Below are 47,638 nucleotides of genomic sequence, written 5' to 3'. Positions count from 1 at the left end.
GGCGCGGCTGCCGGGGGCGGGGCCGTCGGGTGCCCAGGGGCTGGGCGGCACGCCGGCGGCGGCGAGGCCCGGCGAGGGTTGCGGGATGGCGACGCCGCTGCGCCCGAGGTCGGCATCGGTGCCCAGCGCGGCCGGGCCGAACAGGTCGACGGCGGCGGAGGCGTCGAGGTTGATGCCAGCGCCCACCGACACGCCGATGTCGGCGGACAGGCCGAGGCTGGCCGAGAGGCCCACCTGCGCCGACAGGCTCATGTCGAGGTTGAGGTTGAGGTCGAGGTCGAGGTCGAGGCCGAGGCCCGCCGACAGATCGAAGCCGGCGCTCAGGTCGAGCCCGCTGCCACCGCCCATCAGGCTAGAGGCCCCAGCCGCCGCGGCCTGGCTGCGGGCGCCGGCGCTGGCCTGCTCGACGGCCTGGCGGCGCTGGGCGGCGTCGGTGGCGCTCACCTCGTAGCGGAACTCCTGCTCGGTGAGGGTGATGCTGAGCTTGGAGCGCAGCGGTACGCCGCTCGGGCTGAAGTAGTCGAAGACCTCCTGGTGCTGGCTGATGACGCCGTTGAAGATCAGCGTGCCCCAGCGGAACTGCACCCGCCGCGGCGCCTGCTCGCGGCCGCTGCCGTACACCTGCAGCAGGTCGGCGATGGGCTTGCTGCGGGTGCGTACGTCGAGCATCTCCTCGCCGCCCGTGCTGCTGTCCGAGGCGTCGCGGGGGCGGGTCGAGTCGAAGATGCATTCGAAGCTCAGGGTGGCCTTGGAGGCGCCGACGTTCTGCACCTGCTGGCGGCCGCGGCGGCTGCGGTCGCGCTGTTCGCCGCCGGAGACCTTGAGGGTGAGGGTCTCGGGGTTGAAGTCGAGGGGGATCGCGCGGGCTTCCTGCGGGTTACGCCCGCCCGCATCGAAAGGCACCAGCTTGGCCCGGCGAAACTGGCTGGTGGTCATGGCGTCTCCCGGCTCAGGCCTTCGTGGACGATGTGCAGCTCTTCGAGGGCGACCTCGCGGCCGCCGGTGGCGTTGAGATCGGCCGCTTTGACGCGGTTGACGATGCCGTTCTCGAAGCGCCACACACCGGGCTGCGAGCTGCTGCCGCTGGCCTGGAAGATGCGGACGGTGCCCGACACATAAGGCAGCGGAAAGCTGCCGTTGGTGCAGCGCTGCACCCAGGCCCAGAAGGCCGGGTCGAGGGACAGGCCGCGTTTGAGCACCAGCGGCGGGTGGGTGGCCTTGCCGACCAGCTGACGGGCGCCGAGGTTGTAGCCGCCCTCGCGGAAGCTCACCGGCTCGAGGGTGATCTCCAGCCCCTGCACCTCGGAGAAGGCGGCGCGGCGGGCGCCCTGGGCCAGCCCCTCGTCGCCGCCGAGGCCCGACAGCTCGATCTGCACGGCGAAGTTGAAATTGGTGAGCAGGGTGTCGGCGGACATCAGACCACCTCGATGCGGGGTTCGTCGGCGCCGTGGCGGAGCAGGCGGAAGACGATGAATTCGGCCGGCACCGCCGGGGCGACGCCCACCTGCAGGATGGCCCGGCCGGCGTCGAGATCGCCCTGGGTGTGGGTGCTGGCGTCGCAGCGTATGAAGAAGCTGTCACCGGTCGTGCGGCCGGCCAGCGCGCCGGCGTCGAACAGGGCCTGCAGGCGGCGCCGGGCGGTGTTGGCCATGGCCGACCACAGCAGGGCGTCGTTGGGCTCGAAGGGTGCCCAGGCCAGGTCGGCGGCGAGCTGGGCCTCGAGCCAGTCGATCAGGCGGCGCACCGAAAGGTGGGTCCAGTCGCGGTCGGTGGCGGTGCTGCGGGCGCCGAGCAGCATCAGGCCGCGTTCGGTGCGGCGGATCTCGTCGATACGCTCTTCGAACAAAAAGCCGGGCTCGGGCAGGCCGGCGTCGTCGGCCCGGGCGAAGGCGCCGAGCACCGGGCGGTTGGCCGGCGCGCCCCACACGCCGACCTGGCTTTCGAGCTGGGCGGTGATGCCGCAGGCGGCGGCGGAGGGCGGCACGGTGCGCGCGCTGCCGTCGGCGTCCACCCGCAGCCAGGGCGTGTACAGCGCGGCGCGGCTGCTGGCGAGGGCGTGGCGCCACTGCACGATGTCGCCGGCGCGCAGCCCGGGCGGCAGGTCGAGCAGTGCGATGCGCCCGCCGCGGGCCTCGCAGGCGTCGACGAGCTGGCGCTGGGCATACTGCAGCGAGGCGGCGTCGAAGCCGAGCCGCGGGTAGTCGAGGGCGTGCACCGTGCGCGTGGCCGGGGCGAGGGCGCAGACGGTGCCGAAGCAGGGTTGCTCGGGCGGCATCGGCGGGCCGTCGGTGACGGCTTCGGGCGGGGTCGGGTGGAGCAGGTCGGGCAGGCTCACCAGCGCGATCGGCTCGAAGGGGAAGGCCTGGTCCCAGCTGTCGAGCGCGGCGAGGGCGCCGGGGCGGGACAGGAAGGCCACGAAGCGGTGGTCGGAATCCTCGGCCACGTCGTCGGCGTCCATCTCGGTGGGGTCGAAGAAGTGGCGCCGTTCGGTGGTGGCGGTGGCGTCGCGGCCGTGGCGGGAGGCGGGCATCTCGGCGGCCGACAGCAGCAGGCCGGCGGGCGTGGCGAGCAGGGCCTTGCCGGGGATCAGCCAGGTGTCGCGCAGGAGCGCGCTCGGGCGCAGGTATTCGGAGCCCCACGGGGCATCGCCGTCGCCCCACAGGCGGTCGGCCTCGGCGGTGGGGTTTTCGGGGTCGGGGAGGTCGAGGCGCGGCGGGCGCAGGGCTTCGGCGGCGCTGCGTCGGCCGAGCAGGCGGGGCAGGTAGCGGGGGTGGTCGGGGTGCAGGGCGGCGTCGTCCCAGGTCTCCACCAGCCGGCCGTCGAGGAAGACGTCGAGGCGCAAGGTGAGCTCGACGGCGCTTTGCAGCAGCTGCCGGTCGAGGAAGGGGTGGGTGAGGCGCGGCACGAGCACCGGCTGGCGATTAGGGCTGGCGGCGTCGGGCGCGGCGACGCGGAAGATGCGGCTGCGCGGCGTGCCGCCGGGGCTGGCCGGGTGGCCCAGGAGGCGCAGGGTGGCGCCGACGGTGGGGCGGTCGGGTGGGATCAGCACGCTGCCGGTGGCGTCGTCGAAGCCCAGCGCGAGGGGGCGCTGGACGATGCGGCAGCGCACCTCGAGCCGGTTGCCCCAGCTGCCCGGGTTGCGGGCGGCGATGCGCGCCTGGCGGCGGGAGTGCCCCCGCACGGCCTTGAGGCCGGGCAGCAGCAGGCGGGCGGTGCGCACGTTGCGGTGGTCGACGCAGCGCACCACCACGCAGCGCCGGCCGCCGTTGGCGAAGAACAGGCGCACCGCCAGCGGCAGGTTGAGCCCGGGCAGCGCGCGGCCGAAGAGGGCCTCGAACTGCCGCGCGTCGTCGATGGCGACCGGGGTGTTCACCGGCCCCCGTTCGGCCAGCCCGATCAGCGCGGCGACATCAAGGCGCACCCGCGGCCGGGTGGCGACGGCGGGTTTCTCCTCGTAGACGCCGGGCGGCAGGCCGGGGCGCCACAGGCTGCCCTGGAGCGCGATGCTCATGGCCGGGCCCTCGCGTCAGCGGGCGGGCGGCGGGTGGCGGGTGGGAGGCGCATGGTGGGCTCCGCTCCGGCTCACTCGAACTCCAGGTCCTCGCAGACTAGGGTGAGCTCTTCCATCGCCACGTCGGAGCCGCCCTTGGCGGCCAGGGTCGGGCCGGTCCATTTGGAGGGGCGGGCGTTGATGAGCTTCCAGGATGCGACGGTGGCGGCGTGGTCTTCGCTCAGGAGCTGGATGACCACGGTGGCGCGGGCGTCCATGTTGCCGCGGCGCACCTGGTTGACCCAGTTCCAGAGGTCGAGGGAGGCGATCAGGCCGCGCTTGAGGGTCACGTCGCCGGCCTTGTACATCAGCGGCACCTTGCGCGGCCGGTTGGCGGGGTCGGTGCCCTCGCGGTAGTCGGCGTGGGTGATCTCGGTGTTGAGGCCCGAGACGTCCGAAAACCCGCCGCGGAACTCGCCGCCGCTGGCCGGGCTGATGGTGACCTTGAAGTTGAACGGGCCGTAGGGGTCTTCACGCAGGGTGGCCATTGCGGGTCTCCTTTGAGGATACGGTTAGCGCCGCCGGGGCGCTCAGATGATGGAGGCGTCGGCGGTCCATTGGCCGATGCGGAAGATCACGAACTCGGCGGGCTTGGTGGGGGCGACGCCGATCAGGCAGATGAGGCGCCCGTTGTCGAGGTCGGACTGGCTCATGGTGGTCCGGTCGCAGCGCACGAAGTAGGCGTCCTCGGGCCGCGCGCCGAGCAGCGCACCGCTGCGCCAGACGTCGTACAGGAAGCCCTCGATGGTCAGGCGGATCTTGAGCCACAGCTCTTCGTTGTTGGGCTCGAAGACGGCCCACTGGGTGCCCCGGTCGATGGAGTGTTCGAGGTAGATGAACAGCCGGCGCACGTTGATGTAGGTCCATTCGGGGTCGGAGCTGATGGTGCGGGCGCCCCACACGCGGTAGCCGCGGCCCTCGAAGAAGCGCAGGCAGTTGATGCCTTCGGGGTTGAGCACGTCCTGCTCGCCCTTGTTGACGTTGCGCGAGAAGCGCAGTATGCCGCGCACGGTTTCGTTGGCCGGGGCCTTGTGCACGCCGCGCTCGATGTCGCTGCGGGCGTAGATGCCGGCCATCGCGCCCTCGGGCGAGTACTGCACGGTTTCGCGGGCACCGCCGGGGGCGCCGGCGACGAGCCAGGGGTAGTACAGCGCGGCGTACTTGGAGTCGTGCTGGCCGCGCACTTCGCGGATCAGGGCCTGGTCGGCGTCGCGGGGGCCGGCCAGGATCGCGAAGCGGTAGCGCAGGGTTTCGCAGTGGGAGATCAGCGCGTCGCGCACGGCCTGGCAGTCGTCGGGGGTGGCGAGGGCGGCGGCGCCGGGGCCGGCGACGATGGCGATGTCCTCGATCTCGGCCAGCGCGGCCAGGCCGCTGGCGTCATGGCCGCTGCCGCCGCCGGTGAAGGCGCCGCTGTCGGCGAGGATTCCGTCGCTACCACCGGAAAGGGTGAGCGGGGCGGCGGCGACGAGGCCGGTGAGCAGGTCGCGGGCGAAGCTGGTGCGCTGGGCCGGCAGGCTGGGCAGCCCGGCCGCGGCGGCGTCGAAGAACAGCCGCTGGCTGCGGTCGGCGGGCGGCTCGATGCCGGCGGCGGGGTCTTCGTGGCGCAGGATGCGGCCGAGGAACTGGTCGGAGTCGGGGTGGGTGGAGACGCGCTGGATGGCTTCGACCCGCCCGCCGGTGGAGCCGTCGAGGTTGGGGCCGATGCTGAGGTCGACGGTGATCTTTTGAACGAAGTGCAGGCTGGCGGCGTTCTGGTCGAGGGTGCCGGCGGCGTTGGTGAGCACCGGCCGGCCGGCGGCGTCGAAGCTGACGCTGTAGATGTTGGCGGCCTCGACGGCGTCGGCGCCGGCTTTGGCCACCAGGCGGTTCTTGGCGCTGGCGGCGGTGATCGCCTCGACCACGTCACCCAGGCGCACGCCCATCACGCTGCGGCTGCCGGCGCTACCGGTGAGCAGGTTGCCGCTGCGGATCGCCTGCACCTGCACCACCACGTTGCCGGCGCGGCCGGGGAAGCGGGCGCGCAGGAAGCGGTCGCTGCCGAGCACCGACACGGCCGGGCTCACCGAGCGGCTGTCGTCCACCGAGCCGCCCGCGGCGGGCCGGAAGGCGCGGGCCACATACACCCGCTTGCCGCCGTTCTCGAAGAACAGCCGCACCGCATGGGCCAGGTGGTTGGTGGTCGGCACGCCGGCGAACAGCAGGTCGTTGCCGTCACCGAAGAAGCGCTGGAACTCTTCGAAGCCGGTGACCAGCACCGGCAGGCCCTGGGTGGGGCCGAAGCGGGCCTGGCCGACGAAGCCGGCGGTGGAGGTCGCCACGCCCTCGATGGACTTGGCGCGGAAGCTGGTTTCTTCGACGTACACTCCCGGGGCGAGGTATTCAGGCATTTCGAGCCTCCATCTTGGTCAGGGTAACAACTCGATATCCAGCCGGACTTGCTCGCCGACGGAAACCGGAGCCAACGGATTCTGGCCGCCCACCTGCGGGTGCAGGGTGCCGCCGGAGTCGCGCAGTTGAAAGTCACGGGGCATGAAGAGCGCAGCGCGCCCGGCCGGCGTGAGGGTGAAGGGGTCGGCCGGCTGGCCAGCCAGGAAGCCCTGGCGGGCGAGGGCGCTGGCCAGGGCCGGGCGCGGGGCCTGCACCGTGAGGGCCCGCTCGAAGCGGCGCAGCGGCGGGCTGACGCTGCGGTCGATGGCCTCGAAAGGGAGCACCAGCAGGTAGCTGCCGTCCGGGCCGCTCATGCCGGTGATGGTGTCGGCGGCGCCCTGGAATACGCTGGCGATGCCGAGCAGCGCGCCGGCCACCGGGCGCCCGGCGTCGGTCACCACGCCCCATACGGCGCTGGTGCCCGGGGGCAGGGCGATGCCGAGGGCGGGCCGCAGGGCCACGTCGATCATCAGCGGCCTGGCGCTGCCGGGCGCTGGCGCCGTGCCGGCTTCGAGGGCTTCGCGCACCGCGCTGCGGTCGGGCACCTGGGCGAGGACGGCCTGGGCCTGGAAGCGGCCGGCAGGGTCGGCCACCTCGACGCGCAGCTCGCCGGGCGACAGCCGCAGGAAGCCGTAGAGGCCGGTGGATTCATGCCACAGGGGGCGTTCGGGGTGGTCGGGGTGGTTGGGCACCGTGGTGATGCGCAGGCCGGGGATGGCGGCCAGCCCCGGCGGTGCCGCGTCGCTCTGGTAGCGCCGGATGCGCAGGGCCAGCACGCCGACCGCAACAACCCGTTCGGGGGAGTGGCGGGCCGCCCAGCCGAGCGGCGTGTCGGCGGGGGCGAGCATCACGGCACCGTGGGGACGAAGGCCAGGCTGCGGCTGTCGGTGATCGACGGCTCGGGCCGCTCGCGGGCGGCCAGCCGGGCCGTGCGCACCACGTAGGGGATGGAAAGCTGGTAGGGCGGCTCGAGGCTGTCCCACAGGCGCAGCATGTCTTCGGTGGACAGGTGCGTGATGGAGACCCGCAGGCTGTCTTCGGGCTCCCAGGCGTAGCCGGGGTCGAGCAGGGCGCCGGAGACGAGGGCGTGGCGGTCGAGGATGTCCATGCAGCGGGCCAGCATGACCTGTTCGCCCTCGGCGGCCTGCTTGCCCCACACGGTGAGCAGGTAGTGGAGCTCGAGCCCCAGGGCGTAGCGGCGCGGCGCGGTGGGGGTGAGGCGGGGCAGGTCGATGTTGCGGCGGGCTTCGTCCACCTCGACGCGATACAGGAACAGCGCGACGCGGTTGGTGATCGAGCCGGTGAAGTGGCGCGTGGAGAACAGGGAGACGTCGTAACCGTCGAGGCCCCCGGTGGCGATCAGCTGGTCTTCGAGTAGGCGTCGGAGGGTTGCGCTTGCGCCAGCGATGAACATTTCATGGCCTTTCCCAGCTACCGCCGATTGCAGAGCGCGACGTACCGTGGACGGGCCGGCTGGGCCGGGGCTTGTGAGCGGAGGGATTTGTTCCGGCGCTCGACGCAGGCGGGCGGCCTTGAAACCAGCCATGCACTTGGGCGTGCGCGCGCCTTATCGTCATTGAACGCTGAATGCCAGGCGGCTGGAGATCGGCTCCGGCGCTGTCTTCCGGTATTCAGGATGCTTCAGTCAAGCACACGCATTCCGGTAAATCAAGGCAGGCTGGCGGGCTCCGGCGAGGGCCCTGCGCAGGCGCCCTCAGCGCATCCGCGCCACATCCCGCAGGGGCGGGGCGCCGAACAGGCGGCGGTATTCGCGGCTGAACTGGGACGGGCTCTCGTAGCCCACCCGGCGCGCCACGGTGGCGGCGTCGATCGATTCGAGGAGCATGAGCTTGCGCGCCTCCTGGAGGCGGATCTGCTTCTGGTATTGCAGCGGGCTCATCGCGGTGAGCGACTTGAAGTGGTGGTGCAGCGACGACTTGCTCATGTTGGCGGTGTCGGCCAGGGCGTCGATGGAGAGCGGCTGGTCGAAGTTCTCCTTGATCCACGCGATGGCGCGGGCGGTGCGGTGGCTCTGGCTGTCGGCCGCGGCGATGGCGCGCAGCCGCGGGCCCTGCTCGCCGCTGAGGAGCCGGTAGAGCAGCTCGCGCTCGTGGAGCGGTGCCAGCACCGGGATGTCATGGGGGCTGTCGAGCAGCCGGGCGAGGCGCAGCAGCGCCTCCATCACCGGCAGCGTGAGGGCGCTCACGCCCAGTCCGAGCGGGTCGTTGCCGGCCGAGGGCGGGGCCAGGCGCAGGGTGCTGCTCAGCTCGGCGACCTTGCGGGGGTCGATGTCGAACACCGCGCACAGGTAGGGCCGCTCGGGCGAGGCCTCGGTGATCTGCCCCATCACGGGGAGATCCACCGAGGTGATGAGATAGTGCCGGCTGTCGTACTCGAAGCTCTCGTCGGCGAGGGCGAGGCGCTTGCTGCCCTGCACCGCCACAGCCAGCACCGACCGATACACCGCGCAGATCGGGGTGCTGGTGCTCGAGGCGCGAAACAGGCTGAGGCCCGGCACGGCGGTGGTGGTGGGGCCATCTGCGGAGCAATATCGTTCAATGATCTCGGTGAGCGCCTGGCGCGCGGTTTCGAGCGCGGCCGATGACGCCGGGGCGGGAGAGCCTGATTGGTTCATGGTTTTTCCTTCGCTGCGGCATTGGTGAGCTTGAGCCTGTGCGAGGTGCAAGGCGTCGCGTTCAGACCAAGTCTGGATGATCGGGCAAGAATCTCACAGGATCCTGCAATGCGCTCGAGTTTGCCATGGGCTAAATTTCGAGGGGTGGCGGCCGGGAATTTTTGGCTCGCCGACAAGACCAACACGCTTCACCCCAACGGAGATTCAAGATGATCCAGCTCACCGTGAACGGCAAGCCCCGGAAGGCGGATGTCGATCCCGACACCCCGCTGCTGTGGGCCCTGCGGGATTCCCTGCTCCTCACCGGCACCAAGTACAGCTGCGGCTCGGGCCTGTGTGGCGCGTGCACCGTGCATGTGGATGGCCAGCCGGTGCGCTCGTGCATCACGCCGGTGTCGGCGGTGGCCGGCAAGAAGGTCACGACGATCGAGGCGGTGGACGGCTCTCGCGTCGGCAAGGCGGTGCAGGAGGCCTGGCGCAAGCTCGACGTGGTGCAGTGCGGGTATTGCCAGTCGGGCCAGATCATGAGCGCCGTGGGCCTGCTGTCGAAGAACCGCCGGCCCAGCGACGCCGACATCGACGCTGCGATGGCGGGCAACCTGTGCCGCTGCGCCACCTATGTGCGCATCCGCGCTGCCATCCACGAAGCCGCCAAGGCGCTGGCGTAAGGAGATCCGCATGACGACCATCCAGAATCTCTCCCGCCGCGGCTTCCTGCAGGGCACCGCCGGTCTCACCCTCGGCCTCGCGCTGCCCGGCGTCAGCCTCGCCGCCAAGACGGGCGCCGCCGCCAGCTTCGAGCCGACGCCCTTTTTGCGTATCGGCGCCGACAACACCGTCACCGTGATCTCCAAGCACCTGGAAATGGGGCAGGGCACCTACACCGGCCTCGCCACCATCGTCGCCGAAGAGCTCGACGCGGCCTGGGCCCAGGTGAAGGTGGAGGGCGCGCCGGCCGACGCCAAGCGCTACAACAACCTGTTCTTCGGCGGCGCCCAGGGCACCGGCGGCAGCACCGCGATGGCCAACTCCTGGGGCCAGATGCGCCAGACCGGCGCCACCGCCCGGGCCATGCTGGTGTCCGCCGCCGCGAAGCGCTGGAAGGTGCCGGCCGCCGAGATCACGGTGGCCGAAGGCGTGCTGCACCACGCCGCCAGCGGCCGCAAGGCAACGTTTGGCGAGCTGGCCGAGGCGGCCTCCCTCGAAGCCGTGCCGACCAGTGTCACGCTGAAAGACCCGAAGGATTTCCGCCTTATCGGCAAGCGAGCGCCGCGCAAGGATAGCGCCGCCAAGACCGACGGCTCGGCGCAATTCACCCAGGACTTGCACCTGCCCGGCATGCTGGTGGCGGTGGTGGCCCATCCGCCGCGCTTTGGCGGCAAGGTGAAGGCCTTCGATGCGAGCAAGGCTAAGGCGGTCAAGGGCGTGGTGGATGTGGTGGCGGTCCCGGCTGGCGTGGCCGTGCTGGCCCGCGACACCTGGAGCGCCAGGAAGGGCCGCGATGCGCTCACCGTCGAGTGGGACGACAGCGCTGCCTTCAAGCTGGGCTCCGACGAGATCCTCGCCCGTTACCGCGAGCTCGCCGCCCAGCCCGGCCTGGTGGCCCGCAGCGAGGGCGACACGGCCGGCGCCTTTGCCGGCGCGGCCAAGGTGGTGTCGGCCAGCTACGACTTCCCCTACCTCGCCCACGCGGCGATGGAGCCGATGAACTGCGTAGTGCAGCGCACCGACGACGGCCTCGAGGTGTGGAACGGCGAGCAGTTCCAGACCGTCGACCAGGCTACCCTGGCGGCGATGTTCGGCCTGCCGCCCGAGAAGGTGAAGATCCACATGCTCTACGCCGGCGGCAGCTTCGGCCGGCGGGCGTGCACGCAGTCGGACTACCTGCGCGAGGCGGCCTCCATCGTCAAGGCCAGCGGCACCCGGGCGCCGGTCAAGCTGGTGTGGATGCGCGAGGACGACATGAAGGCGGGCTACTACCGGCCGCTGTTCCACCACCGCATCGAGGCCGCGCTGGACGCCGACGGCAGCATCCGCGCCTGGCGTCACCGGCTGGTGGGCCAGTCGATCATCGCCGGCTCGGCCTTCGAGCCGGTGATGGTGAAGAACGGCATCGACGCGGTGTCGGTGGAGGGCGCGGCGAACCTGCCCTACGCCATCCCCAACCTGCAGGTCGAGCTGCACACGCCCACCGACATCAAGGTGCCGGTGCTGTGGTGGCGCTCGGTGGGCTCGACCCACACGGCCTATTCCACCGAAACCTTCCTCGACCGGCTGGCGGCCGAAGCCGGGCAGGACCCGGTGGCGATGCGCCTCAAGCTGCTGGGCAAGCACCCGCGCCATGCGGCGGTGCTCAAGCTCGCGGCCGACAAGGCCGGCTGGGGCACGCCGCTGGCGGCGGGCAAACCCGGTGAGCGGCGCGGCCGCGGCGTGGCGGTGCATGAATCCTTCCACTCCTTCGTGGCCCAGGTAGCCGAGGTGACGGTGGCCGCCGACGGCAGCGTAAAGGTCGATCGCATCGTGTCGGCGGTGGATTGCGGCCTGGCGATCAACCCGGACAACGTGCGCGCCCAGGTGGAGGGCTCGGTGGGCTTTGCGCTGTCGGCGGCGCTGCACGGCGAGATCACCCTCAAGGACGGCGTGGTCGAGCAGGGCAACTTTGGCGACTACGCGCCGATCCGCATCAACGAGATGCCGAAGGTGGAGGTGCACATCGTGCAGTCTGCCGAGAACCCGACCGGCATCGGCGAGCCCGGCGTGCCGCCGGTGGCGCCGGCGGTGGCCAACGCGATCGCCGCGGCCACCGGAAAGTGGCTGACCCGTCTGCCCTTCCAGGCGGCGGCGCTGAAGGCCTGACGATGGGCACGTCAAGTTGCGCGGGCGGCGTCATTTTCCCGTCGATGCCGGCAGCCGGGAGCGGGGAGGCGGGCCATGCATAGCCAGGACATGCAGGTGCTCGCCGCCCTGCAAGGGTGGGCCGCGGAGGGGCACCGGGCCGCGCTGGTCACGGTGGCCCGCACCTGGGGCTCGGCGCCGCGCCCGGCAGGGGCCTGGATGGCCCTGCGGGACGACGGCCGGGTGCAGGGCTCGGTGTCGGGCGGCTGCATCGAGGACGATCTGGTCGCGCGCATGCAGGATGGCCGCATCGCCGGCAGCCAGCCCTTCGTGCTGACTTACGGGGTCACCCGGGACGAGGCGGCCCGCTTCGGGCTGCCCTGCGGCGGCACCCTCGAGCTGGTGGTGGAGCCGGCGCCCGACATGCGGCGCCTTGCCGATCTGGCCCGCCGCATCGAGGCCGGGCAGCTGGTGCGGCGGGAGGTGGACATCGCCTCGGGGGCCGTGACGATCGCCGACGCCTGCCGGGGCGAGGCGCCGGGGTGGGACGGGCAGCGCCTCGCCACCATCCATGGCCCGCGCTGGCGCCTCCTGATCATCGGCGCCGGGCAGATCGGCCGCTACCTGGCGACCATGGCCCAGGCGTTGGATTACGCGGTGAGCGTCTGCGACCCGCGGGAGGAATACGCCGCCGAGTGGGACGTGGCCGGCGCGCCGCTGCTGCCGGGCATGCCCGACGACGTGGTGACGGCGATGCTGCCCGACCCCCACACGGCGATCGTGGCCCTCACCCATGACCCCAAGCTCGACGACATGGCGCTCCTCGAGGCGCTCAAGTCGCCGGCCTTTTACGTGGGCGCGCTGGGCTCGCGGAGCAACAACGCGGCCCGCCGGGCGCGCCTGCTGGAGTACTTCGACCTCTCCGGCGCCGAGGTCGGCCGGCTCCACGGCCCGGTCGGCCTGCCCATCGGCAGCCGCACGCCGCCGGAGATCGCGGTGTCGATACTGGCCGAAATCACCGCGGTGAAGAATGGCGCGCTGCTGCCGCGGCCCGAATCCGCCGCGCCGGCCCGCGCCGGCTGCGGCCTGGGCTGAGGCATGGCGCGGATCGTCGGCCTGCTGCTGGCGGCGGGGCAGGGGCGGCGTTTCGGCGCCGACAAGCTGATGCAGGCGCTGGCGAACGGCACGCCGGTGGCCGTTGCCGCGGCCCGGGCGCTGAAGGCGGCCTGCGCCGACAGCATCGCCGTGCTGCGCCCCGAGCAGGATGCACTGGCGGTGCTGCTCGAAGCCGAGGGGCTCACGGTGGTGCGCTGCGCTGTGGCCCACAGCGGCATGGGCCACAGCCTGGCGGCCGGGGTGGCGGCGGGCGGCGATACGGATGGCTGGGTGGTGGCGCTGGCCGACATGCCGTGCATCGGCGTGCCGACCCTGCGAAGGGTGGCGGAGGCGATTGCCGGCGGCGCGGCCCTGGCGGCGCCCGTGCACGCCGGGCGGCGTGGGCATCCGGTGGGCTTCGCAGCCCGCTGGAAGGATGCCTTGCTGGCGCTCGAGGGGGACGAAGGCGCTCGCGCCATCCTCCGGCAGCACGCGGCGCTGCTGCAAACCCTTCAAACCGATGACCCGGGCGTGCTGCAGGACGTGGATACCCCCGCCGATCTGGCGGCGCTCAGGCTGCGCTCAAGCAGCGTTGGTGCGGCGTGAAGCAAACCGGCGGAAGACCCGCCAGGGCGGCCGATGTTGCGCCGGCCAATCGAACAAGGTCTGGCGGCCAGAACATGGAGCTGGCCAGATCGACATCAGCTGTCCTGGCCCGACAGGCTGCTAGCGCGGCCGGCCCAGCCAGCGGGCCAGGGTTGTAAACAGGCGCTCCGGTTCCACGGGTTTGGCGACGAAGTCGTTCATGCCCGCCGCGAGGCAGCGCTCCTTGTCTTCGTCGAAGGCGTTGGCGGTCATGGCGATGATGGGCGTGAGGCGGTGGGCCGGGAGTTCGCGGATCAGCCGGGTGGCTTCGAGCCCGCCCATCTCGGGCATCTGCATGTCCATCAGGATGAGGGCGTAGGCAGAGTTTGAGGCCTTGTCGAGGGCGATTCGGCCGTTGCCGGCGAGCTCGATTTCAAGCCCGGTTTCACTGAGCAGTTCGATGGCAACCTCCTGGTTCACCGGGTCGTCCTCGACCAGCAGGATGCGCTTGCCGGCGTGCAGGCTGTGGATCTGCGCCTCGGTGCTGGAGGTTTCCGCAGGTTTGTCCTCGGCCGGCGCGATGCCAACTTCGAGGCGCGCCGTGAACCAGAACCGGCTGCCCGCGCCCGGCGTGCTGTCGACGCCGGCATCGCCCCCCATCAGCCGGGCGAGCCGTTGGGTGATGGCCAGGCCGAGGCCGGTTCCACCGTACTTGCGGGTGGTCGAGGCATCGACCTGCCGGAAGGCCTGGAAGAGATCCTGCACCTGGCCGGGCTCGATGCCGATCCCGGTGTCCTCGACTTCGAAGCGCACCCGCACGTGCTCGCCCTCCCAGGCTTCCAGGCGGGTGCGCAGGGCGACCCGGCCGGTGGAGGTGAATTTCACCGCGTTGCTGGCGAAGTTGAGCAGGCCCTGGCGCAGGCGGGTCGGGTCGCCGATCAGATAGAGGGGCACCTCGTCGTAATCGACGCTCAGCTCCAGCCCCTTGGCTTCGGCCGCCTCGGCGATCAGGGAGCGCACGTAGTCGATGATCGAACCGAGGTGGAAGCCGGTGTGCTCGAGGACAAGCTTGCCGGCCTCGATCTTGGAGATGTCGAGAATGTCGTTGATGACCGCCAGCAGATGGTGGCCGGCGTCCTCGATCTTGTCGAGGCGGTCGACCTGTTCGGGCGGCAGGCTGCCGCGCCGGAGGCTGCGGGTGTAGCCGAGGATGGCATTCATCGGCGTCCGGATCTCGTGGCTCATGTTGGCCAGGAAGGAGCTCTTGGCCATGTTGGCGGCATCGGCGGCCTCCTTGGCGAGCTTCAGGGTGGCTTCGGTCTCGCGGATCAGGGTGATGTCGGTGAAGGTGGCAATGAACCCATCGCCGAGCAGCTGGCCACCGATGATCATGTTGCGCTTCTCGGCGCCCTTGCAGGTGACGCAGTACTCGAGGCCCTCGAGCCGGCCATCGCCCGCCGCTGCCCGGGCGATGGCGGCATCCCAGGTCTGGAGCACCTGCTGGCGGTAGTCGGGGTCGGGATAGGCCTGCAGCCACCACTCGGCTAGTGTCGGGATGTCCGCCGGGCGATAGCCGAAGAGTTCGATGAAGCGCTGGTTGATGGATTCGATCCGCTCGCCCTGGCAGTAAGCGAGCGCCACCGGGGCCGCCTCGAAGAGCGCCCGGAAGTGGCGGTTGCTGTCGGCGACGAGGGCGGCCTCCTTGGCGGCGAGGATCGCCTGCTCTGCCTCACGGCGCTCGGTGATGTCCCGCGACAGCACCAGCACCCGGGTCTCTCCGCCGCCGGTCTGCTTGCGGGTGGCGGAGAGCTCGAACCAGTGCTCGGCACCGTCTCCCAGGGACAGGCGCACCATGCGGCCGTAGTCGTGGCCGCGGGTGGCCGCCGCGTTTATGGCGTCGATGACGGTTTGCGCCGCCTGGCCCGGCATGACCTCCGTGAGGTGCTTGCCGATGAGCTTGGCGGGGGAGGCGACGAGGAGATCGTCCCGGCTGGCGAACACATTCACGTAGTGCCCGCCGGTGTCGAACTCGAACAGCATGTCGGGGATCGCCTGCAGGGTGGCGGCGAGGCTCTGCTCGGCCTCGCTGGTGGCGGCGTGGGCCTCGCGCAGCTCGGCCAGCGCGGCGTTGAGGGTCTGTGTCTTGTGGGCGACCTGCCGCCGCAGCGCCATGCTGAGGGCGGCCAGCAGCAGCGCGGCTCCAGCCGCCACCAGCAGGCCCCAGCCGATGTAGCGGCCGTAGACGCCGATGTCGAGCGGGGTGCCGAACCACTTCTTGCGTAGCGCAGCGTCCTCTTCCGGGAGGATGAGGCGCATGCCCTCCTCGACGCGCGTCAGGGTTGCGGTGTCGCCCTTGCGGGTGGCTCGCCGGAACTGGCCCTGGTAGAGCTCGAAGGCCTTGCGGAAGTCGCCCTGGGTGTGGGTCTTGTAGAAGTAGAAGTTGGCGGGGTACTCGTCGAGGCAGAACAGCTTGATCTCGTGACGCCCGGCTGCGGCCAGCAACGCGGTGTAGTTGGGGTACTCGACGATGGTCGTGATGCCATGGTTGGCCAGCTGGTGGATGCACGCGTCGCCCGACTGTACGCCGATCTGGAAGCCCTTGAGGGTGCTCACGCCGCTGATGCCGCCGATGGTGGTGTGGGTGTAGATGACCACCGGCAGATCGGCGTAGGGCGCGGAGAACTCGTAGAGGGGCTCGCGCTGGGGGGTGCGGTAGATCATGTCGATCAGGTCGGCGCGACCGTCGGCGATCATCCGCTGGGCCTCGGCCCAGTTGGTGGCGGTGAGGGTGACCGGTACGCCGGTCTTGCGCTCCCACAGGCGCCACAGGTCGACCAGATAACCCTCGACCTCCCCGTCGTCGTTGCGGAAAAGGTAGGGCGGGTAGTTGTCGTCGCCGACCACATGGAGGCTGCGCGGGGCCATCGGCCGGTGCGCGCCGGTGCCTTCGGCGTTGGCCACGGCCAGGCTGGCCGGCAACATGATCATGAGGCCAAGGGCGAGCCTCATGATCATCCGGCAGGTTACGGTGACTGACATTTTTTCCCCGGCCTGCCGGCCGCGTGTTTACTTGCACCCGGCGACAGGTTTCATGCACTTGGTAATGCGATCGATGGTATTGCAGCGGGCCCGGTTTGGGGTGGGCTTTTCAGGGAAAAACAAACGAAATTTTTGCTGCAGTGCGGAAGGCGCTTGCGGGCTGTTTTGGATGATCGGTAGAATGATTTGTGCGGCGCAGCATTGTTGCGCACCGATTTCTGTGTTGTTGAAAAGGAAGCTGAATCATGCCCCATACCCATGCACACTCGAAGGCCGAGGCTTGTCACGATGCGTTGGAGGCCTTCGAGCGCGAGCATCACCACGCGCCGGATACCCACGAGAAAGCGCGCCTCCTCTCGGAAACCGTCAAGGAATGGGAGCACGAGGAAGTCGCCGCGACCCACCCGAACCTCACGCAGGCCTGATCGGCCCCATCGCCGGCAGGTGTGGGCGTCGGCTCAAAGAAATGCGTTGAAGATCTTGCTCTTTCTGCCGAGTTCGTGAATAATAGCGGTCTTTCCACGGCAATCAGCAATTTTAGGTGCCGGGGAGAGTTCCTTGAAAGTAAGCAAGCGTTACGTTTCAAGGGCCGTGTCGGGGAATAGCTCAGCCTGGTAGAGCACTGCGTTCGGGACGCAGGGGCCGGAGGTTCGAATCCTCTTTCCCCGACCAAAAATTCTGCAAAAAGCCACTCCTCGAGTGGCTTTTTGTTTTTCGGCGCCGCAATTCAGCCCGAAAGCTCGCCCCCGGGCCAGCCGAAAATCCGCCCGCAGCGTTTCGCTCCTGGCCGCTCGCTGTGGCGGTGTTGCCGGCCCGTGAGCCCGCCCGCGATCGGGCAAACAATAAGACAGAAACACCCCCCAGGGAGTCATCACATGAATCTTCGCAAGGCCATCATGGCCACCAGCCTGGCTGCCCTTGGCTGGCCACTTGCCGCCTCGGCCACCAATGGCTACTTCGCCCACGGTTATGGCGTCCGGAGCATCGGTGTCGCCGGGGTTTCGATTGCCTTGCCCCAGGACGGGCTCGCGGCGGCGACCAACCCCGCCGGAACACTGTCGGTTGGAAACCGCCTCGACCTGGGTGTGCATCTCTTCCGGCCCGACCGGGGCGCGGCGATCCGGGGCAACGCCTATGGGGCAGATGGCGACTTTTCGGGCAACCAGACCCACAATTTCCTGATCCCGGAGCTGGGTTACGCCCGTCAGGCGTCGCCTGATCTGGCCTGGGGCGTGGCGGTGTATGGCAATGGCGGCATGAACACCGACTACGATCGCAACCCGTTTGCGGCCTTCGGGTCGCGGGGTAAGGCGGGTATCGACCTGCAGCAGCTCTTCGTCACGCCGTCGGTGGCCTTCCGGCCGGCCGTGGGGCATTCCGTCGGTGCGGCGCTGACCTTTGCGTACCAGCGCTTTGCCGCCACGGGCTTGAGCGCCTTCGAGGGCATGACGGCCAACCCGGGTTCGGTGAGCGATCGGGGCCATGACAGCTCCACCGGCTTGGGTGTCAAGCTGGGCTGGCTCGGCCAGGTTCTCCCCGATTTGCGGCTGGGGGCGAGCTGGTCGTCACGCATCGAGATGAGCGAGTTCGACCGCTACAAGGGCCTTTTTGAAGGCGGTGGCGGTTTCGACATCCCGGCGAGCTACGGCCTCGGCCTGGCCTGGCAGGCGAGCCCGGCGCTGACCCTGGCGGCGGACTGGCAGCGCATCGAATACAGCAGCGTCAAATCGGTCGGCAACCCGATCCAGCGCCTGTTTGCGGGCGGTGCGCTGGGCAGCGACGGCGGTGCCGGCTTTGGCTGGAACGACGTCTCGGTGGTGAAACTGGGCGCGGTGTATGCCTACGATGACCGCCTGACCCTGCGTGCCGGGGCGAGCCGTGTGCAGCAACCGGTGCCGGCGAGTCAGACCTTCTTCAACATTCTGGCGCCGGGCGTCGTGCGCAACCACTACAGCCTGGGCGGCAGCTTCAAGGTGGCGAGCGGTGGCGAGTGGAGCCTGGCTTACATGTATGCGCCGAAGGTCACGGTGTCGGGTTCCGGCTCGATTCCGGGCAGCTTCGGCGGCGGCGAGGCCACCCTTCACATGCGTGAGCAGATGCTCAGCGTCGGGTATTCCTGGGCCTTGTAAGGCTCGCCGGCTTGTGTGAAATGGCAGAGGCCGCTCCCGGGAGCGGCCTCTGAGCGCCCCCAGGGCCGAGCTTCGCCAAGCCCGCCCCCCGTGGGGGGGCAAGGAAACTTGGGGCGGCCCTCCGTTTCCTTGAGGATTTTCGGGCGTCGCAAGCGCGCCCGGCGGTTCAGGCCAAGGTGCCGGCCCGGTAGTCGTCGAGGGCCTGCTCGATCTCCTCCCGCGTGTTCATCACGAAGGGCCCGTACTGCACCACGGGCTCGCCCAGCGGCCGGGCGGTGATCAGCAGCACGCCGCAACCATCAGGGCCCGCTTCGAGCTCGACTCGTTCGCCGTCCGACAGCACGCCGGCCTGCCGGGCGGGCAGGGGGTGGGCGCTGTCGCCCGAGATGACCGACAGGCTGCCTGCGTAGGGGTACAGGAAGGCGGTATGACCGGCCTCGATCCGCTGGCTCACGCGGGCGCCGGCATCCAGCCGGAGGTCGAGGAACAGGGGCGCGGTGGACAGGCCCTGGATCGGGCCGGGGGTGGCCTGGCCGTCGCCGCCGTCGAAGGTGCCGGCGATCACCCGCACGCGTCCGCCGTCGATCTCCTGCTCGGGGATCTCCTCGGGCTGGATGTCGCGGTAGCTGGCGGGCTTCATCTTCTCGCGGGCCGGCAGGTTGATCCAGAACTGGAAGCCGTGCAGGCGGCCGCTCTGTTGCAGCGGCATCTCGGAGTGGATGATGCCGCGCCCGGCGGTCATCCACTGGGCACCGCCGCCGCGCAGGTGGCCGCTGTTGCCCAGGTGGTCCTGGTGCTGGAAATCGCCTTCCAGCATGTAGGTGACGGTCTCGAAGCCCCGGTGCGGGTGGGGCGGGAAGCCGGCGATGTAGTCGTCCGGGTTGTCCGAGGCGAACTCGTCGAGCATCAGGAAGGGGTCGAGGCGCAGCCCCTGGTTTTGTCCGAGGCTGCGCCGCAGCTTGACGCCGGCCCCGTCGGAGACGGGGATGGACGGGATGATTCGCGAGAGGCTGCGTGTCGTCATGATGGTCTCCGGGTTCAGGCGGTGAGGGCGGCGAGGGATTGGTGGGCCTGGGCGAGGGCGGCGTTCTTGCTCTCGTCGCCCATGTTGAGGCCCTCGGCGTAGATGAACTCCAGGTCGGTGATGCCGATGAAGCCGAGGAAGTCGCGCACGTAGGCGGTCTGGCTGTCCTGGGGGGTGCCGGCATAAACGCCGCCGCGGGTGGCCAGCACATAAACCTTCTTGCCGGTGATCAGGCCTTCCGGGCCGTTGGCGGTGTAGCGGAAGGTGACGCCGGCCCGGGCGATGTGGTCGAAGTAGGCCTTCAGCTGGGACGGGATGCCGAAGTTGTACATCGGCAGGCCGATCACGACGGCGTCGGCGGCACGCAGCTCGGCGATCAGGGCGTCGGAGAAATCGACCACCGCCTGTTGTTCGGCGCTGCGTTCTTCGGGCTTGGCAAGAAAGGCCATGAAGCGGGCGCCGTCCAGGTGGGGCACCGGGTTGGCGGCCAGGTCGCGCTCGACGACACGGCTGCCCGGGTGGCTGGCCTGCCAGGCGGCGGCAAAACGTTCGGTGAGCTGGCTGGACTGGCCGTTGGCGGAGAACAGGCTGGCGTTGATCTTGAGAAGGGTGTTCATTTCAGGCTCCGTGTCGGGTTGGGATGGCTGTATTAAACAATTTGCCCGAGAGATAAAAAAGCGCAAAATTCAGCTCGAATCTATCTAATAAGCTGATATGAATCTGATTTCACGGTCGGCGCCCCACATCTCCCTCGAGCAATGGCGCTCGCTCGTCGCGGTGGTCGAGGCCGGCGGCTACGCCCAGGCTGCCGAGGCCCTGCACAAGAGCCAGTCGGCGGTGAGCTACGCAGTGCAGAAGATCGAGGCCCAGCTTGGCCTGCGTGCCTTCGAGATCCACGGCCGCAAGGCGGTGCTCACGCCGACGGGGCACATGCTCTACCGGCGGGCGCTGGCGCTGCTCGGCGAGGCCGGCGACCTGGAGCAGGCGGCGCGCAAGCTGTCGGCCGGCTGGGAGGCCGAGATCGGGCTGGCGGTCGAGGTGCTGTACCCGCCGGACAGGCTGCTTGCCGCGCTGGCCCGGTTCGGCGCCGAGGCGCCTCGCACCCGCATCGAGGTGATCGAGTCGGTGCTGGGCGGCGCCGCCGAGGCCCTGCTCGGCGGGCAGGCCGACATCGCGGTGACGCCCACCATTCCGCCGGGCTTCCTCGGTCGGCCACTAATGAACGTGCGCCTGATCGCGGTGGCAAGCCCCGATCATCCGCTGCATCGTTTGGGGCGCCCGTTGCACGAGATCGATCTCCGCGCCCATCGCCACCTGCCGGTGCGGGCGACCAGTGCCCGCCGCGATCGGCGCACCACCACGGTCGAGGTCGAGCAGCGGTGGACCTTCAGCAGCATGGGGATGTCCATCGCGGCGGCCTGTGGCGGGCATGGCTTTGCGTGGTATCCGGAAGCACACATCCGCGGCGAACTCGCCGCCGGCCGGCTGAAGCCCTTGCCCCTCGGGGGCGCCGAGGAGCGTTTTGTGGAGCTCTACTGCGTCGTTGCCGATCCGGACGGTGCCGGGCCGGGGGTGAGGCGGCTGGAGGAGATTCTGGTGGAGGAGGGGGTGCCTTGATATGCCGCTGGCAGGCTTTGAAGGGTTTGTTTCCGCGCTGAATGAAACCCTGTTCCGTCAGGCGTGACGCGGCTTTGGGAGCTGAGAGGGGGTCGCGTAAAGCTGCGGTTGGTGCGGTGGTTTCCTGCTAAAATCCGGGCGGCCGCCGGCACCAGTGTGCTTTGTTGTGTGGTGGTTTTTGAATTGGTTTGCCGACCCCGAGATTTCCGACATCGCACATGATTCAAAAAATTGAAAACTTCGTGATTGTGGGGCGCACCAGTGACGGGCGGACTTTCCGGCCGAGCGACTGGGCGGATCGTCTATGCGGGATCATGTCGGTGTTCGGGGCCGATCACCGGATGACCTATTCGCCCTATGTCCGCCCGGCCTGTAACCTGCGCGGCGACAAGACGGTTCTGGTGGATGGCAAGATCCACGACATCGAACCCCTGGCTTACAACTTCCTCAGAAATTTCGCGAAGGACAACGATCTTCAGGTGGAAGTGCTGCCTGACGATTATTTCTTCTGATCTACGTCGGCCTCAGGCACGCTACTTGTAGCGGCAACCTCTAGAGGCGAGCTTGCTCGCCCGCGGAGGTGAAACAAGGATTGCACGCTGGCCAAGCACGCATTGTGCGAGCAAGCCCGCAGCTGCTGAGCGCCCCATGGCCAGGCTAAGCCCAACCCGCCCCCCATGGGGGCAAGGACGTTTGGAGCGAGCCTGCGTTTTCTTGAGAGAAACCCGCGGCATCCGCCCGTTGCCCCACAAAAAAGCCTTCCGACGCGTAGCCGGAAGGCTTTTTTGCATCTTCAGACCAGCACTTCGAGCAGGTCCGGCTGGGAGAGGAAGCCGCGCGGGCTGGCCGTCGCGCCATAGGCGCCAGACTGGAAGATCACCACCAGGTCGCCCGGCTCGGCGTGGGCCAGGTTCATCTTGTCGGCCAGGAGGTCGAGGGGCGTGCACAGCGGGCCGACCACCGACACGGATTCGGCCGCCGGTTGGTCCATGCGGTTGCCGATGGTCACCGGGTAGTTCTTGCGGATCACCTGCCCGAAGTTGCCGGACGCCGACAGGTGGTGATGCAGCCCGCCGTCGACGACCAGAAAGACATGGCCGCGGGAGACCTTGCGGTCGAGCACCTTGGTGACGTAGATGCCGGCTTCGCCCACCAGGTAGCGGCCCAGTTCGATGACGATCTGGGCGTGCGGCATTTTTTCGCCGGCTTCGGCGGCGATGGCGGCGAGGTTGGCGCCGATGCTCGACAGGTCGAGGTGCTGTTCACCGGGGAAATAGGGGATCCCGAAGCCGCCGCCCAGGTTGAGGAACTTCACCGGGGCGGGGGCGCTTTCGGCGAGGCGCAAGGCCAGCTCGAAGCACTTGCGTTGGGCCTCGACGATGGCCTCGGGGCGCAGGTTCTGGGAGCCGGCGAAGAGGTGGAAGCCCTCGAAGGCGAGGCCGGCCTTGCCGATCTCGGCCAGCAGCTCGGGCACCTGTTCGGCATCGACGCCGAACTGCTTGGGCCCGCCGCCCATCTTCATGCCCGAACCCTTGAGTTCGAAGTCGGGATTGACCCGCACCGCAACCCGCGCCGGCAGGCCGGTGGCCTGGCGGATGGCGGCGAGCTCGGCCACCTCGCGGAAGGACTCGATGTTGATCAGGATGCCGGCGGCGACGGCCTGGCGGAGCTCGGCGTGGCGTTTGCCGGGGCCGGCGAAGCTGATCTCGTGGGGGTCGGCGCCGCTGTCGAGGGCGACCCGCAGCTCGCCGCCGGAGGCCACGTCGATGCCATCGACGAGGCGCGCCATGTGGCTGACGACGGCCGGCATCGGGTTGGCCTTCATCGCGTAGTGGAGCTTGATGCTTGCCGGCAGGGCCGCCCGCAGCTCGGCCACGCGGCGGGTCAGGAGCTCGCGGTCGTAGGCGTAGAAGGGGGTCTGGCCGACCCGGTCGACCAGGCGCTCGAGGGGGATGCCGCCGACCAGCAGCTCGCGGCCGGCGCTCGGGAACTGGTCCATGGGCGTATGGGCAGGCTTTTCGCGGGTGTTCATGTTCATGGCGCCACCTTGTGGGTCTGCTCGAATTCGGTGGACAGGGTCTTGCGGTCGATCTTGCCGTTGGGGTTGCGGGGCAGCGGGCCGTCGCGCAGCTCGATGACGCTCGGCACCATGTAGGCCGGCATGCGCTGCTTGCATTCGGCCAGCAGGGTTGCGGTGTCGAGGGTGTGGCCCTCGCGGGGGGTGGCGATCACGCAGATGGCCTGGCCGAGGCTGGCGTGGGCCACGCCAAAAGCCACGCATTCGCCGACCAGCTGGGTGGCGTAGAGTATCTCCTCGACCTCGGTCGGGCTGACCCGGTAGCCGGAGGTCTTCATCATCTCGTCGCGGCGCCCGATGAAATACAGGTAGCCCTCTTCGTCGCGGCGCACGGTGTCGCCCGAGAACACGGCGATCTCGGGCAGCACCAGGCCGGGCTGGCGGCCCGGGGCGCTGTCGGGGAGCGGCTTGAAGCGTTCGGCGGTTTTCTCGGGGTCGTTCCAGTAGCCCATCGCCACGTGGGCGCCGCGCTGGACCAGTTCGCCCGGCTCGTTGGCGCTGCACTCGGTGCCGTCCTCACGGAGCACCAGCACCTCGGCATTGGGGATCGCCTTGCCGATGGAGTCAGGGCGGACGTCGGCCTGCTCGGGGGGCAGGTAGGTGGCGCGGAAGGCCTCGGTGAGGCCGTACATCAGGAAGGGCTTGGTGCGCGGCAGCTGGGCGCGCAGGGCCTTGAGGGTTTCGAGCGGCATGCGCCCGCCGGTGTTGGCGAAGTAACGCAGGTGCTCGGTGACTGTTTCGGGCCAGTTGAGCTGGGCGAGCTGGATGTAGAGCGGCGGCACCGCGGTGAGGCCGGTGACCTTCTCGCGCACGACAGCCTTCAGCACGTCCTGGGGCAGCAGGTAGTTGATCAGCACGACCCGCGCGCCGCTGTGGAAGGCGGTGGTGAGCTGCGAGAAGCCGGCATCGAAGGACAGCGGCAGGGCGGCCAGCAGGGTGTCGTCGGGGTTGTTGCCCAGGTAGCTGGCGACGCTTTTGGCGCCGGCAACCATGTTGCGGTGGGACAGCACCACGCCCTTGGGCCGGCCCGTGCTGCCGGACGTGTACAGGATGGCCAGCATGTCGTTGTCGATGACCCGGTGGCCGGCCCGCGGCGGGGCGGCGAGCAGGTCGGCCCACTGGCTGAGGCCGGTGGCGGGCAGATCGACGGGCTTGGTGAGCGGGCCGGTGAGGACCACTTGGCGCAGGTCGTGACAGTGGGCCAGGGTCTCGGCGAGCAGGGGCAGGCGCTCGGGCGAGGTGATCAGCACCCGGGCGTTGCAGTCGCGCAGGATGTGGCCGACCTGCTCGGGCTTCAGGATGGGGTTAACCGGCACGAACACACCGCCCGCCCGCGCCGCGGCAAAGCTGGCGACAACGGTTTCGGCGCGTTTGTCGAGGAAGATGCCGACCCGCTCGCCACGGTCCAGCCCCAGGCCGATCAGGCCCGAGGCGATGCCGGCGACCTGGTCGTCCAGCTCCCGGTAGCTGAGGCTTGTCTTGCCGGCGGTGAGGGCCGGTGCGTCGGGGGCGCGCTCGGCCGAGGCCGTGATGAGTTGATGGAGGAGCGTGGTGTTGAGCATGGGTCGGGAATGTAGAAGTTGTGTCAACGGGCAGGCTGCAGCTTTGATACGCATGCTGGATGCGAGTTTAGCGCAGCCTGCCGCCCGCCACGCAGCAGGTCGGTGCTAAAGACTGCGGCGGGTCGGAGAAATTTGTGTCCGGGCGAGACCTTCGTCACCGATGGGGGGCTCGGCGGGAGTAAGCTTGAGCCTGACGCGCTACCGGGCCGGGGCCCCATGGGCAGCCTGCTCCGGTGCTGCTGCCAAGCTCGGCGGCACTCGGCGCTTTGTGCATATCGGGGTTTCGATCGTCGTCTTGTAGCTTATAATATTGTAGTGTTTCTGTTTGCGTTGCGCGCCTCCGATACCCGGCCGCAGTCATGACGCAGGGCTTTGTCTGCCCTTACCAACTGGAGTGAGTTTTGGATACGAAGAAGGAAGTGCTGTCGATTCTCGACGAGGTTCTGAATCTTGGTGGAGCATCGGCCCAGTTTGATCTCGACACCCAACTGCTGGGCGCGCTGCCGGATCTCGATTCGATGGCCGTGGTGGGTTTGATCAACTTGCTCGAGGAGCGTTTTGAGTTCGTCGTCGAGGATGACGAGATCGATGGCTCGACCTTCGCCTCGGTTGGCTCGCTGGTCGATTTCGTCAACGCCAAGCTGGGCTGAACCATCTGTCGCGATGAGCCAGGGGTGGGGTTCCTCCATCCCGGTGGTTCATTGTGTTTGAGATATTTTTCTGGTGGTGGAGACGTCTGACATCTCCCGTCGCCGGATGCACAAAGCCGGGCGTCTGAGCCCGGCTTTGTCTTTTTTGTCTTCTGGCGGCCCTGCTGCGGGCTGCGTCGGCAGCCCTGAGGGCGACTCGTTGCGCTCAGCTTGTCACGCCGTGCTGCAGGCGCTTGAGCTCCGGCACGCAGGAGCCGCAGTTGGTGCCGCACTTGGTGCGGGTCTGCAGGGCGTCGAGGGTTTCGCCGCCCCGGAAGGCTGCCAGAATGTCGTCTTCGGCCACGTCGAAGCAGTTGCAGATGACCTTGCCCCGAGCCGCCTGTCCGGCCGGCGGCTGGGTTAGCGGGGCGAGCAGCCAGGTTCGCACTGCGGCGGCGGAATGCCCTTGCACCATCATGTCGGCCAGCCATTCGGCGGCCTTGGTCTCGCCGGCGAGGCGCACCGCGGCGAGGGAATCGCCTTCGACCAGCGCACGCTTGGCCACGCTCTTGCGGCTGTCCTGGTAGGACAGCACGCGGGTGGGGTCGTCCAGCGAGAGCTCGCGGTCGAGGGCTTCGAGGAGGGCCGGCGCGAGATCGTCGCCGCGGGCCTTCAACACCACCACCGGCGCCGCGCGCCCGGCCAGGGTCAGGCTGGCATACGGAAAGTGCGGCAGCCAGTGGCGGAGTCGCTGCATCAGCTCGAGGGGGTTGGGGTGCAGCCGGCCGTCGGTGCCGACCTCGCTGCGGCGCATCGCCACCAGGGCCTTGCCGTCGGTGTATTTCTCAACCTGCACGGCGGCGTGCTTGAGCTCGGGCTGCTTCGAATAAGGGTCGAAATCGGCTGGCAGCAGCACGTTGATGCCCAGCCCGCCGGTGGCGTTGGCGCCCCAGTGCATCGGTACAAAACATTGGCCGGCGCGCAGGGTGGCCGATTCGAGCACCTTCAGCATCACGTCGCCGCGGCGGCTCTTCACCTTGACCAGGTCGCCATCGGCCAGCTGCCGCCGCGCCATGTCGTCCTTGTGCATGTGCAGCATGGGTTCTGACTCGTGGCTGTAGAGGCGGGCCACCAGGCCGGTGCGGCTCATGCCGTGCCACTGGTCGCGCAGGCGGCCGCTGTTGAGGTGCAGCGGGAAGCGCGCGCTGGGCGATTCGGCAGTGATGCGGTGCTCGGTGGCCACAAAGCGGGCGCGACCGCCGGGGGTCGGAAACACCCCGTCTTCATACAGCCGGACCTTGCCCGCGCTGGCGCCTTCGGGGAAGGGCCATTGCTGGGGGCCGGCGGTTTCGAGCAGGGCGTAGCTGAGGCCGGTGATGTCGAGGTCGCGCCCGCGGGTGGATTCCCGGTGCTCGTTCCAGATTTCCTCGGGGCTGGCGTAGGGGAACATCCGCGCGGCGAGCTCGGCCTCGCCGAGGCGGGCGCCCAGCCGCCGGGCGAAATCCACCACGATCGCCCAATCGTGGCGGGCTTCACCCGGCGCGGGCACGGCGGCTCGGACGCGGCTGATGGCGCGCTCCGAGTTGGTGACAGTGCCGTCCTTCTCGCCCCAGGTGGTGGCGGGCAGAAGCAGGTCGGCGTAGGCGCAGGTTTCGGTGTGGCCGAAGGCTTCCTGCACGATGACGAATTCGGCGGCCTGCAGGGCCTCGTGGACCAGGGCCTGGTCCGGCAGCGACTGGGCCGGGTTGGTGCAGGCGATCCACACCGCCTTCACCTCGCCCGACTTGAGGGCCCGGAACAGTTCGACAGCGCTCTTGCCCGGGGTGGCGGGCACGTCCGGAACGCCCCACAGGGCGGCGACTTCGGCGCGGTGAGCGGGGTTGGCCATGTCGCGGTGGGCCGACAGCAGGTTGGCGAGGCCGCCCACCTCGCGGCCGCCCATGGCGTTGGGCTGGCCGGTGAGCGAAAAGGGGCCGGCGCCCGGGCGGCCGATCTGGCCGGTGGCCAGGTGCAGGTTGATCAGCGCCGAGTTGTTGTGGGTGCCGAAGCTGTACTGGTTGAGCCCCTGGCAGTACATCGACAGCGTTGCCGGCGAAGTGGCGAAGATCTGCGCGGCCTCCTCGATGGCCTTGCGGTCGAGGCCGCAGATGCTGCCGGCCATCGCCGGGGTGTATTCGCGGACGATCTTCTTGAGGGCGTCGAAGCCCTCGGTGTGAGCCTCGATGTAGCCACGGTCGACCCAGCCTTCCCACAGCATCACGTGGAGCATGGCGTTGTAGAGGGCGATGTCGGTGCCGGGCAGCAGGGCCAGGTGCAGGTCGGCGGCCTCGGCGGTGTCGGTGCGGCGGGGGTCGATGACCACCAGCTTCATGTCGGGCCTGGCCTTGCGGGCCTCTTCGACGCGGCGGAAGGCGATGGGGTGGGCGAAGGCGGTGTTGCTGCCGGTGATGAAGAGGGCGCTGGTGTGGGCGATGTCCGCGTAGCTGCAGGGCGGCGCGTCGGCGCCCAGGCTCAGCTTGTAGCCCGCCACCGCGCTCGACATGCAGAGGCGCGAGTTGGTGTCGAGGTTGTTGGTGCCGATGAGGCCCTTCACCAGCTTGTTGAAGACGTAGTAGTCCTCGGTGAGGAGCTGGCCGGCGCCATACACGGCCACCGCGTCGGGGCCGTGTTCGGCGATGATCGCCGCAAAGCGCTCGGCGGCGGTGTCGAGGGCGGTGTCCCAGCCCACGCGCTGGCGGGCTTCGCCGCGGCCGCTGCGCAGCTCGGGGTGGAGGGCGCGGGCGGCCAGGGTTTCCGGGGCGGCCGAGAGGTGCAGCGTGGCGCCCTTGGTGCAGAGCCGGCCGAAGTTGGCCGGGTGCTGCGGGTCGCCCCTTACGCCGGTGATGTGCCCGGCTTCGTGTTCGATGATCACACCGCAGCCGACGCCGCAGTAACAACAGGTGGATTTGGTTTCTGTCATGCTCGCTCCCAGGATGCGTGGAACAAGCAAGCGGTGTGCCACGTGGATGGTGGCTGTTTTCGGGGCGATGAGCCCCATCCTGGCACCAGGATGGGGGGCGGTGTGACCCGTTTGAGTGCGTGCTGGCCGAAATGCACCAGCGCGGAGCGGCGCGGCCTATGCCGGTTTGCGTGGAGCCTTCCGGCGCGGCGGGGCCGCCGCCGGAGTTCCGCCGAGCTGGAAGGCGAGGGCGTCGAGCACGGCGCAGCGCGGGTCGTCGGCGTCGCGGCAGCGCAGGAAGTCGGCCAGCAGGTTCAGCTGCGTGACCACCGAGTCGAACTCGAGTGCGGAGCGGTAAAGCTGGTGCACGGCGTCCCGATACAGGCTTTTCAGTTCGGCGCCGGGGTCGGGCCCCAGGCTCCTGGTGTCGGCCAGCCACAGGGCGAGGCTGGCATCGACCGGCTTGATGGCATCGAAGAACTCCCCGGTCTGGTCGAAGCGGCTGCGTGCGGCGTCCTGGCACTTGGCGATCAGGCCCGCATCCACCGCAGCCTCGTCGCCGAGCAGGGCGTCGAGCTGGAGCCGGTTGATGAGGCCGTACGGGTCCCAGTCGGGGCTGTCGGGCTCACCGGCGCCGCGGGCGTAGGCGTCCCGCGCCAGGGCGAGGGTTGGCTGGATGTCTTTCCAGGCGTGCCTCTCGAGCAGCTGGACGATGGCCTTGCGCTTGTAGGCGCTGCCGAGGATGGACTGGCGCTCCACGTTGGGCCGGCTACCCGCGGGCGCCGCGGGCTGCGGGGCGGTGGGCGACGCGGCCGAGAGGCGCACCAGGGCCTCGATGCGGGCCACCGCGTCGTCGGCCATCTGCAGCGCGCCCGGCCGGCCCTGGCGGGCCAGCCTCTCGGCTTGGCGGGCCTCGATGTTGGCCAGCAGCTCGATGGCCTGGATCGCCACGCGCCCCTGCCCGGAGTTGCCGGCCACGGCCTGCAGGAGGGCGCCGTGGGCCGCCTCGAAGCCGTCGGGCCCGAATTCGGCATACAGGCTGCCGATCGCCTGCTGGACTTCCGGCAGCGTGGCCCAGTCGGCCTGGACCTTGCCGAGCCGTTTGTCGACCTGCGCCTTGAGCGCCTTGAAGCCGATCTCGCCGCGGCGGGCCTGCCCGTCGGGGAGCTGCAGGGCGAGGCAGCGTTGCTCGAGCCAGTCGATCAACTCGTCGGGCGCCAGCAGGGGCTGCTCGTCGCGGGCTTCGGGGGGCTGGGTGCGCAGCGCGAAGGCGGGGTCGCCGTAGGCCTGGTAGGCGCCCCAGGTGTTGCAGTCGGGGTGGCGCTCGCGGGCGACGCGGCGGGCGACGTGGATGGCGTTGCCGAAGTTGGCTCCGGCGATGGCCATCTGCTCGAAGAAGGTTTCGGCGAAGGTCTGGCCGGCGTCGTCGCGGACTTCCCAGCCGGCGGCGACGACGCAGCGCACGCCCATCTCGATGAGCTCGCGGGACAGGCTGTAGGCGAGCCGGTTGCTCCCGTCGCCGAGCTCCGGGCCGATCTTGCCCAGGTGGCAGCAGTTGAGGAAGACCAGGTCGGGCACGGTTTCCATCAGCCCGATCTCGGCGGCGGACAGCAGCAGGCCGTCGGACAGCACCACGCCGCTGCGGTAGCTGCCGTCGGCGGCCTTGCGGCCGTAGATGCCGTGGGCCGAGATGACCAGCACCCGGCAGGGCTGGGCGAACAGGCGGGTGAATACGTCGGCCGCGCGGCTGTCGGGCGGGGCGTAGGCGATCTGGTAGCCAGCGCCTTCGAGAATGCCGCGGATCGCGTCGCCTTCGAGGGTGGAGCCGGGCAGGTCGGCGAGGCTGTCGCGCTCGGCCTGCCCGTCGGGCCCGCTGCGGGTTTGCCAGCCGGCGCCGCCGAACTGGGCGTTGAAGCCCTCGGTGTCCGGGTTGGCGATGATGCAGGCGCTCAGGCTGTCGGTGCGCACCACCTCGCGGCGGAAGCGCTGGGTCATGAACTGGCGGATGACGCGGGTTTTTTCGACCAGCGGTTTGCCGTCGGCCTCGAGCATCTCCCAGGGCAGGTTGGCGGTGGCTTCGTCGACGACCAGGATCAGGTTGCTCGTCTTGCGGGCGGCGGCCTTGAACTCGGGGGGCACGAGCAGCTGGAAGAGGGTGTTGCCGAAGCCGAGCTCGCGGGTGTAGGCGGTGCTGTTGGGGCCGTTCAGGGCGCTGCGGGTGAAGGTTTCGACGAGGCCCGGCTGGCGCTGCTGGACGATGCTCTCAGCCCGCGCCCGCTCGCCCATGTAGATGAACTTGATGCGCTCGGCGTAGTGGGTGGTGGGCGGCACGTCGAGCCCGGTGGGGATGGGTAGCTGGCCGTTGCGCACCTCGTCGGCGTGGCCGTAGAGGCTGAGGATGCGGCGCAGGGCATCCCGCGGGATGGGGATCTGGAAGCGCGGGGTGACGCTGTCGGGGCCGTATGACGTGGCCTCCGCGTCGGCGTCGCAGGCGACCAGGCGCGGCCAGTAGTCGCTGAAGGGGGTTGCGTCGAGGCGCTGGCGGATGCCTTCGCCGCAGCTGAGCGTGTCGGCCGGCTTGAGGGTGTAGCCGAGCCGCTTGAGATCGGCTTCGAGCCGGCCGCCGAGGGCCAGGACGGCCCGCGCGGCGGCGATGGCGGTGTCGCGGTAGATCTCGACGAACTCGAGGTCGGCCACGATGGCCCGCCGGGCGTTGCGGCTCTCGGCGCCCTGGTCGAACTCGCGGTTGGCCTGCAGCACGCCCAGGGTGACTGCCCGCACGGCGTCAGCCACGTCGAGCCGGGCGGCCGAGTTGGTGCCGATCAGCAGGCTGGCGAGCTTGAGGCGCAGCGGGGCGTCGGCCCTGTCGGTGGGCGGGGCGGGCTCGTCGAGACATTCCTCGCCATAGCGGTCGGAGGCGTGGAGCAGGTAGCGCAGCACGCCGGCGCGCACGGCCTGGGTCACCCCGTCGGCGTCGATGTGCCCCATCTCGCCCAGGCCGACGACCACCGCGCCGCAGCCGCTGTGGCGACGGCGCTCCTCGCGGTTGCGGGGCATCAGCACGATGGTGGCGTTGCCCAGCTCGCCCGAGTGGATGCCCAGGCGCTGGCGGTGGCTGAGGGCGCCATTCACCAGGTGGCGGTCGATGATGCCCTCGGCGGCGGCGATCGGGTCGCCCCGGTAATGGCCGCACAGCACGGGCTGTTGCAGGAAACGCAGGTCCATCGCCCGCACCGAGACGCGGACCTCGCTGCTGCGGGGGCGGCGGATGGCCGGGCGCAGGCGGCCACCGAGGATGCGCGCTGTGGCCTCGGGTTCGGAGAGATAGCCTTCGGGCGGGCCGGCGCGGTAGCTGCGCACCTCGGCCGCGCCCTCGCCGCGGCTTGCCGGCAGCCGGGCCAGGCTGCGCGGATTGCCGGTGACGAGGAGGGCGTCGATGTCTTCGAAATAGTTGCGGGTGCTGGTGAGCCCCATGTGGTCGACGGGCATCAGCCATTTGCGCTCGGCGGGCAGTCCGGGCAGGTCGCCGGCCGCCCAGGTCACCGAGCCGTCACCCTGGGGCGTGCCGCGCATCACGAGCCCGACGGGCTTGCCGTTGCGGCTCTGTTCGAGCACGCCGCAGGGGGTGTTGTCGGCCTGGCCGAAGACGTAGGCGATGCGCTCGGGGGCGCTGCCGACCCAGCGGGTGTCGGCGATGGCGGCCCAGGTGTCGCGGGCCTCGTCCAGCCGGCCCTGGCTGGGGCGCCCGCAGAGGGCCTTGCCGAACCAGAAGTCGTCGTTGAGGGCGGCGAGGGTGTCCCAGGTGCTGCGCTCGTAGAAGTTGCGCGGGGGGCGGCCGTCGGTATCGACGAAGCCGGGGGCGGGCAGCAGCTGGAGGGCGCCGGGGAAGGCGGCGACGATGTCGAGGATGTCCTGCAGGTCGTGGGCGAGGTCGAGCCGGGCCAGGGTGCGGATGGTGTCGGACTGGCCCAGCAATGTTTCGACGAAGAGGTGCGAGCCCTTGTTGGGGGTGCCGAGCATCACCAGCCGGTTGCCGTCCCGGGCGACGAACTTGTCCCACAGGCCGGGTCGGGTGGCCAGGGCGGCGCGCACCACCAGCCCGCCCATGCTGTGGGCGAGGATGCGAACCGGCATGTCCGGGTGGTCGTCCAGGGCCTGTTCGAGGCGCTGGGCGAACTTCTTGCCGAGCTCGGAGAGGGGTTTGCGCCAGTCGTAGGGCCAGGGCTCCACCTCATGGGAGCGCCGGAGGTAGCGCTCGAGGTTGCCGTAGGCCAGCGCCACGAGCCCGTCCTTGGCCGGCACCTCGGCCTCGTGGTCGATGCCGATGCGTTTGAGCCCGCCCCCGGCGAGGCGCAGGGGCTCGAGCCAGATCAGCTCGCCGTCGGCTTTCAGGCGGCTGCCCATGATGCCGGGCAGGAAGAGCAGCAGTGGGGCCCGGCCGGCACCCCGGCTGCTGCCTGCCGGAGGGAGTTCGGGCTCGGGTTCGGCGATGGCGGGGGCCTCCCAGTCGGGGAGGCCGGTGGGGTCGTCGGCGGCCAGCCAGCCCTGCAGGGCGCGGGGCAGGGGCTGGCCGGAGGGGGCGGGGGTGTCGTCGCGGAAGTAACGGAAGTGATTGACGTTTTCGCCCTGGACGAAGAGGGCCCGGGCACCGGCCTGCCAGGCGATGCCGCCGTACATCGAGCGGGTGTCCACCACCAGATCGTTGTCAGCCTGCTCGAAGAAGACCGAGTCGGTGAACATCCGGCCGAGGCGCTTGAGGAGGCCGCCGCCTTCGATGTCGCCGGTGATGACGCCCATCCTGAGCCCCTCGCGGCTGGCGGCGCGGCCGAGCAGGCTGCCCAGCGGCGAGTCGGGCAGCATCGCCTCGATGCCCGGCAGGGCGTGGGCCTGGAGGCGCTTGTCGGCGACTTCGATGAGCATCCGGCCGAGGAAGCGCAGCCCCCGCTCGGTGGCCGCCGCCGCTGCGGCGCCGGCGCCGGGCCCGCCGATGGCGCCGCCCGCGGCCTGGGCGCCCAGGCTGCCGAACTTGCGGACCAGCGTGAACAGGCCGGACAGAAAGATGTCGAGGTTGTCGGTGAGCAGCGAGGTCCCCCGGGCCGGGCAGGCGACGCGCACATAGCGTTCCACGCGGACATCCTTGGTGCGCAGCAGGCCGACCAGCTTGCCGAGCCTCTTGCGCTCTTCCGCCGCCCAGGTTTCGCGCTGGCGGGCGAGGGCCGGGTCGGCCTGTTCGCGGGGGGCCTCGTCGGGCCGCGGCCGGCGGCGGAAGTCGGCGATCAGGCTGTCGAGCGCCTGGCTGTTGCCCGGGGCGGTGTCGAGGCACAGCAGGTCGCCCACCAGGCCCCCGCGGGAATGGGTGACCAGATGGAGCCGGGCCCCCCTGGGCAGCACCGCCAGGAGCTGCAGGGCGTTGTCGACTGGGCTCTCGGAGAAGGTGCGGTGCTCGAAACCATAAATGTGCTCGCCGAACTGCCGCTGCAGGTCGGCCCAGGCCTTGCTGCCGGGCAGCGCGCCGAAGCCGCCCAGGGTGTGGGAGCCGGTGCCGTGGATGAAGACCAGCGCCGGGCGCCCGGCCAGCCCGGCGAGGCGGGGGGCGCCGCTCTCGAGCCGGTCGGTGTCGTTGAGGGCGCCGCCGGACCAGGGGTACAGCCCCGGGGGGCCGGCGAGCCGCTCTTCGATCACCGAGACGATGGCCTTGGCGCCGAGGGTTGAGGCGCCGGCGACGGCCAGATCCTCGACCTTGCCGCCCAGCCATTCGGACGCCCGCGCCCGGGCCAGCTCGGTGATGTCGTCGGGCTTGACGGCCAGGGCGGTGACCTGGCGCCACAGCCACTGGCCGAGCCCGCGGCTGGAGGCGTCGCGGGGGCGGAAGGCGGCGAGGTCGACGGCCCCGTCCGGGCCGATCAGGGCGGGCTGGGCGAGGGCCAGGCGGCCCAGGCGGGCGGCGAGTTCGTCGGCGCGGATGAAGAGCGTCGTGCCGTCGGTGGCCTCGAGGGCGAGCAGGCGGCTGTCGGCGTCGAGGGCCGCCGGGCTGGGGGCCTCGTCACTGCGGCTGGTGCCGGCGAGGCGCCAGCTTTGCAGGGGCGTGAGGATGTCGGGCAGCAGGGGGTCGGGCGCGGCGCCGACGGCCCGGCTGCCGGGCTTTGTAAGCACGCCCGGGAGGGTGGCGGGGGTGGCGCTCGAGGGGGCGGCGGCGGGCAGGCGGAGCCGGGTGGTGGCGGTGGGCACGACGATCTCCCGGAAGGGACGGTCCGGGGAGGGACCGGCATCAGGCAGGCCGCCCACCCCGAGGGCGGGGGCGGGCTTATCTGTTAACTCGGTGACACCGGGGGCGCACCGTCAGGCAAACACCTTCCACGCGCGGGCCGTACGGCTGCCGAAGAGCTGCGGGTTCTGGGGCAGCTGGTTGGTGGGCAGGTAGGTGGGGGTGATGGCCTTGAACCACTGGGCGTAGCTGGCCCCGGCCGGCAGCGCGGCGAGGGTCTTGAGGGCGTAATAGGTGAAGGCGCCGTTGGGGCGGCCCTTGAAGCGGGTGTCCCAGCTGAACTGGGTGTCGAGGCAGCCGGCCATCAGCAGGTCGCCCCCGCTGCGGGACATGCCGCTGATGATGGGCAGGCTGGAGACACGGGAGGCCGGGAGCTCGTCGGCCTTCATCCAGACGCTGGGGGGCAGGAAGCGGGCGCGGGGCATGCCGGCGTCGAGGTCGTCGCTGTCGCCCTTGGTGACGGAGCCCGAGTGGCAGCTGTCGGAAATCAGCAGCACGCGTACGCCAGCGGCCCGGTGTGCGAACAGCGCGGCGATCTCGTCGTCGAGGAGCACCTTGCCGGAGCCGATGTCCCACGGGCACAGGCCCTCGTCGCGGCCGTCGGGCTCGTCGCCGTTCTGGTCGGGCACCCAGGTGCCGTGGCCCGAGTAGGTGATGACCACGCTGTCGCCCTTGGCTGCGCCGCCCACCAGGCCGCTGATGGCCGACACCATGGCTGCCTTGGTGGCCTGGGCGTCGATCAGCTTGGTGACGGCGAAGCCGCGGGCGGTGAGGGCCGCAGCCCAGTCGTTGGCGTCATTCACGCAGCCGGAGAGGTCGTTCTGGGTGCCCGGGTAGTCGTTGATGCCGATGCACAGCGCCTTCTTGCTCATGGTCTGTCTCCCGTTGTTTGTCATGGCAGTGCCGCCTTCTTGTTTCAGTTAAGCAGGAGGCCGGCAAAGGTCAACGGGCATCCAGGGCGCTCAGCGCGGCGTGCGGGCGAGCTCGGCGAGGGCGGCGACCTGGTCGAGGATGGGCTGGGGCGTGGGCAGGCTGCCTGCCAGCATGGCGCGGATCAGCGCGGCGTTGGCTTCCACTTCGGGCTGGTCGGGCAGGGTCTCGAGGGGCGGGGCGCCGCCCTCTTCGGCGGGGAAGGCGTCCCAGGCCTTGCCGTTGGCGAAGGCTTCGAGGCGCGGGCGGCGGCGGGGGTTGGCGAAGGCTTCGCCCTCGGTGCCGCGCAGCAGCAGGGCCACGCCACCCTGGGCGACCAGGTGGGCGTGCATCCGCTCGAGGTATTCGGGGTGGGTCACCGAGACCACCCGCACGCTGTGGCCGGGGGCCGGGTCGAGGAGCTTGGCGAGGGTGTGGGCGCTGTTGCGCACGCCCAGCCGCACGCGCAGCGCGAGCAGCGGCTCGAGGCCGGGGGCGAGGAGGCCGAGGGGCAGGCAGGCCAGATGCTCGCCGGCGAGACGCGCCTCTGCCTCGGCGATGCTGGCGGCGGGGGTGATGTCCAGCGCCGCAAGCAACTCGAAGGGGCTGACGCGGGTCTCGAAATCATGCCGGCCCTGGATCAGCACCGGCACGCCCTGGCGCGCCAGCAGCAGCGCCACCAGCGGCATCAGGTTGGGCTGGCGGCGGGCGCCGTTGTAGGTGGGCAGCACCACCAGGCGCGGCCCGGCGGGCACCGCGAGGCGGGCGCAGCGGGCGTCGAGGGCCTGCTGGAAGCCGAGCAGCTCGTCGGTGCTCTCAGCCTTGATGCGCATCGACAGGATGATCGCGCCGAGCTCGAGGTCGGGCACACGGCCGTCCATCATGTCGCCGAAGAGGGATTCGGCCTGCTGCACGCTGAGGGGCTTGGAGCCTTTCGGCCCGCGGCCGATCTCCTTGATGAAGGGGGCGTAGGACATGGGGGGATTCCGCTGCTGGGTGAGAGTGCGCGAGTTTAGCGCGTGGGGAGTGGGGAGTGGGGAGCGTGCTGTCGCCAGCGCACACGTCAATACCGCCCCACTACCCACTTCCTACTTCCCACTTCCCGCCGCGCCGGCTACCCTCGCCCCTTTTCCCCATTTAAGGACAGTTCATGAAAGTCGGTTTCGTCGGTCTGGGCATCATGGGGCGTCCGATGGCGCTCAACATCCTCAAGGGCGGTTTTGACCTCACCGTGTGGGCGCGCCGCGCCGAGTCGATGGCGCCGTTGCTCGAGGCCGGGGCGAAGGGCGCCGGCAGCGCGGCCGAGGTGGCCGCGGCCTGCGACGTGGTGTTCTCGATGGTCTCCGACGCGGCCGACGTGGAGCAGGTGGCGCTGGGCGTCGGCGGCGTGGCCGAGGGCGCGAAGCCCGGGTTGATCTTTGTGGACATGAGCACCATCGCCCCGGCGGCGGCCCAGGTGATCGCCGCTCAGATGGCCGAGCGGGGCCTCGCGATGCTCGACGCGCCGGTGTCGGGCGGCGAGGTGGGGGCGATCAGCGGCGGGCTGACCATCATGGTCGGCGGCGACGCGGCGGCCTTCGACAAGGTGCAGCCGGTGCTGGCCTGCATGGGCAAGTCGGTCACGCTGATCGGCGGTTCGGGGGCCGGCCAGGTGACCAAGGCCTGCAACCAGATCCTCACCGGGGTGGGCGTGATGGCGGTGGCCGAGGCGCTCAACTTTGCGCGCAAGAGCGGCGTCGACGCCGGCCGCGTGCGCGAGGCGCTGCTGGGCGGCTTCGCCTACAGCCGCATCCTCGAAAACCACGGCCAGCGCATGCTCGACCGCAACTTCAAGCCGGGCTTCAAGGCCTGGATGCACCAGAAGGACATGAACATCGTGCTGCAGGAGGCCCACCGCCTGGGCCTGATGCTGCCCACCAGCGCGGCCAGCGCCCAGCTCTTCAACGCGATGGTCGGCAGCGGCCTGGGCGAGGAGGACTCCGTTGCCGCGCTGAAGCTGCTCGAAGGCCTGTCGGGAGACTGAGGTGAGAGTCGGATTTGTCGGGTTGGGCGTCATGGGCCTGCCGATGGCCCGCCACCTGATGGCGGCCGGGCACACGCTGGCGGTGTGGGCGCGGCGGCCCGAGTCGGCGGCGGCGCTCTTGGCCGAAGGGGCCGCCTGGTGCGCGACGCCGGCCGAGCTGGCGGCGCAGTGCGAGGTGGTGATCTCGATCATCACCGCCAGCGCGGACGTCGAGCAGCTGGCTGCAGGGCTGATCGAGGGCTTCGCGCCGGGCGCGGTGCATGTGGACATGAGCACCATCGCCCCGGCCACGGCGCGGCGGCTGGCGGCGCGCTATGCCGAAAAGGGTGTCGGCTGGCTGGATGCGCCGGTGTCGGGCGGCGAGCAGGGCGCGCGGGACGCGACGCTGGCGATCATGGCCGGCGGCGACGCGGCGGTGCTCGAACGGGTGCGCCCGTTGTTCGAATGCCTGGGCAAGACGGTGGTGCACATCGGCGCGGCCGGCGCCGGCCAGGTGGCCAAGGCCTGCAACCAGATGGTCATGGTGAATGCGATCCAGGCCTCGGCCGAGGCAATGCGCCTGGCGGGCGCCCACGGGCTCGACCTGGCCCGGGTGCGCGAGGCGCTGCTGGGCGGCTCGGCGGCTTCGCGGGTGCTCGACGTGATGGGCGGGCGGATGGCCCGGCGCGACTTCGTGCCCGGCATCCAGGCCCGCCTGCACCACAAGGATTTCGCCATTTTGATGGACGAGGCCCGCCAGCTGGGCGCACCCTTGCCGGTGGCCGCCCAGACCTGGCAGCAGCTCAACGCGCTGATGGCGACCGGCGGTGCCCGGGACGACACCGCGAGCCTGCTGCGGATGCTGGAAACCATGGAACCCAGGGAGAAAAAGCCATGCTGAACCCCTCACGCCGCCGCCTCGCCGGGCTCGCCGTGGCCATGCTGGGGCTGACTGCCCTGGGCGGCTGTGCCGGCCTGAGGCTGGGCATGCAGAAGCCCGAAGTCAGCGTGGCCAACATCCGCCTGCTCGACGGCAACCTGCTCGAGCAGCGCTTTCTGCTGACCTTGCGGGTGATGAACCCGAACACCAGCGAGATCGCGATCGAGGGCCTCACCTTCAAGGTCGATCTCAACGGCCAGCCCTTCGCCAAGGGCGTCGGCAACCAGCCAGTGGTCATCCCGCGCCTCGGCGAGGCGATGGTGGACGTGACCGCCACCACCGGGCTGGGCGGTCTCCTGCGTCAGTTCAAGGCCTTCAAGGGCCGCGAGAAGGTGGATTACCGGATCAGCGGGCGCCTTGTTACCGGCAATTTTGGCGGCATCGACTTCGACCAGACCGGCGAGGTGGAGCTGCCCAAGGGCCTCGGCGAGGCGGGCGGCGGCAAGGGCCCGGTGGAGAAGTTCTGAGCGGTGGGACGACGTGTAGACGAGTTCCTGGCCGGTTGCCGTGACGAGGCGCCGCTGCAGCTGGGGGTGATCCCCTTCGGCATGTTGTACGGCATCGGCGCGCTGGCGGTGGGGATGCCGGTGTGGCTGGCCCAGCTCACCTCGATGCTGGTGTTTGCCGGGGCGGCCCAGCTGGTCATCGTGCAGATGCTGGGCGCGGCGGCGGGGGCGCTGCCGATCGGGCTGACCGCGGTGCTGCTCAACCTGCGCCACATGCTCTACAGCGCGTCGGTGGCCGAGCATGTGCGGCACCTGCCGCGGCGCTGGCGGGTGCTGCTGGCCTACCTGCTCACCGACGAGGCCTACGCGGTGGCGATCCTGCGCTATGCCCGGCCGGCCGGGCCGGGGCCGGACCTGCGCCACTGGTACTTTCTGGGTTGCGGCCTCACCCTGTGGGGCTGCTGGCAGCTGTCCACGGCGCTGGGGATTGCCTTTGGCGCGCGCATTCCGCCGGAGTGGGACATCGACTTTGCGGTGCCGCTCACCTTCATCGCGCTGCTCACGCTGCTGGTCAAGGAGCGCGCCGGGCAGGCGGCGGCCCTGGTGGCGGCCCTGGCGGTGCTGGCGTTGGCCGCGCTGCCCTACCGGCTGGGCCTGGTGCTGGCGATCGTGTTGGGGCTCTTGGCCGGGGCAGCGGTGGCCCGGCGCGGGGAGGCGCGGCGGTGAGCACGCTCGCGCTGGTGGCCATGCTGGCGGCGGTGGGTGCGCTCACCTTTCTGTTCCGCTACGCGATGATCGGCCTCTTCGCCGGGCGAACCCTGCCGCGCTGGCTGCATAGCCTGTGCCGCCACATCGCCCCGGCGAGCTTTGCGGCGCTGGCGGCGAGCGAGCTGTTCATCCACGCCGGCGAGGTGGCCTTCGCGCTGGCCGCCCCCAAGCCGTGGGCGGCCCTGGTGGCGGCGGTGGTGGCGTGGCGCACTGGCAACGTGCTGGCCACCATCGCGGTGGGGATGGCGGCGCTGTATCTGTTCAAGGCCGTGCTGTAGCGGGTCGGGGCCGGTTCGGGCGGGGGGCGCTAACGCCGGTAAAGGCCCCGGTTTCGATGCTTTTTGCAGCGACGCAGCACCCCCGGGGTACCGACGTTGATGCTTTTTGCAGCGGCGTTGCACCCCCGGGGCACCGGCGTTGATGCTTTTTGCAGCGGCGTTGCACCCTCGGGGCACCGACGTTGATGCTTTTTGCAGCGGCGTTGCACCCCCGGGGCACCGGCGTTGATGCTTTTTGCAGCGACGTAGCACCCCCGCGGCACCGGCGTTGATGCTTTTTGCAGCGACGTAGCACCCCCGGGGCACCGACGTCGATGCTTTTTGCAGCGACGCAGCACCCCTGGGGCACCGACGTTGATGCTTTTTGCAGCGCTGGCCCCGGTGCTCGCCGGCGGCGGCATTGCCCGTCCGTGCTGCGGTGTTCCACCTCTGGCGGATGCTTCAGATGTTGGCGAGGGCGACCTGGCGGGTGGCGCGGAGCTGGCGGAGCAGCTTGGTCATCTCGTCGGCGGGCAGGGGGCGGCTGCACAGGTAGCCCTGGTAGGCGTCGCAGCGCCAGCGGCGCAGCAGGGCGAGCTGGGCTTCGGTCTCGACGCCCTCGGCGATCACCTCGAGGCGCAGGGTGTGGGCCATGGCGATGATGGTCTGGGCGATGGCGGCGTCGTCGGGTTCGGTGACGATGTCGGCGATGAAGGAGCGGTCGATCTTGAGCCGGTCGATCGGGAAGCGCTTGAGGTAGGACAGACTGGAGTAGCCGGTGCCGAAGTCGTCCACCGACAGCTGCAGCCCGAGCTGCTTGCATTCGGCCAGCACCTGGCGGGTGTGTTCGGGGTTGCCCATCACCAGGCTTTCGGTGAGCTCGAGGTCGAGGTAGGCCGGCGGCAGGCCGCTCTCGGCGAGGGCGGCCTGGATGGTGGCGAGCAGGGTGGTGTCGTCGAACTGGCGGGCCGACAGGTTGACGCCCACCGGCACCCGGCTGATGCCCTCCTGCAGCCAGGCCTGTTGCTGGCGGCAGGCCTCCCGCAGCACCCAGGCGCCGATGGGCACGATGAGGCCACATTCTTCGGCGATCGGGATGAACTTGTCGGGCGGCACCATGCTGCCGTCGGGCTGGCACCAGCGGATCAGCGCTTCCATGCCGATCAGCTCGCCCGAGAGGGTGTCCACCTGGGGCTGGTAGTAAAGGGCCAGCTGACGGGCTTCGACGGCCTGGCGCAGGCGGCCCTCGAGCTCGAGGCGTTCGCTGTAGCGCCTGGAGAGGCCGTGATCGAAGAAGCGGGCCTGGTTGCGGCCGCGCTCCTTGGCCAGGTACATGGCGGCGTCGGCGTTCTTGACGAGGGTGTCGCCATCGACGCCGTCGTGGGGATAGAGCGCGATGCCGACGCTCATGGTGACGGTGAGCTGGTGGCCGGCCAGCTCGAAGGGGCGGGCGACGCTGGCGATTAGGCGCTCGCCGGCTTCTTCGGGGAGATAGGTTTCGTCGAGGTCGGCGAGCACGATGACGAACTCGTCGCCGCCGGTGCGGGCCACGAGGTCGCCGTCGCGTACGCCGGTGCGCAGGCGCTGGGCCACCGCCAGCAGCAGCTGGTCGCCGGCCAGGTGGCCGAGGGTGTCGTTGACGTACTTGAAGTGGTCCAGGTCGGTGACCAGCACGGCCACCCGGCGGTGGCGCGCCCGGGCGGCGCTGAGGACGTCCGCGAGATGGCGGTTGAGCAGGCTGCGGTTGGGCAGCGAGGTGAGGTTGTCGTAGTGGGCGAGGTGGCGGATGCGGCTCTCGGCGTCGACGCGCTGGGTGATGTCGGCAATGATGCCCAGGTAGCCGCGGATCTGGCCGAGCGTGTCGCGCACGATGGAGACCGACAGGCTGGCCGGGAAGAGGCTGCCGTCACGGCGGCGCATGTCGAACTCGGCGGAGTGGCTCTCGGCGCCGGGGGGGAGCGAGATCAGGCCGATGGTGCTACCTTCGAGCGTCCAGCGGGGGGCGTGCTCATCGGGGTGGAGGATCTGCGGCGTGGCCTTGTCGATCAGCTCGTCGGCCCGGTAGCCGAAGAGGCGCTCGGCGGCGGGGTTGATGACCCGGATGGTGCCCTTCGCGTCGGTGTAGATCACCGCGTATTCGGCACAGTCGAGGATGGCCCGCTGCAGGCTGGTGGTTTCGCGCAGCTGGCTTTCGGCGCGGGCGTGCTCGTCGACCTCGCTGGCGAGGCGCCGGTTGGCGTCGGCCAGGGCGCCGATGTAGCGGCCGAGGGCGTCGTTGGCTTCGGCGAGGGCCTGGGTTTTTTCGTCCACCTGGCGGCGCACGGCGTCGGCGCGGCTCTGCACGGTGTGCTGGATGGCGATGGCCAGCAGGGTGAGCAGCAGCCCGCCGACGAGCCAGCGGCCAGAGCCGCTGTCGAGCAGCGCACCGGTGGCGGCCGCGCCCGGGCTGACGATGACGAGCCAGTGACGCTGGGCCAGGGTGATGCCTTCGGCGTAGGCGCCGAGGCTCTTGGTGGTGCTGTCGTGGCTGCCGGGCGCGGCCGCGCTCGTGAACACCGGGCGGGGCGCGTCGGTGGTGTCGAGCACGTCGACGACGAAACGCGGGGCGCCGCTCAGGCCCTCGTCAGGGGCGACGCCGTGGCGCAGGAGGGGCTCGGTGCCGACCTCGATGAAGGCGAACTCTCGCCGCGTACCGGGCAGCGGGCTGAGGATCAGGACCGCCTGGCGGCCCTGGGCGCCGTCACCCGGAAGGGCATAGGGCGCGCTGAGCATGGGTTTGCCGCCCAGCGCCGGGAGGGCGTCGCGCAGGCTGGCGGCGCTGGCTGGCAGGGGGCCTGACGGGCTGGGTTCGGCGCTGTCGGTGATGAGGCTGCCGCCGGGGCCACTGCGGAGGACGCCGACGCGCAGGATCTCCGGGTGCTGGGCGAGCACCGGGCCGAGCCCGTCGGGGCGTTTGCCGGTGCTTTCCGGGCGCAGGGTGTGGAGCTTCTCGGCGAGCTGGAGCAGGCTGCCGGCGCGTTCGCGGAGGTGATTGACCTGCACCCGCGCCTGGGCCTGGAACAGCAGGAGCCGGCTGGCTTCTTCTTTCTGGAGATTGTCGCGGTAGCCGCCGAAGGTGATGGCGAGGATGCTGCATGGCACCAGCAGCGCCAGCCCATGGCGGCGCAATGCGGCGAACACCCGGGAAGGTGTCGGGCTGCTGGTCATCTGCTCTCCTGTGTTGAAGTCTGACGCGGGGCCTCTGGGGCGGGTCCCGTCTGTAAGGCTTCTAACGGTCGAGGCAGGGCATTCTTGAACTGGAGGGGCGGTGCCGGCCTGCGCCAGCCGGCTAGCCGAGGATCAGCCGGACGCGCTCGGCCTCGGCGGCCTCGTCGATCGGGGCGTCGGCAAAACGCCGCGCGATGCCCTGGAAGTCGGACTGCACCTCGAGGAAGGCGTCGATGATGTCCGGGTCGAAGTGGGTACCGCGGTGGGCCGCCAGGATGGCGACGGCCTCGGCGTGGCTGTGGGCTTTTTTATAGACGCGCTGGCTGATCAGGCCGTCGTAGGAGTCGGCGACGGCCATCAGGCGGGCGGCCAGCGGGATGCGTTCGCCGGCGAGGCCCTGGGGGTAGCCGCTGCCGTCCCACTTTTCCTGGTGGGAGTAGGCGATCTCCTTGGCGAAGCGCAGGAAGCTCGACGAGACACCGAACAGGGTTTCGGCCTTGCTGATGGCGTCGCGGCCGAGGGTGGTGTGGCGCTTCATGATCTCGAACTCGGCGGGGGTGAGCTCGCCGGGCTTGAGGAGGATGCGGTCGGGCACGCCGACCTTGCCGATGTCGTGCAGCGGGGCCGATTTGTACATCAGGTCGATGTTCTGCTCGGTGAGCTCGGCGGCGAAGCGCGGGTGGTGCTGCAGGTGGCGGGCCAGGGTGCGCAGGTAGAGCTGGGTGCGGCGGATGTGGTGGGTGGTCTCGTTGTCGCGAGTCTCGGCGAGGGAGGCCATGGCGACGATGGTGGCGTCCTGGAGCAGGGCCAGCTCACGGGTGCGCCGGCCGACCTCCTGCTCGAGGTAGGCGTTGCGGTCGCGCAGAAAGTCGCTGGCGGCCTTGAGGGTGAGGTGGTTGCGGATCCGGGTGAGGACCAGCGGCGGGCTGATCGGCTTGGTGATGTAGTCCACCGCGCCGGCGTCGAAGCCGCGCTGCTCGTCGAGCTCTTCGTTGCGGATCGACAGGAAGATCACCGGGATGCTGGCGGTGGCCGGGTTGTTCATGAGGCGGCTGCAGACTTCGTAGCCGTCCATGTCGGGCATCGTGACGTCGAGCAGGATCAGGTCGGGCACCGGCGTGCTGGCGGCCAGCTGCAGCGCGCGTTCGCCCCGGGTGGCGATGCGGGTGCGGAAATCGGCCTTGTGCAGGCAGTTGACGATGGGCTCGATGGAGTCGGGCGCGTCGTCAACGACGAGGATGAGCGGGCGGTGGCTGTCTATGGAGTGCATTACGGCTTTTCTCGAGCGGCTGTCGGCGCCATCGACGTCTGTGCGTGGAGGTGCGCAAGTGCTTGATCATAGTCGTAATGATCAAGCGCTTCGGATATTTTTGTGACCACCGACAACCCGAAACGGGCGGTCAGGGCGGCCCGGATGGCGCGGAAGGCGTCCGGGGCGGCGCCGTCGGCGTTGGTGAGGAGCATGACCAGGCGGGCGATGGCGGCGTCCACGGCGGCGCTGTCTGGCTCCGCTGCGGCCGGGGGCGCTGCCGGGGCCGGCAATGCGTCGGCGAGCCCCTGGCTGAGGCGCTCGCATTCCCGGGCCAGCTGGTCGCGGGCGTCGGTGCCGGGCTGGCCGTCCCGGAGAGCCGCTTCGAGGCGGCGGGCGGCCTGGCGCAGGGCGTCGGCGCCGAGGTTGGCGGCGGTGCCGTGCAGGGTGTGGGCGAGCCGTTCGGCGTCCCGCGTCCTGCCGTCGGCGAGGGCTGCGTCGATACCGGCCAGGGTGTTGGCCTGGCTGCCCATGAAGCGGGCCAGGAGGCGAAGGTAGAGCTCGGTGTTGCCGCCGCAGCGGCGCAGGCCGCCGGCGGTGTCGAGGCCGTCGATATGGGGCAGGCCCGGGGGGCCGGCCGGGATGGCGGGGGGCTCGCCGCGGGGGCGCCGGCGCGTGTGGTGCAGGATCGTGCCGGTGAGGTGTTCGGGGAGGATGGGTTTGGCGATGTGGTCGTCCATGCCGGCTTCGCGGCACTGCCGGCGTTGCTCGGACATTGCGTGGGCGGTCATGGCGACGATGGGCAGATGGCGGAAGCGGGCGTCCTGGCGGATCTGGCGGGCCGCCTCGAGGCCGTCCATCACCGGCATCTGGAGGTCCATCAGGACGAGGTCGAAGGCGTCGGGCCCGGCGGCGTCGAGGGCGTCGAGGGCGAGACGCCCGTTGTCGGCCACGTGCACGGTGGCGCCCAGCTGCTCCAGCAGGCCGCGGGCGATGAGCTGGTTGATGTCGTTGTCTTCGACCAGCAGGACGCGCAGCCCGGCCAACGGGGCGGGGGCCGGCAGCGGGGCTGCGGGCGGCGGCGCGGGGGCGGCCGTGTCGCCGGGGGTCAGCGCCGCGGCGATGGCTTCGCGCAGGCGGGGGGCGGTGGTGGGAAGCTGGAGCCGGCCGTCGGCGCCTGGGAGTTCGGCCTCGTCGCCGAAGGCGGTCAGGGCGATGAGCCGGGGGCGCTCCGGGGGGCGTTGCCGGACGAGCCTGGCGGCTGCGTCGACGTCTGGGCCGGGGGCCAGCAGCAGGTCGAAGGGGCGGCCCGGATGGACCCGCCGAAGGATGTCGAGGGCGGCGGCGGGGGCGTCGGTGCCTTCGCTGGTGTGGGACAGCTCGGTGAGGAGCTGCTGGAGGATGTGGCGGGAGCGCGGGTCGGCGTCGATCACCAGCACATGCAGGCCGGAAGGTGTCTCGGGTGGCAGCGCAGGGGCCGGCTCGGCGCGGCCGAGGTGGAGCGTGAAGCTGAAGCGGCTGCCCCGGCCGGGCTCGCTGCTGACTTCGAGCTGGCTGCCCATCAGCTCGACCAGGTGGCGCGAGATGGCGAGGCCCAGGCCGGTGCCGCCGAAGCGCCGGGTCATCGAGCTGTCAGCCTGGGAGAAGGCCTCGAAGAGGCGGGCGATCTGGCTGGCGTCCATGCCGATGCCGGTGTCGCTCGCGGTGAAGGTGAGGGCAAGCTGCCCGTCGTCGGTGTCGTGGCCGTCCACCTGCAGCCGGATCTCGCCCCGCTCGGTGAACTTGGCGGCGTTGCCCAGCAGGTTGATCAGCACCTGCCCCAGGCGCAGCGGGTCGCCGACGAGCTGCCGCGGCAGCCCGGGCTGCACCTCGACGAGGAAGCGGAGGCCTTTTTCCTGCGCCCGGTGGGCGACCACCGTGATGAGGCGGTCGAGCACCTGGTCGAGGGAGAAGCGGGTGGCCTCGATGCCCAACCGGCCGGCCTCGATCTTGGAAAAGTCGAGGATGTCATTGACGATGCCCAGCAGGCTGGCGGCGGAGACCTGGATCTTTTCGAGGTAGTCGCGCTGACGGGGCTCGGGCCCGGCGTCCAGGCTGAGCCTGGCGAGGCCCAGGATGGCGTTCATCGGGGTGCGGATCTCGTGGCTCATGTTGGCCAGGAAGCGCGTCTTGGCCTCGGCGGCTTCTTCGGCGAGGCGCTTGGCGTGGCGCAGGGTGTCGAGGGCCTGGCGATGGACGGCGACGTCTTCGAGGACCCACACGCAGTGGCTGATGCCGGCCTTGCCGTGGTCGGCGTCCTCCGCCAGCCCGCTCACCGAGATGCCCACCCACAGGGGGCTCCGGGGCGCACGCTGGAGCTGGCATTCGCGCTTCCACACCGCGCGCCCCTCGAGGGCGTGCCATTGCCCGGCGAGGTAGTCGATGGGCTGGCCGGCGGCGTCGAGCAGGGCCGGCCGGGTGCCGATCAGCTCGTCGGGGTGGCGCCCCATGATGCGGCAGAAACAGGGGTTGGCGTACTGGATGATGCCGTCGGGCCGCGTGATGACGAGCATCGAGGGGCTCTGCTCGACGGCCAGCGAGAGCTTGCGCAGCTCCTGCTCGGCCGACTTGCGGCTGGTGATGTCGTAAACCCAGGTGAGCTGCGCCGGCCCGCCCTGGAAGACGATGCGCTCCATGCTGACGAGGGTCCACAGGGCCTCGCCGGAGTTGCGCCGGAACTCGATCTCGAAGTCGCGCACGGGCTTGCCCTGCTGCAGCCGGCTGATGAGCTGGCCGGCCAGCGCCGGGTCGCGGAACCAGCTCACGGCGGGCCGGCGCATGAACTCCTGCATGTCGGTGTCGGCGAGCTCGGCAGCGCGGCTGTTGGCGAACAGGGGCGGGCCATCGGTGCGGTTGATGACGATGGCGACGGGGCTGGATTCGAGGATGCGGCGGCTGGTTTCCTCGGCGCTGCGGGCCTCGCGGCTGGCCTCATGCTGGCTGCTGAGATCCACCAGCACGCCGAGCAGGCCGCCCGCCCGCCCATCGGCGAGGCCGAAGTTGCGCGTGCGGTAGAAAATGTCGTGCTGGCGGCCGTCGGCGAAGGGCAGGCGCAGGGTGAGATCTGCGGTGGACTTGCGGGCGAGGATCTGCAGGTCGCGGGCGTAGTGGGCGCTGCGCACCTCGGGGGGAAGGAAGGGCAGCTCGAGGACGGTCTTGCCGACGAGGGCCTCGGGCGTGGTGCCGAAGGCGTCGGCGAAAGCCCGGTTGCAGCCCAGGTAGCGGGCCTCGCTGTCCTTGTAGAAGACCGGGTTGGGCAGCGCGTCGAGCAGGTCGTGGGAGAACTGGAGCTGGTCGGCGAGCTGCTCCTGCAGCGCGGCCTCGCGGCGGGTGACGGCGGCCAGGGCATCGTTCAGCTCGGCGCGGGTACGTTCTTCGGAGCCGGCGATGCCATCGTCGCTGCGGGCGGCAAAC

General features: G+C 70.3%; 34 protein-coding genes and 1 tRNA gene (1 of these 35 cut by a window edge). 15 read left to right on the top strand and 20 right to left on the bottom strand.

The genetic code is table 11. The features are described 5' to 3' along the window. The 8 genes from ZRA01_RS01945 to ZRA01_RS01910 all read right to left on the bottom strand — a co-directional run. A partial coding sequence (locus ZRA01_RS01945) for a CIS tube protein (protein WP_141349068.1) occupies positions 1-936 on the bottom strand: 936 nt, incomplete at its 3' end. Then, positions 933-1,415 (bottom strand): phage tail protein, encoded by a 483-nt coding sequence (locus ZRA01_RS01940; protein WP_141349067.1) that lies wholly within the window; start codon positions 1,413-1,415, stop codon positions 933-935. The genes ZRA01_RS01945 and ZRA01_RS01940, both read right to left, overlap by 4 nt. Further along, complete coding sequence (locus ZRA01_RS01935) at positions 1,415-3,511, bottom strand: phage tail sheath C-terminal domain-containing protein (protein ID WP_141349066.1); 2,097 nt, start codon at positions 3,509-3,511, stop codon at positions 1,415-1,417. The genes ZRA01_RS01940 and ZRA01_RS01935 overlap by 1 nt, the downstream gene beginning before the upstream one ends. A 71-nt stretch (positions 3,512-3,582) precedes the next feature. Next, positions 3,583-4,038: a phage tail protein gene (locus ZRA01_RS01930; protein ID WP_141349065.1), complete on the bottom strand. Its 456-nt coding sequence runs from the start codon at positions 4,036-4,038 to the stop codon at positions 3,583-3,585. A gap of 42 nt (positions 4,039-4,080) precedes the next feature. Continuing rightward, the gene (locus tag ZRA01_RS21220) at positions 4,081-5,937 is read right to left on the bottom strand and encodes a phage tail sheath family protein (RefSeq protein ID WP_141349064.1); all 1,857 of its coding nucleotides are present in this window, start codon (positions 5,935-5,937) and stop codon (positions 4,081-4,083) included. 18 nt (positions 5,938-5,955) lie between these two features. Next, the gene (locus tag ZRA01_RS01920) at positions 5,956-6,825 is read right to left on the bottom strand and encodes a hypothetical protein (RefSeq protein WP_141349063.1); all 870 of its coding nucleotides are present in this window, start codon (positions 6,823-6,825) and stop codon (positions 5,956-5,958) included. Beyond that, complete coding sequence (locus ZRA01_RS01915; RefSeq protein WP_170182869.1) at positions 6,825-7,391, bottom strand: Pvc16 family protein; 567 nt, start codon at positions 7,389-7,391, stop codon at positions 6,825-6,827. The genes ZRA01_RS01920 and ZRA01_RS01915 overlap by 1 nt, the downstream gene beginning before the upstream one ends. Positions 7,392-7,691: 300 nt before the next feature. Continuing rightward, positions 7,692-8,612 carry an AraC family transcriptional regulator gene (locus ZRA01_RS01910; RefSeq protein ID WP_141349061.1) on the bottom strand — a complete coding sequence of 307 codons (921 nt, stop codon included), beginning with the start codon at positions 8,610-8,612 and terminating at the stop codon, positions 7,692-7,694. Positions 8,613-8,821: 209 nt separating this feature from the next. On the opposite strand from ZRA01_RS01910, the gene ZRA01_RS01905 reads away from it, so the two are divergent. From ZRA01_RS01905 to ZRA01_RS01890, 4 genes are all read left to right on the top strand, one after another. Beyond that, positions 8,822-9,280, top strand: coding sequence for a (2Fe-2S)-binding protein (locus ZRA01_RS01905; protein ID WP_141349060.1), 459 nt, complete (start codon positions 8,822-8,824; stop codon positions 9,278-9,280). Between the two features lie 10 nt (positions 9,281-9,290). Next, on the top strand, positions 9,291-11,468 hold the full coding sequence (locus ZRA01_RS01900; RefSeq protein WP_141349059.1) for a xanthine dehydrogenase family protein molybdopterin-binding subunit: 2,178 nt from the start codon (positions 9,291-9,293) through the stop codon (positions 11,466-11,468). A gap of 75 nt (positions 11,469-11,543) precedes the next feature. After that, positions 11,544-12,542: an XdhC family protein gene (locus tag ZRA01_RS01895; RefSeq protein WP_141349058.1), complete on the top strand. Its 999-nt coding sequence runs from the start codon at positions 11,544-11,546 to the stop codon at positions 12,540-12,542. Between the two features lie 3 nt (positions 12,543-12,545). Further along, positions 12,546-13,148 carry a nucleotidyltransferase family protein gene (locus ZRA01_RS01890; protein ID WP_141349057.1) on the top strand — a complete coding sequence of 201 codons (603 nt, stop codon included), beginning with the start codon at positions 12,546-12,548 and terminating at the stop codon, positions 13,146-13,148. Positions 13,149-13,268: 120 nt separating this feature from the next. On the opposite strand, the gene ZRA01_RS01885 is transcribed toward ZRA01_RS01890, so the two are convergent. Then, entirely contained in the window at positions 13,269-16,136 is a 2,868-nt protein-coding gene (locus ZRA01_RS01885; protein WP_170182868.1) for a response regulator, read from the bottom strand. A gap of 275 nt (positions 16,137-16,411) precedes the next feature. On the opposite strand from ZRA01_RS01885, the gene ZRA01_RS01880 reads away from it, so the two are divergent. The 3 genes from ZRA01_RS01880 to ZRA01_RS01870 all read left to right on the top strand — a co-directional run bounded on the left by ZRA01_RS01880 (position 16,412) and on the right by ZRA01_RS01870 (position 18,295). Next, positions 16,412-16,591 carry a hypothetical protein gene (locus tag ZRA01_RS01880; protein WP_141349055.1) on the top strand — a complete coding sequence of 60 codons (180 nt, stop codon included), beginning with the start codon at positions 16,412-16,414 and terminating at the stop codon, positions 16,589-16,591. Between the two features lie 170 nt (positions 16,592-16,761). After that, positions 16,762-16,838, top strand: a tRNA-Pro gene (locus ZRA01_RS01875). Between the two features lie 203 nt (positions 16,839-17,041). Continuing rightward, on the top strand, positions 17,042-18,295 hold the full coding sequence (locus ZRA01_RS01870) for an OmpP1/FadL family transporter (RefSeq protein ID WP_218028631.1): 1,254 nt from the start codon (positions 17,042-17,044) through the stop codon (positions 18,293-18,295). Between the two features lie 166 nt (positions 18,296-18,461). Here the strand turns inward: ZRA01_RS01870 and ZRA01_RS01865 are convergent, their stop codons facing one another. After that, complete coding sequence (locus ZRA01_RS01865; protein WP_141349054.1) at positions 18,462-19,319, bottom strand: pirin family protein; 858 nt, start codon at positions 19,317-19,319, stop codon at positions 18,462-18,464. A gap of 14 nt (positions 19,320-19,333) precedes the next feature. Next, positions 19,334-19,936 (bottom strand): FMN-dependent NADH-azoreductase, encoded by a 603-nt coding sequence (locus tag ZRA01_RS01860; RefSeq protein ID WP_141349053.1) that lies wholly within the window; start codon positions 19,934-19,936, stop codon positions 19,334-19,336. 97 nt (positions 19,937-20,033) lie between these two features. On the opposite strand from ZRA01_RS01860, the gene ZRA01_RS01855 reads away from it, so the two are divergent. Together ZRA01_RS01855 and ZRA01_RS01850 are read left to right on the top strand one after the other, a co-directional pair. Beyond that, positions 20,034-20,936: a LysR family transcriptional regulator gene (locus ZRA01_RS01855; RefSeq protein WP_141349052.1), complete on the top strand. Its 903-nt coding sequence runs from the start codon at positions 20,034-20,036 to the stop codon at positions 20,934-20,936. A 218-nt stretch (positions 20,937-21,154) separates the two neighbouring features. Next, positions 21,155-21,448 carry a DUF3579 domain-containing protein gene (locus ZRA01_RS01850; protein WP_141349051.1) on the top strand — a complete coding sequence of 98 codons (294 nt, stop codon included), beginning with the start codon at positions 21,155-21,157 and terminating at the stop codon, positions 21,446-21,448. A gap of 281 nt (positions 21,449-21,729) precedes the next feature. Here ZRA01_RS01850 and ZRA01_RS01845 read toward each other — a convergent pair whose 3' ends face one another. Both ZRA01_RS01845 and ZRA01_RS01840 read right to left on the bottom strand, forming a co-directional pair. After that, positions 21,730-22,974 (bottom strand): pyridoxal-dependent decarboxylase, exosortase A system-associated, encoded by a 1,245-nt coding sequence (locus tag ZRA01_RS01845; RefSeq protein ID WP_141349050.1) that lies wholly within the window; start codon positions 22,972-22,974, stop codon positions 21,730-21,732. After that, positions 22,971-24,575, bottom strand: coding sequence for an acyl-CoA ligase (AMP-forming), exosortase A system-associated (locus ZRA01_RS01840; protein ID WP_141349049.1), 1,605 nt, complete (start codon positions 24,573-24,575; stop codon positions 22,971-22,973). Before ZRA01_RS01840 ends, ZRA01_RS01845 begins: the two co-directional genes overlap by 4 nt. Positions 24,576-24,976: 401 nt before the next feature. Between ZRA01_RS01840 and ZRA01_RS01835 the strand changes: the two genes are divergently transcribed. Next, positions 24,977-25,225 carry an acyl carrier protein gene (locus tag ZRA01_RS01835; RefSeq protein ID WP_141349048.1) on the top strand — a complete coding sequence of 83 codons (249 nt, stop codon included), beginning with the start codon at positions 24,977-24,979 and terminating at the stop codon, positions 25,223-25,225. Between the two features lie 205 nt (positions 25,226-25,430). Here ZRA01_RS01835 and ZRA01_RS01830 read toward each other — a convergent pair whose 3' ends face one another. The 4 genes from ZRA01_RS01830 to ybiB form a co-directional block, all read right to left on the bottom strand. Further along, positions 25,431-28,163, bottom strand: a complete 2,733-nt coding sequence (locus ZRA01_RS01830; RefSeq protein WP_141349047.1) for a nitrate reductase — start codon at positions 28,161-28,163, stop codon at positions 25,431-25,433. 156 nt (positions 28,164-28,319) lie between these two features. Beyond that, the gene (locus tag ZRA01_RS01825) at positions 28,320-34,370 is read right to left on the bottom strand and encodes a CHAT domain-containing protein (protein ID WP_281279818.1); all 6,051 of its coding nucleotides are present in this window, start codon (positions 34,368-34,370) and stop codon (positions 28,320-28,322) included. A 111-nt stretch (positions 34,371-34,481) separates the two neighbouring features. Next, entirely contained in the window at positions 34,482-35,279 is a 798-nt protein-coding gene (locus tag ZRA01_RS01820; RefSeq protein ID WP_141349046.1) for a caspase family protein, read from the bottom strand. A gap of 90 nt (positions 35,280-35,369) precedes the next feature. Then, positions 35,370-36,293: a DNA-binding protein YbiB gene (ybiB, locus tag ZRA01_RS01815; RefSeq protein ID WP_141349045.1), complete on the bottom strand. Its 924-nt coding sequence runs from the start codon at positions 36,291-36,293 to the stop codon at positions 35,370-35,372. Positions 36,294-36,466: 173 nt separating this feature from the next. Between ybiB and ZRA01_RS01810 the strand changes: the two genes are divergently transcribed. The 5 genes from ZRA01_RS01810 to ZRA01_RS01790 are packed head-to-tail and all read left to right on the top strand — an operon-like array spanning position 36,467 to position 39,750. Further along, the gene (locus ZRA01_RS01810) at positions 36,467-37,339 is read left to right on the top strand and encodes an NAD(P)-dependent oxidoreductase (protein WP_141349044.1); all 873 of its coding nucleotides are present in this window, start codon (positions 36,467-36,469) and stop codon (positions 37,337-37,339) included. A 1-nt stretch (position 37,340) separates the two neighbouring features. Next, entirely contained in the window at positions 37,341-38,219 is an 879-nt protein-coding gene (locus ZRA01_RS01805; RefSeq protein ID WP_141349043.1) for an NAD(P)-dependent oxidoreductase, read from the top strand. Beyond that, positions 38,213-38,725 (top strand): LEA/WHy family protein, encoded by a 513-nt coding sequence (locus ZRA01_RS01800; protein WP_141349042.1) that lies wholly within the window; start codon positions 38,213-38,215, stop codon positions 38,723-38,725. The genes ZRA01_RS01805 and ZRA01_RS01800 overlap by 7 nt, the downstream gene beginning before the upstream one ends. Before the next feature lie 3 nt (positions 38,726-38,728). Next, positions 38,729-39,430: an AzlC family ABC transporter permease gene (locus ZRA01_RS01795; RefSeq protein WP_246093248.1), complete on the top strand. Its 702-nt coding sequence runs from the start codon at positions 38,729-38,731 to the stop codon at positions 39,428-39,430. Then, the gene (locus ZRA01_RS01790; protein WP_141349041.1) at positions 39,427-39,750 is read left to right on the top strand and encodes an AzlD domain-containing protein; all 324 of its coding nucleotides are present in this window, start codon (positions 39,427-39,429) and stop codon (positions 39,748-39,750) included. The genes ZRA01_RS01795 and ZRA01_RS01790 overlap by 4 nt, the downstream gene beginning before the upstream one ends. 441 nt (positions 39,751-40,191) lie before the next feature. Here the strand turns inward: ZRA01_RS01790 and ZRA01_RS01785 are convergent, their stop codons facing one another. The 3 genes from ZRA01_RS01785 to ZRA01_RS01775 form a co-directional block, all read right to left on the bottom strand. After that, positions 40,192-42,936 (bottom strand): putative bifunctional diguanylate cyclase/phosphodiesterase, encoded by a 2,745-nt coding sequence (locus tag ZRA01_RS01785; RefSeq protein WP_141349040.1) that lies wholly within the window; start codon positions 42,934-42,936, stop codon positions 40,192-40,194. 121 nt (positions 42,937-43,057) lie between these two features. Continuing rightward, a complete protein-coding gene (locus tag ZRA01_RS01780; protein WP_141349039.1) occupies positions 43,058-44,206 on the bottom strand; it encodes a response regulator in 1,149 nt (382 codons plus the stop codon). Continuing rightward, positions 44,206-47,638: the 3' portion of a response regulator gene (locus ZRA01_RS01775; protein ID WP_141349038.1), read on the bottom strand. 977 nt of this gene lie beyond the right edge of the window; the window shows 3,433 of its 4,410 coding nt (coding positions 978-4,410); the start codon falls outside the window, past its right edge; it ends in the stop codon at positions 44,206-44,208. Before ZRA01_RS01775 ends, ZRA01_RS01780 begins: the two co-directional genes overlap by 1 nt.

The organism is Zoogloea ramigera, from assembly GCF_006539865.1.
Taxonomy (GTDB): domain Bacteria; phylum Pseudomonadota; class Gammaproteobacteria; order Burkholderiales; family Rhodocyclaceae; genus Zoogloea; species Zoogloea ramigera.
The sequence above is the reverse complement of the archived record's forward strand: the minus strand, read 5'-3'. Positions and strand labels throughout refer to the sequence as shown.

Coding starts and splice junctions, on each gene's coding strand:
- ZRA01_RS01895 (WP_141349058.1), top strand. CDS start 11,544: ATGCATAGCCAGGACATGCAGGTGCTCGCCGCCCTGCAAGGGTGGGCC.
- ZRA01_RS01820 (WP_141349046.1), bottom strand. CDS start 35,279: ATGAGCAAGAAGGCGCTGTGCATCGGCATCAACGACTACCCGGGCACC.
- ZRA01_RS01940 (WP_141349067.1), bottom strand. CDS start 1,415: ATGTCCGCCGACACCCTGCTCACCAATTTCAACTTCGCCGTGCAGATC.
- ZRA01_RS01915 (WP_170182869.1), bottom strand. CDS start 7,391: ATGTTCATCGCTGGCGCAAGCGCAACCCTCCGACGCCTACTCGAAGAC.
- ZRA01_RS01780 (WP_141349039.1), bottom strand. CDS start 44,206: ATGCACTCCATAGACAGCCACCGCCCGCTCATCCTCGTCGTTGACGAC.
- ZRA01_RS01845 (WP_141349050.1), bottom strand. CDS start 22,974: ATGAACATGAACACCCGCGAAAAGCCTGCCCATACGCCCATGGACCAG.
- ZRA01_RS01920 (WP_141349063.1), bottom strand. CDS start 6,825: ATGCTCGCCCCCGCCGACACGCCGCTCGGCTGGGCGGCCCGCCACTCC.
- ZRA01_RS01880 (WP_141349055.1), top strand. CDS start 16,412: ATGCCCCATACCCATGCACACTCGAAGGCCGAGGCTTGTCACGATGCG.
- ZRA01_RS01930 (WP_141349065.1), bottom strand. CDS start 4,038: ATGGCCACCCTGCGTGAAGACCCCTACGGCCCGTTCAACTTCAAGGTC.
- ZRA01_RS21220 (WP_141349064.1), bottom strand. CDS start 5,937: ATGCCTGAATACCTCGCCCCGGGAGTGTACGTCGAAGAAACCAGCTTC.
- ZRA01_RS01860 (WP_141349053.1), bottom strand. CDS start 19,936: ATGAACACCCTTCTCAAGATCAACGCCAGCCTGTTCTCCGCCAACGGC.
- ZRA01_RS01910 (WP_141349061.1), bottom strand. CDS start 8,612: ATGAACCAATCAGGCTCTCCCGCCCCGGCGTCATCGGCCGCGCTCGAA.
- ZRA01_RS01890 (WP_141349057.1), top strand. CDS start 12,546: ATGGCGCGGATCGTCGGCCTGCTGCTGGCGGCGGGGCAGGGGCGGCGT.
- ZRA01_RS01840 (WP_141349049.1), bottom strand. CDS start 24,575: ATGCTCAACACCACGCTCCTCCATCAACTCATCACGGCCTCGGCCGAG.
- ZRA01_RS01785 (WP_141349040.1), bottom strand. CDS start 42,936: ATGACCAGCAGCCCGACACCTTCCCGGGTGTTCGCCGCATTGCGCCGC.
- ZRA01_RS01885 (WP_170182868.1), bottom strand. CDS start 16,136: ATGAGGCTCGCCCTTGGCCTCATGATCATGTTGCCGGCCAGCCTGGCC.
- ZRA01_RS01850 (WP_141349051.1), top strand. CDS start 21,155: ATGATTCAAAAAATTGAAAACTTCGTGATTGTGGGGCGCACCAGTGAC.
- ZRA01_RS01830 (WP_141349047.1), bottom strand. CDS start 28,163: ATGACAGAAACCAAATCCACCTGTTGTTACTGCGGCGTCGGCTGCGGT.
- ybiB (WP_141349045.1), bottom strand. CDS start 36,293: ATGTCCTACGCCCCCTTCATCAAGGAGATCGGCCGCGGGCCGAAAGGC.
- ZRA01_RS01870 (WP_218028631.1), top strand. CDS start 17,042: ATGAATCTTCGCAAGGCCATCATGGCCACCAGCCTGGCTGCCCTTGGC.
- ZRA01_RS01900 (WP_141349059.1), top strand. CDS start 9,291: ATGACGACCATCCAGAATCTCTCCCGCCGCGGCTTCCTGCAGGGCACC.
- ZRA01_RS01855 (WP_141349052.1), top strand. CDS start 20,034: ATGAATCTGATTTCACGGTCGGCGCCCCACATCTCCCTCGAGCAATGG.
- ZRA01_RS01905 (WP_141349060.1), top strand. CDS start 8,822: ATGATCCAGCTCACCGTGAACGGCAAGCCCCGGAAGGCGGATGTCGAT.
- ZRA01_RS01935 (WP_141349066.1), bottom strand. CDS start 3,511: ATGAGCATCGCGCTCCAGGGCAGCCTGTGGCGCCCCGGCCTGCCGCCC.
- ZRA01_RS01800 (WP_141349042.1), top strand. CDS start 38,213: ATGCTGAACCCCTCACGCCGCCGCCTCGCCGGGCTCGCCGTGGCCATG.
- ZRA01_RS01865 (WP_141349054.1), bottom strand. CDS start 19,319: ATGACGACACGCAGCCTCTCGCGAATCATCCCGTCCATCCCCGTCTCC.
- ZRA01_RS01810 (WP_141349044.1), top strand. CDS start 36,467: ATGAAAGTCGGTTTCGTCGGTCTGGGCATCATGGGGCGTCCGATGGCG.